The organism is Plantactinospora sp. KLBMP9567, assembly GCF_033446045.1.
Classification (GTDB): domain Bacteria; phylum Actinomycetota; class Actinomycetes; order Mycobacteriales; family Micromonosporaceae; genus Plantactinospora.
This window is the reverse complement of sequence record NZ_JAWQRR010000041.1, coordinates 1-55838: the sequence shown is the minus strand read 5'-3', so window position 1 is coordinate 55838 and position 55838 is coordinate 1. Positions and strand designations below refer to the sequence as shown.

General features: G+C 71.8%; 55 protein-coding genes (1 of these 55 running past the window's edge). 20 read left to right on the top strand and 35 right to left on the bottom strand.

The window, feature by feature from the left end; translation table 11 throughout:
• On the top strand, positions 1–327 hold the 3' portion of the coding sequence (locus tag R6Y94_RS30550; RefSeq protein WP_318399317.1) for a TIGR03089 family protein. The gene continues 456 nt to the left of window position 1, outside the view; 327 of the gene's 783 nt are visible here — the last part of the coding sequence; the start codon falls outside the window, past its left edge; its stop codon occupies positions 325–327.
• A gap of 16 nt (positions 328–343) precedes the next feature.
• On the opposite strand, the gene R6Y94_RS30545 is transcribed toward R6Y94_RS30550, so the two are convergent.
• The 3 genes from R6Y94_RS30545 to R6Y94_RS30535 all read right to left on the bottom strand — a co-directional run bounded on the left by R6Y94_RS30545 (position 344) and on the right by R6Y94_RS30535 (position 3389).
• A complete protein-coding gene (locus R6Y94_RS30545) occupies positions 344–1300 on the bottom strand; it encodes a nucleoside-diphosphate kinase (protein WP_318399316.1) in 957 nt (318 codons plus the stop codon).
• A gap of 6 nt (positions 1301–1306) precedes the next feature.
• On the bottom strand, positions 1307–1951 hold the full coding sequence (locus R6Y94_RS30540; protein ID WP_318399315.1) for a hypothetical protein: 645 nt from the start codon (positions 1949–1951) through the stop codon (positions 1307–1309).
• Positions 1952–2258: 307 nt separating this feature from the next.
• The gene (locus R6Y94_RS30535; protein ID WP_318399314.1) at positions 2259–3389 is read right to left on the bottom strand and encodes a pectate lyase; all 1131 of its coding nucleotides are present in this window, start codon (positions 3387–3389) and stop codon (positions 2259–2261) included.
• Positions 3390–3740: 351 nt separating this feature from the next.
• On the opposite strand from R6Y94_RS30535, the gene R6Y94_RS30530 reads away from it, so the two are divergent.
• Complete coding sequence (locus tag R6Y94_RS30530) at positions 3741–3986, top strand: DUF2630 family protein (protein ID WP_318399313.1); 246 nt, start codon at positions 3741–3743, stop codon at positions 3984–3986.
• A 4-nt stretch (positions 3987–3990) separates the two neighbouring features.
• Here the strand turns inward: R6Y94_RS30530 and R6Y94_RS30525 are convergent, their stop codons facing one another.
• The 3 genes from R6Y94_RS30525 to R6Y94_RS30515 all read right to left on the bottom strand — a co-directional run bounded on the left by R6Y94_RS30525 (position 3991) and on the right by R6Y94_RS30515 (position 6841).
• Positions 3991–4941, bottom strand: coding sequence for a serine protein kinase RIO (locus R6Y94_RS30525; RefSeq protein ID WP_318399312.1), 951 nt, complete (start codon positions 4939–4941; stop codon positions 3991–3993).
• Positions 4942–5246: 305 nt separating this feature from the next.
• Positions 5247–5891 carry an HAD family hydrolase gene (locus tag R6Y94_RS30520; RefSeq protein ID WP_318399311.1) on the bottom strand — a complete coding sequence of 215 codons (645 nt, stop codon included), beginning with the start codon at positions 5889–5891 and terminating at the stop codon, positions 5247–5249.
• 83 nt (positions 5892–5974) lie between these two features.
• Entirely contained in the window at positions 5975–6841 is an 867-nt protein-coding gene (locus R6Y94_RS30515) for a carbon-nitrogen hydrolase family protein (protein ID WP_318399310.1), read from the bottom strand.
• Positions 6842–6913: 72 nt separating this feature from the next.
• On the opposite strand from R6Y94_RS30515, the gene R6Y94_RS30510 reads away from it, so the two are divergent.
• From R6Y94_RS30510 to R6Y94_RS30490, 5 genes are all read left to right on the top strand, one after another.
• Positions 6914–7711, top strand: coding sequence for a thioesterase family protein (locus R6Y94_RS30510; protein ID WP_318399309.1), 798 nt, complete (start codon positions 6914–6916; stop codon positions 7709–7711).
• Positions 7712–7795: 84 nt separating this feature from the next.
• The gene (locus R6Y94_RS30505) at positions 7796–8374 is read left to right on the top strand and encodes a helix-turn-helix domain-containing protein (RefSeq protein ID WP_318399308.1); all 579 of its coding nucleotides are present in this window, start codon (positions 7796–7798) and stop codon (positions 8372–8374) included.
• A 120-nt stretch (positions 8375–8494) separates the two neighbouring features.
• On the top strand, positions 8495–9433 hold the full coding sequence (locus R6Y94_RS30500; protein ID WP_318399307.1) for a TIGR04222 domain-containing membrane protein: 939 nt from the start codon (positions 8495–8497) through the stop codon (positions 9431–9433).
• Positions 9421–10272, top strand: coding sequence for a DUF692 domain-containing protein (locus R6Y94_RS30495; RefSeq protein WP_412102922.1), 852 nt, complete (start codon positions 9421–9423; stop codon positions 10270–10272). The genes R6Y94_RS30500 and R6Y94_RS30495 overlap by 13 nt, the downstream gene beginning before the upstream one ends.
• Positions 10273–10322: 50 nt before the next feature.
• Positions 10323–10835: a hypothetical protein gene (locus R6Y94_RS30490; protein ID WP_318399305.1), complete on the top strand. Its 513-nt coding sequence runs from the start codon at positions 10323–10325 to the stop codon at positions 10833–10835.
• Between the two features lie 43 nt (positions 10836–10878).
• Here the strand turns inward: R6Y94_RS30490 and R6Y94_RS30485 are convergent, their stop codons facing one another.
• Positions 10879–12054 (bottom strand): transposase, encoded by a 1176-nt coding sequence (locus R6Y94_RS30485; protein ID WP_318399304.1) that lies wholly within the window; start codon positions 12052–12054, stop codon positions 10879–10881.
• Positions 12051–12302, bottom strand: a complete 252-nt coding sequence (locus R6Y94_RS30480; RefSeq protein ID WP_412102921.1) for a transposase — start codon at positions 12300–12302, stop codon at positions 12051–12053. Before R6Y94_RS30480 ends, R6Y94_RS30485 begins: the two co-directional genes overlap by 4 nt.
• 108 nt (positions 12303–12410) lie before the next feature.
• Here R6Y94_RS30480 and R6Y94_RS30475 point away from each other — a divergent pair, with 108 nt between their 5' ends.
• Both R6Y94_RS30475 and mug read left to right on the top strand, forming a co-directional pair.
• The gene (locus R6Y94_RS30475) at positions 12411–13172 is read left to right on the top strand and encodes an SDR family oxidoreductase (protein ID WP_318399302.1); all 762 of its coding nucleotides are present in this window, start codon (positions 12411–12413) and stop codon (positions 13170–13172) included.
• A gap of 155 nt (positions 13173–13327) precedes the next feature.
• Positions 13328–13960, top strand: coding sequence for a G/U mismatch-specific DNA glycosylase (mug, locus tag R6Y94_RS30470; protein ID WP_318399301.1), 633 nt, complete (start codon positions 13328–13330; stop codon positions 13958–13960).
• Here the strand turns inward: mug and R6Y94_RS30465 are convergent.
• From R6Y94_RS30465 to R6Y94_RS30450, 4 genes are all read right to left on the bottom strand, one after another.
• Positions 13926–15881, bottom strand: coding sequence for an ABC transporter ATP-binding protein (locus R6Y94_RS30465; RefSeq protein WP_318399300.1), 1956 nt, complete (start codon positions 15879–15881; stop codon positions 13926–13928). The genes mug and R6Y94_RS30465 overlap by 35 nt on opposite strands.
• Positions 15882–16011: 130 nt before the next feature.
• Positions 16012–16776: an enoyl-CoA hydratase/isomerase family protein gene (locus R6Y94_RS30460; protein ID WP_318399439.1), complete on the bottom strand. Its 765-nt coding sequence runs from the start codon at positions 16774–16776 to the stop codon at positions 16012–16014.
• Between the two features lie 46 nt (positions 16777–16822).
• Positions 16823–17050 carry a helix-turn-helix domain-containing protein gene (locus tag R6Y94_RS30455; protein WP_007462679.1) on the bottom strand — a complete coding sequence of 76 codons (228 nt, stop codon included), beginning with the start codon at positions 17048–17050 and terminating at the stop codon, positions 16823–16825.
• A gap of 549 nt (positions 17051–17599) precedes the next feature.
• On the bottom strand, positions 17600–19207 hold the full coding sequence (locus tag R6Y94_RS30450) for an ABC-F family ATP-binding cassette domain-containing protein (protein ID WP_318399299.1): 1608 nt from the start codon (positions 19205–19207) through the stop codon (positions 17600–17602).
• Positions 19208–19450: 243 nt separating this feature from the next.
• On the opposite strand from R6Y94_RS30450, the gene R6Y94_RS30445 reads away from it, so the two are divergent.
• Positions 19451–20362: a neutral zinc metallopeptidase gene (locus R6Y94_RS30445; protein WP_318399298.1), complete on the top strand. Its 912-nt coding sequence runs from the start codon at positions 19451–19453 to the stop codon at positions 20360–20362.
• A gap of 25 nt (positions 20363–20387) precedes the next feature.
• Here the strand turns inward: R6Y94_RS30445 and R6Y94_RS30440 are convergent, their stop codons facing one another.
• Positions 20388–21035, bottom strand: a complete 648-nt coding sequence (locus R6Y94_RS30440; RefSeq protein ID WP_318399297.1) for an acVLRF1 family peptidyl-tRNA hydrolase — start codon at positions 21033–21035, stop codon at positions 20388–20390.
• Between the two features lie 225 nt (positions 21036–21260).
• The gene (locus R6Y94_RS30435; RefSeq protein WP_318399296.1) at positions 21261–21887 is read right to left on the bottom strand and encodes a LysE family transporter; all 627 of its coding nucleotides are present in this window, start codon (positions 21885–21887) and stop codon (positions 21261–21263) included.
• Between the two features lie 260 nt (positions 21888–22147).
• Between R6Y94_RS30435 and R6Y94_RS30430 the strand changes: the two genes are divergently transcribed.
• Positions 22148–25396: a penicillin acylase family protein gene (locus tag R6Y94_RS30430; protein WP_318399295.1), complete on the top strand. Its 3249-nt coding sequence runs from the start codon at positions 22148–22150 to the stop codon at positions 25394–25396.
• 58 nt (positions 25397–25454) lie between these two features.
• On the opposite strand, the gene R6Y94_RS30425 is transcribed toward R6Y94_RS30430, so the two are convergent.
• The 9 genes from R6Y94_RS30425 to R6Y94_RS30385 all read right to left on the bottom strand — a co-directional run bounded on the left by R6Y94_RS30425 (position 25455) and on the right by R6Y94_RS30385 (position 33223).
• Complete coding sequence (locus R6Y94_RS30425; protein ID WP_318399294.1) at positions 25455–26339, bottom strand: endonuclease domain-containing protein; 885 nt, start codon at positions 26337–26339, stop codon at positions 25455–25457.
• Between the two features lie 147 nt (positions 26340–26486).
• The gene (locus tag R6Y94_RS30420) at positions 26487–26864 is read right to left on the bottom strand and encodes a metal-sulfur cluster assembly factor (RefSeq protein ID WP_318399293.1); all 378 of its coding nucleotides are present in this window, start codon (positions 26862–26864) and stop codon (positions 26487–26489) included.
• On the bottom strand, positions 26861–27349 hold the full coding sequence (gene sufU / locus R6Y94_RS30415; protein WP_318399292.1) for a Fe-S cluster assembly sulfur transfer protein SufU: 489 nt from the start codon (positions 27347–27349) through the stop codon (positions 26861–26863). The genes R6Y94_RS30420 and sufU overlap by 4 nt, the downstream gene beginning before the upstream one ends.
• Positions 27349–28656, bottom strand: a complete 1308-nt coding sequence (locus R6Y94_RS30410; protein ID WP_318399291.1) for a cysteine desulfurase — start codon at positions 28654–28656, stop codon at positions 27349–27351. The genes sufU and R6Y94_RS30410 overlap by 1 nt, the downstream gene beginning before the upstream one ends.
• Before the next feature lie 22 nt (positions 28657–28678).
• On the bottom strand, positions 28679–29452 hold the full coding sequence (sufC, locus tag R6Y94_RS30405) for a Fe-S cluster assembly ATPase SufC (RefSeq protein ID WP_318399290.1): 774 nt from the start codon (positions 29450–29452) through the stop codon (positions 28679–28681).
• Positions 29449–29778 (bottom strand): non-heme iron oxygenase ferredoxin subunit, encoded by a 330-nt coding sequence (locus tag R6Y94_RS30400; protein WP_318399289.1) that lies wholly within the window; start codon positions 29776–29778, stop codon positions 29449–29451. The genes sufC and R6Y94_RS30400 overlap by 4 nt, the downstream gene beginning before the upstream one ends.
• The gene (gene sufD, locus R6Y94_RS30395) at positions 29778–30989 is read right to left on the bottom strand and encodes a Fe-S cluster assembly protein SufD (protein WP_318399288.1); all 1212 of its coding nucleotides are present in this window, start codon (positions 30987–30989) and stop codon (positions 29778–29780) included. The genes R6Y94_RS30400 and sufD overlap by 1 nt, the downstream gene beginning before the upstream one ends.
• Before the next feature lie 54 nt (positions 30990–31043).
• Positions 31044–32474 carry a Fe-S cluster assembly protein SufB gene (gene sufB / locus R6Y94_RS30390; protein WP_318399287.1) on the bottom strand — a complete coding sequence of 477 codons (1431 nt, stop codon included), beginning with the start codon at positions 32472–32474 and terminating at the stop codon, positions 31044–31046.
• Complete coding sequence (locus R6Y94_RS30385) at positions 32471–33223, bottom strand: helix-turn-helix transcriptional regulator (RefSeq protein ID WP_412102920.1); 753 nt, start codon at positions 33221–33223, stop codon at positions 32471–32473. The genes sufB and R6Y94_RS30385 overlap by 4 nt, the downstream gene beginning before the upstream one ends.
• A gap of 107 nt (positions 33224–33330) precedes the next feature.
• Between R6Y94_RS30385 and R6Y94_RS30380 the strand changes: the two genes are divergently transcribed.
• The gene (locus R6Y94_RS30380) at positions 33331–34281 is read left to right on the top strand and encodes a COX15/CtaA family protein (protein WP_318399286.1); all 951 of its coding nucleotides are present in this window, start codon (positions 33331–33333) and stop codon (positions 34279–34281) included.
• 163 nt (positions 34282–34444) lie between these two features.
• Here R6Y94_RS30380 and R6Y94_RS30375 read toward each other — a convergent pair whose 3' ends face one another.
• From R6Y94_RS30375 to R6Y94_RS30365, 3 genes are all read right to left on the bottom strand, one after another.
• Positions 34445–35359, bottom strand: coding sequence for a hypothetical protein (locus R6Y94_RS30375; protein ID WP_318399437.1), 915 nt, complete (start codon positions 35357–35359; stop codon positions 34445–34447).
• Between the two features lie 2 nt (positions 35360–35361).
• Positions 35362–35697, bottom strand: a complete 336-nt coding sequence (locus tag R6Y94_RS30370; RefSeq protein ID WP_318399285.1) for a hypothetical protein — start codon at positions 35695–35697, stop codon at positions 35362–35364.
• A gap of 195 nt (positions 35698–35892) precedes the next feature.
• Positions 35893–36840 (bottom strand): heme o synthase, encoded by a 948-nt coding sequence (locus tag R6Y94_RS30365; RefSeq protein WP_318399284.1) that lies wholly within the window; start codon positions 36838–36840, stop codon positions 35893–35895.
• Between the two features lie 263 nt (positions 36841–37103).
• Here R6Y94_RS30365 and tkt point away from each other — a divergent pair, with 263 nt between their 5' ends.
• The 6 genes from tkt (at position 37104) to pgl (ending at position 45789) form a co-directional block, all read left to right on the top strand.
• Entirely contained in the window at positions 37104–39242 is a 2139-nt protein-coding gene (gene tkt / locus R6Y94_RS30360) for a transketolase (RefSeq protein WP_318399283.1), read from the top strand.
• Between the two features lie 15 nt (positions 39243–39257).
• The gene (tal, locus tag R6Y94_RS30355; RefSeq protein ID WP_318399282.1) at positions 39258–40448 is read left to right on the top strand and encodes a transaldolase; all 1191 of its coding nucleotides are present in this window, start codon (positions 39258–39260) and stop codon (positions 40446–40448) included.
• A gap of 316 nt (positions 40449–40764) precedes the next feature.
• The gene (locus R6Y94_RS30350; RefSeq protein WP_318399281.1) at positions 40765–42444 is read left to right on the top strand and encodes a glucose-6-phosphate isomerase; all 1680 of its coding nucleotides are present in this window, start codon (positions 40765–40767) and stop codon (positions 42442–42444) included.
• A 49-nt stretch (positions 42445–42493) separates the two neighbouring features.
• Entirely contained in the window at positions 42494–44008 is a 1515-nt protein-coding gene (gene zwf, locus R6Y94_RS30345; RefSeq protein WP_318399280.1) for a glucose-6-phosphate dehydrogenase, read from the top strand.
• Positions 44009–44044: 36 nt separating this feature from the next.
• Positions 44045–45028: a glucose-6-phosphate dehydrogenase assembly protein OpcA gene (locus tag R6Y94_RS30340; RefSeq protein WP_318399279.1), complete on the top strand. Its 984-nt coding sequence runs from the start codon at positions 44045–44047 to the stop codon at positions 45026–45028.
• The gene (gene pgl / locus R6Y94_RS30335) at positions 45025–45789 is read left to right on the top strand and encodes a 6-phosphogluconolactonase (protein WP_318399278.1); all 765 of its coding nucleotides are present in this window, start codon (positions 45025–45027) and stop codon (positions 45787–45789) included. Before R6Y94_RS30340 ends, pgl begins: the two co-directional genes overlap by 4 nt.
• Positions 45790–45846: 57 nt before the next feature.
• Here the strand turns inward: pgl and R6Y94_RS30330 are convergent, their stop codons facing one another.
• The 8 genes from R6Y94_RS30330 to rapZ form a co-directional block, all read right to left on the bottom strand.
• Positions 45847–46191 carry an RNA polymerase-binding protein RbpA gene (locus tag R6Y94_RS30330; RefSeq protein WP_318399277.1) on the bottom strand — a complete coding sequence of 115 codons (345 nt, stop codon included), beginning with the start codon at positions 46189–46191 and terminating at the stop codon, positions 45847–45849.
• Between the two features lie 99 nt (positions 46192–46290).
• Entirely contained in the window at positions 46291–46545 is a 255-nt protein-coding gene (gene secG / locus R6Y94_RS30325) for a preprotein translocase subunit SecG (protein ID WP_101367013.1), read from the bottom strand.
• 51 nt (positions 46546–46596) lie between these two features.
• Positions 46597–47361 carry a triose-phosphate isomerase gene (gene tpiA, locus R6Y94_RS30320; RefSeq protein ID WP_318399436.1) on the bottom strand — a complete coding sequence of 255 codons (765 nt, stop codon included), beginning with the start codon at positions 47359–47361 and terminating at the stop codon, positions 46597–46599.
• Positions 47362–47393: 32 nt separating this feature from the next.
• Positions 47394–48593: a phosphoglycerate kinase gene (locus R6Y94_RS30315; protein ID WP_318399276.1), complete on the bottom strand. Its 1200-nt coding sequence runs from the start codon at positions 48591–48593 to the stop codon at positions 47394–47396.
• Positions 48594–48680: 87 nt separating this feature from the next.
• Positions 48681–49685 (bottom strand): type I glyceraldehyde-3-phosphate dehydrogenase, encoded by a 1005-nt coding sequence (gap, locus tag R6Y94_RS30310; RefSeq protein ID WP_318399275.1) that lies wholly within the window; start codon positions 49683–49685, stop codon positions 48681–48683.
• 269 nt (positions 49686–49954) lie between these two features.
• Positions 49955–50935 carry a DNA-binding protein WhiA gene (gene whiA, locus R6Y94_RS30305; RefSeq protein ID WP_107263068.1) on the bottom strand — a complete coding sequence of 327 codons (981 nt, stop codon included), beginning with the start codon at positions 50933–50935 and terminating at the stop codon, positions 49955–49957.
• A 75-nt stretch (positions 50936–51010) separates the two neighbouring features.
• Positions 51011–51976, bottom strand: a complete 966-nt coding sequence (locus R6Y94_RS30300) for a uridine diphosphate-N-acetylglucosamine-binding protein YvcK (protein ID WP_318399274.1) — start codon at positions 51974–51976, stop codon at positions 51011–51013.
• Positions 51977–52065: 89 nt separating this feature from the next.
• A complete protein-coding gene (gene rapZ, locus R6Y94_RS30295) occupies positions 52066–52950 on the bottom strand; it encodes an RNase adapter RapZ (protein WP_318399435.1) in 885 nt (294 codons plus the stop codon).
• A gap of 307 nt (positions 52951–53257) precedes the next feature.
• Between rapZ and R6Y94_RS30290 the strand changes: the two genes are divergently transcribed.
• Positions 53258–53929 carry a winged helix-turn-helix domain-containing protein gene (locus tag R6Y94_RS30290; protein ID WP_318399273.1) on the top strand — a complete coding sequence of 224 codons (672 nt, stop codon included), beginning with the start codon at positions 53258–53260 and terminating at the stop codon, positions 53927–53929.
• A complete protein-coding gene (locus tag R6Y94_RS30285) occupies positions 53926–55224 on the top strand; it encodes an MFS transporter (RefSeq protein ID WP_318399272.1) in 1299 nt (432 codons plus the stop codon). Before R6Y94_RS30290 ends, R6Y94_RS30285 begins: the two co-directional genes overlap by 4 nt.
• An 84-nt stretch (positions 55225–55308) precedes the next feature.
• On the opposite strand, the gene R6Y94_RS30280 is transcribed toward R6Y94_RS30285, so the two are convergent.
• Positions 55309–55830, bottom strand: a complete 522-nt coding sequence (locus tag R6Y94_RS30280; RefSeq protein WP_318399434.1) for a hypothetical protein — start codon at positions 55828–55830, stop codon at positions 55309–55311.
• Positions 55831–55838: the final 8 nt, after the last annotated feature.

Genomic DNA, 55838 nt, shown 5'->3' with positions numbered 1-55838 from the left:
CCGGCCGGCTACCGGGACTATCTCACCGAGGTACGCCGGCACGACCCCAACCTGCGGCCGTACGTGCCGCTGCACCCGGGCGACCCGGCCAGTGTGGACGGCACAAGCTACGCCGACTGGGGCCGGCTGGCCCGGGGAATGGCGGACGAGGTCTTCGGGCTGCACCCCGGTGACCGGGTACTGGTCGACGCGGCCGCGCACGAGCACCCGGTGAAGTGGCTGCTGGCACCGCTGGCCGCCGGCGCCACGGTGGTGCTCTGCGCCAACCTCGACCCCACGATGGTGCAGCGGCGCAGCCGGGCCGAGCGGGTGACCCGGGTGCTCTGACCGTCCCGCCTCGGGTTCAGCCGGTGGTGGAGGTGTCCGGCAGCAGGCTGGTCGCACCGGGCACGTGCGGGTCGAGCAGGTGGGTGGCGAGCACGATCCGCTGCCACCTGCTGACCGGTACCCCGCTCGACTCGGCCAGCCGCACGACCGTACGCCAGTCCCGGGAGCAGCGGGCCCGGATCCGGCCGATCAGCGACACCAGTTCCCCGGCCGCCGTGTCCGCGCCGTCCCGCCGGCGTGCCTCGGCCACGTCGGCCAGCTCGCCGAGGGTCCGGTCCAGTTGGAGATCCACCTCCGGAGTGGCCGCCTCCAGCCGGTCGGCCAGGGCGAACGCCTCCGACCGGCCGTCCGGGGACGGACCCGCCGCCCCGCCGAGCGTGCGCCGGTAGAGACCGGCCCGGGTCTCGTGGTTGCAGAGCACGGCCAGCTCCCGGAGCAGGTCGGCCGGCTCGTCGGCGGCGTGCACCAGGTTGAGCTGGTAGTTGAAGCTGCCGACGTCGTAGCGGAGCTGCCCGGGCCGGCAGCGCACCGGATCGGCCGGCCCCTTGGCGGTGCTGAGCACCAACGAGGCCGGCTCGGGACGGCCGGGCAGGGCGAGCAGCAGGAGCAGGCACTCGCACGCCGTGACGTAGAGGTCGGCGGCGTCCCGCCGGTCCCGGCTGGCGGCGTTGAGGCCGTACTGCCACAGCGCCCGTACGCCGTGCCGGTCGATGGTCACCGTCGCCGCCCAGACGATGCTGAAGCCGTACGCCAGCACCCAGCGCAGCACCGGGCCGAGCCGGCGGCTGACCACGGCGTCCGGCTTCAGCAGGAGCAGGGCGTGGTCGTGACAGAACTCCTCGATCCGGCCACCACCGACGGCGAGCAGGTCTTCGAAGCTCTCGCGGAAGTACGTGTCGACCGCGTAGAGGGACCGCTTCCGGGGAAGCGTCGACAGGAAGGCGGGGATCTCCTCGGCGCCGGGGGTGGCCATCGCGGGTCACTCACGCAGTTCCGCGGCTCGCCGTCCGACCTCTCCGGGGCTGAGCAGCTCACCGTCGAGCACCACGCCGACGAAGCCGTCCAGCGGGATGTGCTCGAAGACCGGCGCGCCGAGGCGGGCGAAGACCGGCGCGGGGACCAGCTTCAGCGCGGTGGTGACGATCAGGGTGGGCAGCGTCTCCGCCAGTTCCCGGGTACCCCGGATGTTGAGCACGGTGTCGGGCCCGATCGCGTCGGCGCCGGCCAGCGCGACCGCCGGCTCACCGGTACGCAGCGACTCCGGCAACTGGGCCAGGATCTGCTTGACGATCGAGCTGCTCGGCGCGTAGGTGACCGGGACACCCTGCTCGCCGACCCAGGTGACCGCCGCCTTCACGGTGTTCTCCACCGCGTGGTCCAGCTCGGCCCGGATCCGGCGGAGCGCCTCGGCCGGCTCGGCGGAACGTACCGCGTTGGCGATGTGCCACATCGGTGCGTAGCCGGGCAGCCGGGCCGTCAGGAACTCGGTCGCGTCGGCCGCCGCGGCGGGATCGTCGATCAGGTCGAGCAGACCCTGGATCACCAGCCGGGCCACTCCGGTGGCCCCGGCCGTGGTGACCGTGACAGCCTCGCGAAGCGGTGTCGGCAACGTAGCTTGGTCCATGATGTTCGGGCTCTTTCCGTTCCGGGTCTGGTCCCCTGAGGACAGGACTACCTCCCGGCATCGAGAATGCCCGATCTACAGGCATCCCGGCACCGAGTTTGGTAGTTCATATCAAACGGACACCCCGGTTGGAGCTGAATGCCCAAATAGCAGCGCCGGTCACCGCCCGGCGACACGCAGTGCCCCCGCGCGGCCGGGGCGGCGCGGGGGCACTGGCGGACGGCCGGGACCCACCTCCCGACCGTCCGCCCCGGCCGGCCACGAACTGACCGGTCAGTCAAGAGACCGGGTCAGCGCGGGGATCGGGTCAGCCGGAGATCCTTCCGGTACCGGCACCGGCCCGGACCGAGGCCGGCACCCCGGCCGGCGCGTCGAGCTGGTACCCGTAGTACGTGCGCGGCTCGACCACCGAACCCGCGGTCTCCGGTACGCCGGAGTTCACGAAGATGTTGTTCCGCTGTACCGCCCGCCCCGGTCCACTGTCGGCATAGCCGCTGGCCGAGTAGAGCGGGTACGGCACGTTCTCGAAGTAGTTCCCCTCGACCAGCACGCCGGCGTTCTCGGTGGAGGCGACGGCGTACAGCTCGTTGCCGAGGAAGTAGTTGTTGTAGACGTGCACCGGCTCGCCGAACCGGACCCGGGGGTGCCGCTGCCGGCTGTTGTCGAAGAAGTTGTGGTGGATGCTGACCTTGAGGTGCCCGACGTCGGTCGAGGCGGCCCCGTCGGAGTGGCTGATCAGCATGCTCTTGTCGGCGTGGTCGAAGTGGTTCCAGGAGACCGTCACGTAGTCGGCGCCCCGGACGATGTCGACCGAGCCGTCCACCGCGCCGGTGAACCGGTTGTGGTCGATCCAGATGTGGTGTGATTCCTGCCCCACGTTGACCGCGTCGTCCTCGGCGTCGGTGAAGCTGAGGTTCTGGACGATCACGTTGTACGACCGGTAGAAGTCCAGCCCGCCGCCGTTGATCGTGGCGTTCGACCCGACGCCGATGATCGTCTTGTTCGGCCGTACGCCCTGCTTGCTGCTGATCTGGATGGTTCCCTGTACCCGGATCACCAGCGGCCCGACCGTGTCGATGTACTCCAGGAAGTCGGTCGAGTTGGTGGCGGTGACCACCGCTCCACCGGCACCGCCGGTGGTGCCGTCCCGGCCGAGCGCGTTCACGCTGGCGAAGCCGTCCGCCGGGCCCGCCGGCACCGGCACGATCGGTCCGGAGATGCTGGCCGTCGACGAGGTGGCGGACGATCCGGGCGGGGCGGCCTCGACCGTGACGTCGCCGGTGTCGGTGCCGAGGATGGCGGCCTGTGCGGTACCGGGGCCGTGGCCGAGGGCGGCGGTCAGCGCGACGGCGAGCCCGACGGCGGCGGGTCGCCGCCAGCGTTTGCCGGCTGGTCTGCCCGGGGCGGTGGTGCCGGTACTGCTGCTCGGTGAGGTCACGGGTCTTCTGCCTTTCCGGTGGTGGCGGGGATACGCGGCGGTGTGGCGGTGTGCACGGAGCAGGCTCGACCGGCGCGGTGGGGTGCGGTTGCCGCGGGCAGCGCCACCGGGGGCGGCCCGTGCGGGTACGCCGGCCGGACGGAAGTCTCCGCACTTCGCAGGCGGTGGAAAGACGTGGGGACGGTGCTTCGGACAGAGTCGGAAAGCGCTTTCCTATCGCCACGATAGAAACCGAAGAGAACTATGTCAATGAATGCGTCCCGGCCGGGCCTGGCCGCGCCGGACCGCGTGCCACCCATCACCCGCGCGGATGGTGGGCGGCACGTTCGACGCTGTGCCAGGATCTTGGGCATGGACGACAGGACGATTCTGAGCCGGATCTCCGACCTGGTCGACGAGGAACACCGGCTCCGCAACCACGCCCAGCAGGTCGAGAACTCGACCGACGACGACCGGACCCGGCTGCGGGAGCTGGAGGAGTCGCTCGACCAGTGCTGGGACCTGCTCCGGCGGCGCCGGGCCGCCCGCCAGGCCGGCACCGATCCGGACACCACCGGAGCCCGCAGCGTGAACGAGGTCGAGAAATACCTCCAGTGAACTTCTAGCGCAGCCCCGCCTCCCGGAGCAGCTGCTCGGTCAGCACGCCCGGGTCGACCAGCTCGCCGGGGAGCCCCCGCGCCGCGAACCAGGCGGCCACCACCCGTACGTCCCGGGCCAGGAACTCCCGCCCGCTCGGGTTGGCGACCACGTCCACCACCTGCGGCAGGTCGATCAGCACCAGCCGGTCGCCGTGCACCAGCAGGTTGTACGGCGACAGGTCGCCGTGCGCCAACCCGGCCCGGGCCAGTACGACCAGCGCGTCGACGAGCTGGTCCCAGAGCCGGCACAGCGGCACCGGGTCGGGCCGGAGCTGGGCCAGCCGGGGCGCCGCCTCCCCCTGCACCGGATCGCCGACGAACTCGAGCATCAGCTCCGTCCCGATGAGCTGCACCGGGTACGGCACCGCGATGCTGCCCAGCTCCAACCCCACCTGCCAGAGCCGGGTCAGCGCGGCGAACTCGGCGGCAGCCCACTGGCCGGCGATCATCTGCCGGCCGAACGCGGTACGCCCCTCCATCGCCCGGTTCTCCCGGGACCGACGCACCCGGCGCCCCTCCAGATAGCCGGCGTCCCGGTGGAAGAGGCGGTGCTCGGGGTCGCGGTAGCGCTTGGCGGCGAGCAGGCAGCTCCGGTCGCTGCCCGGTACGGCCCGGCGGACCAGGTGTACGTCCGCCTCCTTACCGGTCTTCAGCACACCCAGCTCGGTGTCGATGGCGGCCAGCTCGGTGACCAGCCAGTCGGGATGCGGCTCCGGCCCGTGCACAGCCTGGTCCCAGGTCGACCAGCGGTCACCGACGTCCGGTGTGTCGGTGTCGGTGTTGGTGTCGAACCCGGCCGTCGTGACGTGCCGGTTCCGTTTCAGGAAGCGCGGCTCGTCGTCGTCGAACCGGCGGGTGGTGCGGCCGCCACGGGAGCGGGGCGAACCGGAATAGTCGTCATAATCGCGTGGCACTGGAGGAATCCTCTGGTCGAGTCGGAAGAGAACAGGCGAGAGCGCAGCACAACGACAGCCACTGTCACCCCTCCTTCCACTCGGCCGGGCAGTGCCCGGAATGCGATACGACCCGGAGAGACCAGGCAGGGTCCTCCGACGCGCAATGTTCGCCGGTCCGGCGAACGGTGGTCAACCGATTTACCGCCGCGCGGCCGGGCTCGGCCCTCCTGGTGGCCGCCACGATCGCCGGCACGGTGTCGGAGTGTTCACCCAACGTCGACATCGGACGGCGGGCGGGGGCGGGCGGCGGGGGCGGATCGGAATCAGGCGGCGAGCACCGTGGCGACGGCGGCGATCAGCCCGTCCACGGTCTTGGTCGGTGCGTACCGGCGCTCCATCCAGCGGCGGCCCCGGTGCAGCCAGACGCTGGGCAGCCCGACCGCAGCGGCTCCGCCGATATCGGCCTCCGGGCTGTCCCCGACCATCCAGGCACCGCGCAGCCGCATCCGGACCCGTTCGGCGGCGAGCGCGAAGATCCTGGGATTCGGCTTGCTGACCCCGACCTCCTCGGAGATCACCCAGTCCGCCAGATAGCGGTCCAGGCCGGTACGCCTGATCTTCATCTCCTGGAGCCGCTCGGTGCCGTTGGTGACCGCCACCGGCACCCAGCCGGCAGCGTCGGCGATCCGCAGCGCGCAGGCGACCAACGGATCGAGCCGGGTGTATTCCACCACTCCCTCGTGCAGCGCCTCGACAAGGTCGATGGAGGGGATCCGGAGGCGGTACCTGTCGCGGATCGCGTCGGCCACGTCCCAGCGGTTGGTCAGGCCGTCGGCGTCCACCGAGAGCAGCCAGTCGATGTCGCTCTCGGGCGCTCCGATCTCGGCCAGGAAACTCTGCGCCCAGGTCTGGAACGGGCCCGCCCGGTCCAGCAGAGTGTTGTCCAGATCGAGGAGCAACAGCGGCACTTGCGCACAGTACGGGACGCACCCGGTCGGACAACAGTCCCAGCATGTAAACAACCCGGGTTGGCCAAGCTGACAACAGGCGGTCAACCGGTCAACAGGGTCCGTACCCCGCCCTGCCCGGGCAGCCGGTCGGCGAGCATCCGGTGCGCGTCGCGTACCCGGTGCAGTTCGGCCGGGTCGAACCGCGCCACGACGACGGCGGCACCGGAGTCCGCGGCCCGGCGCAGCACCCGGCCCTCGGGGTCGTAGACCGCCGCGCCGCCGTTGAACCGCCACGGCGCCGCGCCACCGACCGCGTTGGCGAAGACCACGTACATGGTGTTGTCCAGCGCGCGGGCCCGGTAGTAGAGGTCACGCCGGTGTTCGGAGCCGACCAGGTAACCGCTCGGGCAGAGATAGCCGTGCGCCCCGTCGGCCGCCGCCGCACGGCCGTGCTCGGGGAAACAGCCGTCGTAGCAGACCCCGAGACCGAGCCGCCAACCGTCGACCAGCAGGGTCGCACCGCACCGCCCGGGCGTGAAAAGCGCGTTCTCGTCCGGGCCCCAGAGGTGCTGCTTGGCGTATCCGGCGCTGACCCGGCCCGCGCCGTCCACCACCAGCGCCGAGCAGGTCCGCCGGCCGTCCGGGTGCCGGACCGCCGCGCCGACCACTACCACCACCCGGCGGTCCCGGGCGACCGCGCGCAGCGGATCGAGCCGGGAGTCCGCCACCTGCCCGTCGTGGTCGGCGGCCACGTCGGTACCGGCCGGATCGCCGGCCAGGGTCGGCGGGTGGTACGCCGGCAGGAACAGCTCCGGAAGTACGACGACCCGGGCGCCGTCGTCGGCGGCCCGCCCGACCAGCCGGGCGGCGGAGCCGGCGTTCCCGGCCACGTTCCCGGGTTCCGCCTCGGCCTGGACCGCGGCGACGGGCAGTGCTGCGGCCGGCGGTCCGGCGGTGGTCTGCGTCACGGCCGCGATGATAGCCGGGCGCGGATCCCGCGCCGATCTTGCGAAACTGCCGCCGGCGAGGAAAATCGGCCCGTGCCCGACGCCTTCTTCCTGCCCACCGACGACCCCGAGCGGTACGTCGCCACCCCGGCCTCCGAGGGGCCGTGGAGCAGCGGCCTGCAACACGGCGGACCGCCGTGTGCGCTGCTGACCCGTGCCGTGGAACGGGCACCCAGCTCGCTGGACGGGCCGGCCCAGGTCACCCGGCTGACGGTGGAGTTCCTCGGCGGCGTGCCGGTGGCCGAGGTCGCCGTCCGGGCCACCGTTGCCCGGCCCGGACGCTCGGTCGAACTGGTCGAGGCCGAACTGCACGCCGCCGGACGGGTGGTGCTGCGGGCCCGGGTGTGGCGGATCCGGCGCGCCCCGGTCGACCTACCCGCCGGGGTGGTCACCGCTCCGGTACCACCACCGCCCCGGCCGGTGGAGCCGTCCGAATTCACCGAGCCGCGCTGGCAGATCGGCTACCTGCGGGCGGTCGACTGGCGGTTCGTCGACGGTCACTTCGAGCATCCCGGCCCGGCCTCGGCCTGGGCCCGGCAACGGATCCCGCTGGTGGCAGGGGAAGAGCCGAGCCCGCTGCAACGGGTCACCCTGCTCGCCGACTCCGGCAACGGACTGAGCCGGCTGCTGGACATGGAGCAGTGGTGGTTCATCAACACCGAACTGACCGTGCACCTGCACCGGCAGCCGGTCGACGAGTGGGTGCACGTACGGGCCGGCACGACCCTGGACGGGCACGGGTCCGGGCTGGCCGAGACGGTGCTCTCCGACGCCAGGGGCCCGCTGGGTCGGGGTGCCCAGGCCCTGATGGTCGGACGCCGCACCGGCTGAGCCGGCGCTCGGGGGCGCCGGGTGCGACAACCCAAGACGTACGTACGGATTGCATACCGGCTCGCTGCCTGGCACGATCGGATGGTGCCCAGGGTAAGTCAGGACCAGCTCGACGCCCGCCGTCAGGAGATCCTCGGCGCGGCACGGGCCTGCTTCGCCCGGCACGGCTACGAGGGTGCCACCGTGCGCCGGCTCGAAGAGGCGACCGGGCTCTCCCGGGGAGCGATCTTCCACCACTTCCGGGACAAGGACTCACTCTTCCTCGCGGTCGCCGAGGACGACGCCGCCGCCATGGTCGCCACGGTGGCCCGCAACGGTCTGGTGCAGGTCATGCGCGACCTGCTCGCCGGTGCCACCTCGCCGGACACCACCGGCTGGCTGGGCAGCCAACTCGAGGTGTCCCGGCGACTGCGCACCGACCCGGAGTTCGCGAAGCGCTGGGCGGAACGCTCGGCGAGCCTCGCCGAGGCCACCCGGGAGCGGCTGGCCCGGCAACGGGACGCCGGGGTGCTGCGCGACGACGTACCGATCGAGACGCTGGCCCGGTTCCTGGAGCTGGCCTACGACGGCCTGGTCTTGCAACTGGCAATGGCCCGGCCGGCCGGCGACCTCGGCCCGGTGCTGGACCTGGTCGAGGAGGCGGTCCGCCGGCCGGGCGGCTGAACGCGGCCGTCCCGGACAGCGCGGTCGGCCGGTGGCAGGTTAGCCGAACCGCGACCGAGCCGGCTGGCGTACCTGATCCACAATGGTGGCAGTCCGACCCCCCGTACGCGGAGGCACCCCATGGACGCGCTGACGGTGCAGGCCGAGACCTGGGACGTTCCCGGGCCGGTCTTCCTGACCCTCTACCTCACGATCGCCGGACTGGTCCTGCTCGGCACCCTGCTGCACCGGCTGGTCGGGTTCGCCGGGCGCCGCCCGCCCGGGGCGGAGCGACTGCACCCCGTCCAGCTCGCCTGGTTGTCCGGCGGTGACCGGCTGGCCGTGCACGCCACGCTCGGCGGGCTGCGCGCCGCCGGGGCGGTCGGCACGACCCCGCAGCACCGGCTGACGCAGACCGGGCCGTTGCCGATCCGGGCCACGCTGCTCGACGCCGCCATCCATCGGGCGGCCGCGCAGGGCATACGCGGACGGGCGCTCGACAATGAGCCCCGGGTCCGCGCGGCGCTCGCCGACCTCCGGGCCGACCTGGCTCGGAGCGGCCTGGCGCTGTCCCCGTCGGCCCGCCCGGTCGCCCGGATCGGCCCGGTACTGCTACTCGGGCTGGTGGCGGTCGGCCTGGCCCGGCTGGTCGCCGGTCTGGCCGGCGGCCAGCCGGTCGGCTACCTCGGGCTGAGCCTGCTGGTGCTCGCGCCCACCAGCGTGGTGCTGCTCTGCGCGGTCCCCCGCCGGACCCGGGCGGCGAACGCGCTGCTGCGCGACCTGCGCGGGCAGCACCAGCATCTCGCGCCCCGGCACTCGCCCGCCTACGCCACCTACGGCGCGGCCGGTGCGGCGTTGGGGATCGCCCTGTTCGGCACGGCCGCGCTGGTCGAGTTCGACCCGGCGTTCGCGGTCGAGGCGGAGGTGCAGCGTGCGATGAGCGGCTCGGCGGCCGGCGGCAGCGGATGGACGGCCGGCAGCACCGGCGACGGCTCCGGCGGCGACAGCTCCGGCGGCGGCGGTTCGGGGGGCGGCGGATGCGGCGGCGGATGCGGCGGATGCGGCGGATGCGGCGGATGACGACCGGGAACGGTGTGTCGGCGCCGGAGGCCGGATACGGGGTAGGGATCGGCTGGCGGCCCGAGATCGCCGGCTTCGTCGCGGAGCTGCCCGGCCTGCGGTTCGTCGAGGTGATCGCCGAGTCGATCCCCGCCGCCGGGCCACCGCCGGGCCTCGTCGAGCTACGCGACCGCGGTGTGACGGTGGTACCGCACGGGGTGCGGCTCTCCCTCGGCGGTGCCGACCCGGTCGAGCCGGCCCGGGTACGCCAGTTCGCCCGGGCCGCCGAGCTGCTGGACGCGCCGCTGGCCAGCGAGCACATCGCCTTCGTCCGGGCCGGTGGGATCGAGGCGGGGCACCTGCTGCCGTTGCCGCGTACCCGGGAAGCCGTCGACGCGGTGGTCGGCAACGTCGCCCGGGTACGGGCCGAGCTCTCCGTCCCGCTGGCCCTGGAGCCGATCGCCGCCATCTTCGACTGGCCGGACGACGAGCTGGACGAGGCGGATTTCCTCACCGAGATCCTCGACCGGACCGGCGCGCTACTGCTGCTGGACATCGCCAACGTCTACGCCAACGCCCGCAACCGGGGCACCGACCCGGCCGACCTGCTCGACCGGCTGCCGCTGGACCGGGTCGGCTACGTACACGTCGCGGGCGGGGCGGCCAGCGACGGGATCTACCACGACACGCACACCGACCCGGTGCCGCAGGAGGTACTCGACCTGGTCGCCGAGCTCTGCGGTCGGCACCGGCCGCCGGCGCTGCTGCTGGAACGCGACGGGCACTATCCACCGGCTGCCGCGCTGCGCGCCGAACTCGACGCGATCGCCACCGCCTCCGGCTACCCGACGGTGACCTGAGATGGTCGACGCGATCGCCGCCGCCTCCGGCTACCCGACGGTGACCTGAGATGGTCGCCGATTCCCGCACCGGGCCGGCCGGGACGCTGGCCGACCGGCAGGCGGCGCTGGTGGCCGCGCTGGTGGCCGGGGCGCCGCTGCCACCCGGCTTCGACGCCCGGCTGGTCGGGGTGGCCCGGTCGGCGCTGCTGCACAAGCGTGCCGGCGAGGTAGCCCGGCACTGGCCGCTGCTCGCCGCCATGCACGGCCGGCGCTGGTCGGCCGTCTTCGCCGCCTGGGCGGCGGACCGCCCGACCTCGGGCTCCATCCGGGACGGCTGGGACCTGGCCCGGCACCTGGCCGCCGAGGGAGCGCTGCCAGGGCCCGCCGCCGAGGAACTCGCGGTCCGGGAGGCCGGCTGGCGGTACGACGGCCGCACGCCCGCACGCCGGCGCCGGCGCCCGGCGCTACGCCGGACCGGCAACGTGCTGGTGGTGCAGGTCGCCGGTCGGGTACGCGTCTGGACCGTCCCCCGCTCCCGCACCCCGAAGATCGACTCAACACCGCCGCCGCCGCGGTCATAGGATCCCTTCCGTGACTCCTCCGATGCCTGAAGGCGCCGGCTTCTCAGACCGCCGTGGTGGTCTGACGGGCAAGCCCTGCCCGCAGAGTGTTGCCGGCCGCGTCCACGTCAGCGTGCGTGGTGTGTCCGCAGCCAACGCACCGAAACACGGCCTGAGTGGCGCGGTTCTCCGCAACGCAGTGCCCGCAGGTCGGGCACAGGCGGGAGGTGTTGCGGGGGTCGACCTCGACGACGACACGTCCGGCGCTTTCAGCCTTGGCGTGCAGCACGTTGAGGAACACCCGCCAACCCGCATCGAGGATCGAACGGTTCAAGCCCGACTTGGCTGCCACGTTCCGGCCCGGCTGCTCGACGGTGCCCGCGGCCGACCGGGTCATGTTGCTGGTCCGCAGCCCTTCGTGGGCGATCAGGTCGTACTGGCCGACGAGCCAGCGGGCGGTCTTGTGGGCGTGGTCGAGTCGCTGCCGGCGGACTTTGCCGTGCAGGGCGGCGACCCGGGCACGGACCTTCCGGCAACGGTTCGAGCCGCGCCGACGCCGGGCCAGGGCGCGCTGCGCCTCGGCAAGCCGGTCGGCGCAGGCGGCCAGGTGGCGGGGGTTGTCGACCTGGACGCCGTCGGAGGTGGTGAGGAACGCGGCCACGCCCATGTCGATGCCGACTGGGCCGCCGGTGGGTGGCAACGGTTCGGCGGGTACGTCGTCGCAGGCGAGGATCAGGTACCAGCGGCGACCCTCACGCTTCACACTGATCGTCTTGATCCGTCCATCCACCTTGCGATGGGCGTGGACCCGCATGTGCCCGACGCCTTGCAGGTAGACGCGGGTCTGACCGGAGTCCGGGGTGGAGTCCCAGCGACAGCCGTCACCGTCTTTGGGCCACACCACTGTGTCGAACCAGCCGGCGCCTTTGAAGCGCGGATAGCCGGGCGTCTGGCCGGCTTTGATCCGGCGGAAAAAGGCGGCGAACGCCTTATCGAGCCGGCGCAGAGTGGCCTGCTGGGAGGAAAACGACCAGCGAGCGTGGTCGGGGTCGGCCCGGCGGATGTCCTTCAACTGGGCGGACTGGTCGCCGTCGCGAACCGTCACCCGCGCCCGCCGGTACGCCTCCCGACGCTCCTCAACAGCGGCGTTGTAGATGTGCCGATGGTCGGCCAGACATGCGGTGAGGGATGCCGCTTGTCGGGAGGTGGGGCGGAGCAGGAATGTGTACGCCCGGATCACGACGGTTGGCCCTTGCGCCACGGACGCTCGTACTGGGTGTCGATGTACCGGCGGACCGTGGCTGCGGATGCACCGTGGTCAGGCATGACTTCTAGGACGATGACCTGCCGGCCACGCTCATCGCACTTGGCGCGGATCAGTTCGTCGAAGCGGGTCGCGACCGGGCCGGTCAGCACGGGGCGGCGGTATTTCGGGCACCGCACGACGTGGTACCCGAGGTTGTGTACGCCTCCGGTTGATACCTGCACCTCACGAACCACAAGCCGGGTATGCCGGCATCACACAACTAACAGTGAAGGGAGGGAGCGCGGATTCCCCCGACGCCTAAAGACGCCGGTCCCCTCCGCGCAAATCTGATGGATCTCGGACTCGCGGACCGGGTGTACGTGCTGACCGGCGCCTCGAAGGGACTCGGCTTCGCCACCGCGCGGGCCCTGGTGGCCGACGGTGCCCGGGTGGTGATCTCGGCCCGGGACCCCGACCAGGTGGCCGCGGCGGCGGGACGGCTCGGCCCGGACGACCGGGTGCTGGGGCTCACCGCCGACCTGGCCACCCCGGACACCGCGACCCGGCTGGTCGACACCGCCCTGGAACGGTTCGGTCGGCTCGACGGCGGCCTCGTCTCGGTCGGCGGACCGCCGCCGGGCAGCGCCGCCCAGGCCACTGACGCGCAGTGGCGGGACTCCTTCGAGACCATCTTCCTCGGCACGGTCCGGGCCGCCCGGACGATCGCGGCGGTACTGCCCAGCGGCGGCGCGCTCGGCCTGGTGCTCTCCAACTCGGTGCGGGCACCGATTCCGGGACTCGGCATCTCGAACGGGCTGCGGCCGGGGCTGGCCGGGGTGGCCAAGGACATGGCCGACGAGTACGGTCCGCGCGGCGTACGCGTACTCAGCCTGCTCCCGGGCCGGATCCTCACCGACCGCAACCGGGAACTCTTCGCCGCCAGCGGGGACCCGGAACGGGCCCGGGCCGACGCGGAGGCGGCGATACCGCTGCGCCGGATCGGCGACCCGGACGAGTTCGGCCGGGTGGCGGCGTTCGTGCTCTCCCCCGCCGCCAGCTATCTGACCGGGGTCACCATCCCGGTCGACGGCGGCGCGCTGCGCAGCCTCTGAGCTGGTCTCCGCCCGCCGACCCCGTTGCGGGCCGGGATAGTGTTGCCACCCGTCTGGGAGGTGAGCGTGGTTTCGAGCGTCGGCATAATCGTGGCCGCCGTCGTCGGGGGGCTCTGCTGTCTGATGGTGGTGACCGCTGTGGTGCTGGTGGTGGTATGGGCGGCCCGGAAGAACCAACGGCCTTGACGGCGGCCCGGCCGTCCCGGCCCCGACCGACCCCGGCCGAGGTGGCGGCGGCGGCCGATCGGCTGCTCCCCGACCTGATCGCCCCGGACCTGGACGTGCTCTTCTGCGGCATCAACCCGGGGCTCTACTCGGCCGCGACCGGCTGGCACTTCGCCCGGCCCGGCAACCGGTTCTGGCCGGCCCTGCACCGGGGCGGGTTCACTCCGCACCTGGTGGACCCGGCCGACCAGGCCGAACTGCTCGGCTACGGGCTGGGCATCACGAATCTGGCGGCCCGGGCCAGCGCGCGGGCCGACGAACTGACCCGGGAGGAACTCGTCGAGGGAGGGCGGCTGCTGGTCCGCAAGCTCCGGCGGTACCGGCCGCGCTGGGTGGCGGTACTCGGGGTCACGGCGTACCGGACGGCGTTCGAGCGGCGTACCGCGAGGATCGGCCGGCAACCGGAGACGCTCGGCGGGTCCCGGCTGTGGGTGCTGCCGAACCCGAGCGGGCTGAACGCGCACTACACCGGGCCGGGATTGGCCGCCGAGTTCGCGGCGCTGCGGGCGGCGACCCTGGCGGAGGCGGTCAGACCGGGTCGTAGTCGGGGCGCGGCATCGTGATCACCGGCTCCGGGCCGACCGCGTCGGCGTACGGGGTCAGGGAGTCGGCGACGGCGAACTGCGTCCGGTACAGCTCGGCGTAGAGCCCGCCGACGGCGACCAGCTCCTCGTGCCGGCCCCGTTCGACGATCCGACCGCCGTCCAGCACCAGGATCTGGTCGGCCTCCCGTACGGTCGAGAGCCGGTGCGCGATGACCAGCGCGGTACGCCCGCTCAGCGCCACCGACAGCGCCCGTTGCACCGCCGCCTCCGACTCGGAGTCGAGGTGTGCGGTCGCCTCGTCGAGGATCACGATCGACGGGGCCTTGAGCAGCAGCCGGGCGATGGCGATGCGCTGCTTCTCGCCGCCGGAGAACCGGTAGCCGCGCTCCCCGACCATGGTGTCGAGCCCGTCCGGCAGCGAGCGGACCAGCTCTTCCACCTGGGCCCCGCGCAGCGCCGCCCAGAGTTCGTCGTCGGTCGCGTCGGGCTTGGCGTAGCGCAGGTTCTCGGCGATCGTCTCGTGGAACAGGTGCGAGTCCTGGGTCACGACTCCGATGGTGTCGCGCAGCGAGTCGAGGGTGGCGTCCCGGACGTCCACGCCGCCGACCCGGACCGCGCCGTCGGTCACGTCGTAGATCCGGGAGACCAGCATCGAGGTGGTGGACTTACCGGCACCGGAGGGCCCGACCAGGGCCACCAGCTGGCCCGGCTCGACGGTGAACGAGACGCCGCGCAGCACCGGCTCGTTGACCGTACGGTCAAGTGTGGCGACCTCCTCCAGCGAGGCGAGCGACACCTCGGCGGCGGTGGGATAGCGGAACCGTACGTCGGAGAACTCCAGCCGCCGGGCGCCGCGCGGGATCTCGACCGCACCCGGCTTCTCGGCGATGGACGGGGTCAGGTCGAGCACCTCGAAGACCCGGTCGAAGGAGACCAGCGCGCTCATCACGTCCACCCGGACGTTCGACAGCGCGGTCAGCGGGCCGTAGAGGCGGGTGAGCAGCAGGGCGAGCGTCACCACCGTGCCGGCGCTGACGTTGCCCTGGACGGCGAGCCAGCCGCCGAGGCCATAGGTCAGGGCCTGGGCCAGCGAGGCCACCAGCAGCATGGCCACGAAGAAGGTGCGGGAGTACATCGCGGACTGGATGCCGATGTCGCGGACCCGCTCGGCCCGGTCGCCGAACCGCCGCGCCTCGACGTCGGGCCGGGCGAAGAGCTTGACCAGCAGTGCCCCGGCCACCCCGAACCGCTCGGTCATGGTGGCGTTCATCTTGGCGTCGAGGTCGTACGACTCCCGGGTGATCTCCGCCAGCCGGCGGCCGACCCGGCGGGCCGGGATGATGAAGATCGGCAGTAGCACCAGGGAGAGTGCGGTGATCTGCCAGGAGAGCGTGAACATCACGGCGGCGGTGAGCACGAGCTGGATGATGTTGCTGACCACCCCGGAGAGGGTGCTGGTGAAGGCCCGCTGCGCGCCGGTCACGTCGTTGTTGATCCGGCTGACCAGCGCCCCGGTCTGGGTGCGGGTGAAGAACTGCAGCGGCATCCGCTGGACGTGGTCGTAGACCCGGGTACGCAGGTTGAGGATGATCCCCTCGCCGATCCGCGCCGAATACCAGCGCTGGGCCAGTGAGAGCAGCGCGTCGACCACCGCGAGGCCGGCGATCACCAGGGCCAGCCGGACGACCAGGTCACCCGCGTCGGAGCCACCCCGCGAGATCGCGTTGATCACGTCACCGGCCAGCACCGGGGTCGCCACCCCGATGACCGCGGCGAACACCACCGTGACCAGGAACACCACGATGTCCCGCCGGTACGGACGGGCGAACTCGACAACCCGCCGTACGCTGCGCCGGCTCACCCGGTGTGCGGTCACCTCGTCGCGGTTGCGCAACGAGCGCAGCATGTTCCAACCGCCCATGCTGGCACCAGCACCCATCGGGTTCACCACGCGCGACCTCCCAGTCGTCCTCGACGACTACGACAACCGGAGTGGCGGCCCGATTCTTCCCGAATGGTCCCTTGATCACACACCCCGTCGGCTGATCATGCAGCCGTCGGGCTCCAGCCTATTCGCCGGCTCCGACAAGATCGCGCATACGCCGGGCCTGCGCCTCGCGCTCGGCCCGCTGCTGCTCCGCCGGAGAGCGCCCGGAGGCGCCGGCGAGCAGCGCCTTGATCTCCACCACCGCGTCCCGGTTGCCGCTCAGGACCGCCGCCGTCAGGTCCTGGACCGCCGCGTCGAGGTCGTCCGGCGGCACGACCACGGTGGCCAGGCCGAGCCGCTCCGCCTCGGCCGCGTCGATCCGCCGGCCGGTCACGCAGATCTCCAGGGCCCGGGCGTAGCCGACCAGATCCACCAGCCGCTTGGTGCCGGCGAGATCGGGCACCAGGCCGAGGGTGACCTCGGCCATCGCGAACGTGGCGTCGGAGGCCAGCACCCGCAGGTCGCAGGCGAGCGCGAGCTGGAAGCCGGCCCCGATGGCGTGCCCCTGCACCGCCGCGATCGAGATCAGGTCAGGCCGGTGCAGCCAGGTGAACCCCGCCTGGAAGCCGGCGATCCGCTCGGCACACTCCTCCGGCGGCAACGCGGCCATCTCGGCCAGCGAGTTCTCCGCCCCGGACCGGCCGGTCGCCACCGAGAGGTCGAGCCCGGCGGAGAAGGCCCGACCCTCGCCCCGTACCACCACGACGCGTACGTCGCCCGGGAGGTCCCGGGAGAAGTCGCGCATCGCCCGCCACATCTGTGGGGTCTGTGCGTTGAGTACGTCGGGCCGGCACAACGTCAGTGTCGCGACCGGCCCGTCGCAGTTGAGTCGTACGCCGACGGTCACGAAGACGTCCGTCGGCGTACGGGTCCGGACCCGGCTGCTGAGCGGGTCACGCCTTCTTCCGACGACGCGCGCCGCCACGCTGACGAAGCTGTACACCAGACTCGGTGAGCACCCGGTGGATGAACCCGTAGGAACGGCCGGTCGAGGCCGCCAGGGCGCGGATGCTTTCGCCGGAGGTATACCGCTTGACCAGGTCCTTGGCGAGCGTCTGGCGCTCGGCTCCGACGATCCGGCGACCCTTCTCAGTGCTGGTGGCTGTGCCAGTGGCTGCCATGTTGATTCCTCACGTCCCAGACTGTGCGGTTCGATACGGTCCCACCTATTAGACCGCCTCGAACGATCATGCGCTAGATATCAACTCTTCGCCAACCGACACGCACAGCAGTGTCAGTTTCCCGATTGAGTGATTGCGCCACCGACGCCGTCCACACCCACCATCCGAGCTTCCACCGCACGTCAGCAGGGATTTCGAGCCGCGGGCGTCCGGTCGCGACCCGGGTCGCCGCGGTTTTCCCGGCCCCCGGTCGAGTTTCCTTCCACCCAACGGGAGTTTCGCCTCATCATCCGGCGAGTTTCGTTCTTCCGCCGTCAAGTTTCGGCTTCCGTCGCGGAGAGTTTCGTTCCCGGCTCGGATTCCGTAGGGGCGGATTCCGCAGAATGGTGTTCCGGTCCGCGCAGTGTCGTCTGTGGCTCGCCGCCGGCAAACCCCGAGACATTGTCGTACTGACCGTCCTCTTCGTCACGTCGTCACCTGCGCCGATCGCGGCAGATCGTCGTCGGTCAGTACCCGGAATCCCGCCGCCGGCCGGCGGCGGGACCGCCGCTAGGCCAGCTCGACCAACTCGAGCAGGTCGTCGCTCCAGGCGTCCTCGTCGCCGTCGGGCAGCAGGATCGCCCGGTCGGGCTTGAGCGCCAGCACCGCGCCCGGGTCGTGGGTGACCAGTACGATCGCCCCCGGATAGCGGGCGATCGCGTCGAGCACCTGCTCCCGGCTCACCGGGTCGAGGTTGTTGGTCGGCTCGTCCAGCAGCAGCACGTTCGCGCCCGAGCAGACCAGGGTGGCCAGCGCCAGCCGGGTCTTCTCGCCGCCGGAGAGCACCCCGGCGGGCTTGTCCACGTCGTCGCCGGAGAAGAGGAACGCGCCGAGGATCTTGCGCAGGTCGGTGTCGGACTGCTCGTTGGCGGCGCTGCGCATGTGGTCCAGCACGCTGCGGTCCACGTCGAGGGTCTCGTGCTCCTGCGCGTAGTAGCCCAGCCGCAGCCCGTGGCCCGGCCGGACCTCGCCGGTGTCCGGCTGCAGCAACCCGCCGAGGATCCGCAGCAGGGTGGTCTTGCCTGCGCCGTTGAGCCCGAGGATCGCGACCCGGGAGCCCCGGTCGACGGCGACGTTGACGTCGGTGAAGATCTCCAACGAGCCGTACGACTTGGAGAGCCCGGTGGCGGTCAGCGGCGTCTTGCCGCACGACGCCGGGCTGGGGAACCGGACCTTGGCCACCCTGTCGGCGACCCGGGCCTCTTCCAGCCCGGAGAGCAGCTTCTCGGCCCGGCGGGCCATGTTCTGCGCGGCCACCGTCTTGGTCGCCTTGGCCCGCATCTTGTCGGCCTGGGCCATCAGCGCGCCGGCCTTCTTCTCGGCGTTGGCCCGCTCCCGGCGGCGGCGACGCTCGTCGGTCTCCCGCTGCTCCAGGTATTTCTGCCAGCCGACGTTGTAGACGTCCACCACCGAGCGGGTGGCGTCCAGGAACCAGACCTTGTTGACCACGGCCTCCAGCAGCGAGGCGTCGTGGCTGATCACGATCAGCCCGCCCTTGTGCGCGGCGAGGAAGCCGCGCAGCCAGGTGATCGAGTCGGCGTCCAGGTGGTTTGTCGGCTCGTCGAGCAGCAGGATCCCGCCGCCGTTCTCGGCCGCGTCCCGGAACAGGATCCGGGCCAACTCGACCCGGCGGCGCTGGCCGCCGGAGAGGGTACCGATGGTCTGCGCGAGGATCCGATCGGGCAGGCCGAGGTTGGCGCAGATCCGCGCCGCCTCCGCCTCGGCGGCGTACCCGCCGAGGGAGGCGAACTGGTCCTCCAGCGCGCCGTACCGGCGGACCAGCCGGTCGTCACCGCTGCCGTCGGCCAACTGCTCCTCGATCTCCTTCATCCGGGCCATCAGCACGTCCAGCCCCCGGGCGGAGAGCACCCGGTCCCGCGCGGTGACCCCCAGGTCGCCGGTACGCGGGTCCTGCGGCAGGTAGCCGACCTGGCTGCGCCGGTCGACCTGCCCGGAGTAGGGCTGACCTTCGCCGGCCAGCACCTTCAGGGTGGTGGTCTTGCCGGCGCCGTTTCGGCCGACCAGGCCGATCCGGTCGCCGGGCTGGACCCGCAGCGTGGTGTCGGACAGCAGGATCCGGGCGCCGGCACGGAGTTCCAGGCCGCTCGCAGTGATCATGTCGGAGGACTCGCTCTCGGGGTCGAAGGCTGACTCAGGGCACACGAACGAGCCGGCGGACCACGGATCCGGCGGCTCGGGGCGTTCAGCCTTCGCAGAGCAGCACGCTCCGATTGTACCGGGCGGCCGGCGGGAGCCGGGCCCGGATTACCGATCAAGATCACCGGGTATCGACAAACCGCCACATCGGGCAGGAGCAGACATCGGGCGAGGCATCGGCGATCAGGGCGATCGGGGTACGGGATGGAACTCAACAAGGACGCGCAGATCGATACCAGTCAGGTGGAGGACCGGCGCGGGTCCGGCGGCGGGCCGGCCGGGATCCCCATCCCGATCGGCGGTGGCCGGGGCGGCGTGGTCGGCCTGATCATCGCCGTCCTGGTCACCCTGGTCGGTGGCGGCTTCGGGGTCAGCCAGCTCACCGGCGCCGGCGGGGAGGAGCAGGGCGACAACACCGCGCTGGAACAGCGGTGCCAGGCCGAGGACGCGCTGGGCCAGCTCGACTGCCGCAACACCCTCTACGTCAACTCCATCCAGGCGTACTGGCAGCGGGCGATGCCGCAGCACTTCGACCGGCCGTACCAGGAATCCGACACGGTCTTCTTCGCACAGGCGGTGAGCACCGGCTGCGGCCAGGCCGACTCCGGGGTCGGGCCGTTCTACTGCCCGCTCGACGACCAGGTCTACATCGACCTGAGCTTCTACCGGGTACTCGCCGAGCAGCTCGGCGCCCCGGGCGAGTTCGCCCAGCCGTACGTGCTGGCGCACGAGTACGGCCACCACGTGCAGGACCTGCTCGGCACCGAGCAACGGGTACGCGACCAGCGGCAGGCCAGCCCCGACGAGGCCAACCGGCTCTCGGTGCTGCTGGAACTCCAGGCGGACTGCTACGCCGGCGCGTGGGCCCGCAACGCCACCGGCACCGCCGACGACCGGGGCGTGAAGATCTTCACCAGCCTCACCGAGCGGGACATCCAGGAGGGGCTGGACACGGCGGCGGCGATCGGCGACGACGCGATCCAGCGGAGGTCCGGCGGCCGGATCGACGAGTCGCAGTTCACCCACGGCAGCTCGGCCGACCGGCAGAAGTGGCTCGGCACCGGCTACTCCAGCGGCGACCCGACCACCTGCGACACCTTCGGCACCGCCCGCTGACCACTGCACCGCGGGGTATCGCCGGCTACGGATCGCGGACCAGCACGCGTACCGCCCGGGCGGCGGAGATCGCGTCGACCAGTACGGTGTGCCGGGGTTCGGGTACGTCGAGCAGCCGCTCGGCCCGCAGCGCCGCCACCGGGGCCAGCCGCCGGTCGGCCAGGATGGTCTCCACCGCCCGCCGGTCGCCACCGGCCACCACGGCGGCGAGTCGGCCGGCCTCGGGCAGCAGCAGCCGGACGGCCAGTTCCGCCCCGTCGGCTGCGGCGGCCTTGGCCTGGTTGTCCCGGCGCCGGGCGAACCGCTGCTGTGACCAGCCACCGGCCGCCGTGCGGCCCTGCACGTAGCGGCTGTCCACCTTGGAGACGACGAGGCGGTCGCCCTCGGCGACGCCGACCGCCACCGCACCCTTGCGGGCCAGCAACAGGCCCAGCCGCCGAGGTACGGCGACCTGCGCCGCGAAGGCGGGCAGATCGTCCGGGGCGGGCACGCCCGGCGGCGGATGCAGCACCGCGAGCGTGCCGTCCGGGGCGGTCAGCCGCAACCCGTCCGGCCCGGCGTCGACCTCCGGCGGCCCGCCGTGCCGCTCGGCGAAGCCGTCGAGCCAGCGGGCGAGCCGGGCCGGGGGCACGTCCACCCACCGGCCGCCGCCGGCAGCGGGTCGGCTGTTCATCCCCGAACGGTACGACGTCCACCGCCGGCACCCGGCCGCCGGGTCCGGCCCGTCGATGAGCTTCGGGCAGCAGGTCGCACCCGGCCGCCGGGCCGTACCCGGCCCGCACCGCCGGTTCGTCGTCGGCCCGGCGGTCGAGTTGCTGGAACAGGTGTGCGGGGGGCCACTTCACCGGCTGGGGCGCGCCCCGTCCGGAGAACTTCGGCGACCGGCCGCAGGTCCCGGTCAGCGCAGCAGCAGGTGGACGGCGAGTGCGGCGATCAGCGCGCTGGAGACGAGGGCGGTGCCCAGCCTCCCCCGGGGTCCGGAGAGCACCCGGCCGATCAGCGAACCGCCGGAGGCGACCAGTAGCTGCCAGCTCGCCGAGGCGACGAACGCCGCGAGCGCGAATACCGCCTCCGCACCGCCCGACCATTCGGTGCCGGCCCGCCGGCCGAGCACCAGGGCGGCGAAGTAGAGGATCGTCATCGGGTTCAGCAGGGTCAGTGCCAGCAGCCCGCCGTACGCCCGCGGCGGCGTGCCCAGGCTCCGGTCGGTCCTGGCCGCCCGGCCCGGGTCGGTCCGGTGCCGGACGGCGCCCCAGGCACCCGTACCGGCCAGCAGCAGCAGTACCCCGACCGCGACCCAGCGCAGCGGCTCGGCGATCGGCTCGATCAGGCCGGCCAGCGCGGCGCCGCCGAGCACGGCGACGGCCGCGTACAGCCCGTCGGCGGTGGCGACCCCGAGCGCGGCGGCGGCGCCGACCCGGATCGAGGTACGCGCGGTCAGTCCGATCACGAGGATGGCGATGGCGCCGACCGGGATGGCGACGCCGTATCCGGCGAGCAAACCGGCGACGAGCGCGTCGGTCATGACGGTGCCGGGGTGATCGACGCCGACCGGGTGCGCTTCCGCTGTCGCCGGGCGGCCCGGTCGGGCACGGCGGCGGGAGCGGAGGTCCACGAGGCAGGCGTGATCACGGGACGATTCTGGCCGGTCGTGCGCCCGCCCGCGACGGATTATCCGCCAGCGCTGCCGAGCCGATCCAGGACTATCTATCGGACCGGCGAACTCGTTACCATCCGGTAGCTGAATGTTGCTCACATTCACTCGTACCGTCGGAAGGATTCCCGATGGCTCACCGTCCCCGCCGCCGTGCCGCCGCCGGGATCGCGGTGCTCAGCGCGGCCGTGCTCGCGTTCACCGCCGCCCCGGCACCGGCCGCCCCGCCGTCCGGCCCGGTCGCCGCGCCGCCCGCCGCTCCCGCCGACGCGCCGGCCAGCACCGCCTTCGCGGCCGGCGACTACTGCCTGGGCGAGTGCGCCGACATCCTGCCGCCGGGCCAGAACGGCAACGCCACCCTGGTCGAGGTACTGGCCAACCAGGCGCTCGGGGTGCTGCCCCGGCACGCCGGCGACCAGCTCGACCGGTACGCCAGCCTGGTCTACGGGTACGCCGGGCTGCGTGAGGAGCAGCTCGGGTCGTTCTTCAACGACGCCTCCTTCGGGGTGCCGCCCGGCCAGGTCGAACGCAGCTACTCGCCACGGGCCGACGTCACCGTGCTGCGGGACCGGGCGACCGGCGTCCCGCACGTCACCGGTACCACCCGGGGCGGCACGATGTTCGGCGCCGGCTACGTCGGCGCGGAGGACCGGCTCTTCACCATGGACCTGCTCCGGCACGTCGGCCGGGGCACCCTCACCCCGTTCGCCGGCGGGGCACCGGGCAACCGGGCACTCGAACAGAGCGTCTGGCGGAACTCGCCGTACACCGAGGCGGACCTCGCGGCCCAGGTCGCCGCGCTGCGCCAGCGGGGTCCCCGGGGCGAGCAGCTCTACGCCGACGTCCAGGAGTACATCGCCGGGATCAACGCCTACATCCGGCACTGCATGGCCAACCGCAACTGCCCCGGCGAGTACGTGCTGACCGGGCACCTGGACGCGATCACCAACGCGGGTGGGCCGGAGCCGTTCCAGCTGACCGACCTGATCGCGATCTCCGGCGTGGTCGGCGGGCTGTTCGGCGGCGGTGGCGGGCACGAGATGCAGTCGGCGCTGGTCCGGATCGCCGCCCGGGCGAAGTACGGCCCGGTCGAGGGCGACCGGGTGTGGACCGCGTTCCGGATGCAGAACAACCCGGAGACGGTGCTGACCCTGCACGACGGGCAGAGCTTCCCGTACGGCGCCGCCGACCCGGACGCGCCCAGCGTGGTACTGCCGGACCCCGGCTCGGCCCGACCGGAGGCGGTCACCGCCAACCCCAGCGGGTCGGCCCGGCAGGCCACCGGCGGACCGTCCGAGCTGGCCGCCGCGCTGTCGGGGCTGACCATCACACCACGGGGGATGTCGAACGCCGCCGTGATCTCCGGCGCACACTCGGCCACCGGCCACCCGGTCGCGGTCTTCGGCCCGCAGACCGGCTACTTCGCGCCGCAACTACTGATGATGCAGGAGTTGCAGGGGCCGGGGATCAGCGCCCGGGGGGCGGCGTTCGCCGGGGTCAACCTCTACGTACTGCTCGGCCGGGGCCAGGACTACGCCTGGAGCGCCACCTCGGCCACCCAGGACATCACCGACACCTACGCGGTGCCGCTCTGCACCACCGACGGCAGCGCACCGACGCTGGCCAGCAACTTCTACCGCCATCGCGGGCAGTGCCTGGCGATGGAGGAACTCTCGCACGTCAACTCCTGGCGGCCGACCGTCGCGGACGGCACGGCGGCCGGCTCGTACACGATGATCGCCCGGCGGACCAGGCTGGGGCTGGTGGCCTGGCGGGGCACGGTCGGCGGGGTGCCGCACGCGTTCACCCAGCTCCGGTCGACGTACCGGCACGAGGCCGACTCGGCGATCGGGTTCCAGATGTTCAACGACCCCGCCGCGATGGGCTCCGCCGCCCAGTTCACCGCCGCGGCCTCCGAGATCGGGTACGCCTTCAACTGGTTCTACGTCAACTCGCGCCAGGCGGCGTACGCCAACTCCGGGCTGAACCCGGTGCGGGCCGCCGGATCGAACCCGAACCTGCCGATCCGGGCCGAGCCGGCGTACGAATGGCAGGGCTTCGACCCGGCCGGCAACACCGCGAGCTACCACCCGGCGTCGGCGCACCCGAACTCGGTCGACCAGGACTACTACGTGAGCTGGAACAACAAGCAGGCCGCGGACTACGGCGCCTCGGACGGCAACTTCAGCTTCGGTCCGGTGCACCGGGGCGACCTGCTGGACAAGCCGATCCGGGCGGCGATCGACGCCGGGCAGAAGTTCGACCGCGCCTCGCTGACCGCGCTGGTGCAGCGGGCCGGCCTGACCGACCTGCGCGGGATCGAGGTGCTCGACGAGCTGGTCCGGGTGCTGGAGAGCCAACCGGTCGGCGACGCCGGCCTGGCCGGGGTGATCGGCCGGCTGAAGGCGTGGCGGCAGGCCGGGGCGTTGCGGGTGGAGACCTCGGCCGGCTCGAAGTCGTACCAGCACGCCGAGGCGATCCGGGTCTTCGACGCCTGGTGGCCGCTGCTGGTCCGGGGCCAGTTCGCCGGGCCGCTCGGCGGTGACCTCTATCAGGCGCTGGTCAACGCGATGCAGATCAACGAGTCCCCCTCCGGGCACCAGCAGGGTGACACCCCGGAGCTGCCCGGTTCGGCCGCCGACGCCCAGACGCACAAGGGCTCGTCCTACCAGTACGGCTGGTGGGGTTATGTCGACGCCGACCTGCGGGCGGTGCTCGGCGAGCCGGTCGCGGGCGGGCTCGGCCGGACGTACTGCGGCGACGGGAGCCTGGCCGCCTGCCGGCAGATCCTGCTGGAGACCCTGCGTACCGCCGCTGCCCAGCCGGCAGCCGAGGTCTATCCCGGCGACGAGCACTGCGCCGCCGGGGACCAGTGGTGCGCCGACGCCATCGTGCAGTCCCCGCTGGGCGGGATCCGGCACGCCACCATCGCCTGGCAGAACCGGCCGACCTACCAGCAGGTGGTCTCGTTCCCGGCCGGGCGCGGCGACGAGCTGACCAATCTCGCCGCCGGGCGGCCGGTGAGCGCGTCGAGCAGCCAGCTCGGCAACGGCGCCGCCCGGGCGGTGGACGGCGATCCGGGTACCCGCTGGGCCAGCTCCTGGGCGGACAACCAGTCGATCACCGTCGACCTCGGGTCGACCCGGCCGGTGGGTCGGGTGGTGCTGCACTGGGAGGCGGCGTACGCGCGGTCGTACCGGATCGAGGTCTCCACCGACGGCACGAGCTGGCGCCCGGTCTGGTCGACCACGGCCGGTGACGGCGGCACCGACAACGTCGACTTCCCGGCCACCCCGGCCCGCCACCTCCGCCTGCACGCCCTCACCCGAGCCACCGGCTACGGCTTCTCCCTCTGGGAACTCCAGGCGTACGCACACTGAGCGGGCCAGTAGATCTTGACGAATTGTCGCTGCGGGAACGACAACAAGTCGTCAAGATCTACGGCTCGTCGGGCGCCCAGCCGGCGGTGGTGAGGGCGCGGTGGAGTTGGTCCGCCACTTCGGCGGGGTGGTGGCGGATCTGGTGGGCGGAGAAACGGAGCAGGCGGTCGCCGTCGAGCCACACCTCGTTCTGCCGGCGCATGTCCGCCTCCCAGTGCCGTACCTGCATGTGGTGTGCACCGTCGACCTCGACGTGCAGCCGCCAGCGCCGCCAGTACGCGTCCAGGTAGCGTGCCCGGCCACTGGCATCACGGCGCCGTTCCTGAAGGTCAGGCCGGGGAAGGCCGTACCGCCGGCAGAGCCGGACGAAGTCGATCTCGGAGAGCGCCTCCGCGCCACCTTCGGCATCCCGAGCGGTTTCCAGCACCAGCGCCCGGCGACGGGCTCGGGGCAACTCCTCGACCACCTTGATGATCTCCCCTGGCAGCACCAGGCGCTGCTGGCACCCGGCCGCGATGACCGACCGTGCCTCGTCGTCGGTACGCGCCCAGCCGGCCGCGTCCACCAGTGATCGGGCCGTGCTGGTCCGCGTCGGTCGTGCCGCCTGCACCTGATCGGGCGGCAGTGACCTGGTCCGGTGCACCCGCACCCCGGGCATCCCGGGTGCGAGCCGACGACGTGCGGTCGAGGTGCTGTGCCCCTGTGGCACGAGTACGTCGATCGGCTCCGGACGAAAGCCCCGCAGTCCCGCCTCGGCGGCGGCGCCGAGGCCGGCCAGTACGGCGTCCGTTCCGACCGAGAGCACCGCCACCCAGAGTTGCTGAGCCCGGGTCAACTCACCCGGATGTGCCACCAGCACACCGCGACACCACCGCCGCCAGCGCCCGGTGGCGAGCAGGTGCCGGACCCTCCCCGGCGACAGCGCCGCGACAGCCTGCCCCAACTCACCACCTGCGACTGCTCGAACAGCAGCCACTCCCACCCGCTGCCCTCGTCCCCCGGCATCCGCACCGGGGAAGTCCACCGGAGATGTCGACGACTTGTTGTCGTTCCCGCGACGACAAGTCGTCAAGATCTGCGACAGTACCGCTCAGACGTTGAAGCCGAGGGCGCGGAGTTGGTCGCGGCCCTCGTCGGTGATCTTGTCGGGGCCCCACGGGGGGAGCCAGACCCAGTTGATCCGGATGTCGTTGACGAGGCCGCCGCCGGGTCCGGTGGTCAGCGCCTGCCGGGCCTGGTCCTCGATCACGTCGGTCAGCGGGCAGGCCGCCGAGGTGAGCGTCATGTCCAGGGTCGCGACGTTCTCGTCGTCGACGTGCACCCCGTAGACCAGACCGAGGTCGACCACGTTGATGCCCAGCTCGGGGTCGACGACGTCCTTCATCGCCTCTTCGATGTCGGCGACCGCTGCCCTGCCGGTCGACCCCGTCGACTCGGCCGACGCGGTCGTCGTGTCCTGATCAGTCATGCCGTCTTCACCTCGCTCCGCTCGTTACTGTCCTCGCCTGCGGCCTCGACGTCCACTCCGGCCCTGGCCGCGGCATCCTTGAACGCCATCCAGGGCAGCAGCGCGCACTTCACCCGCGCCGGATAGCGGGCCACCCCGGCGAACGCCACCGCATCGCCGAGCAGTTCCTCGTCCGGGGTGACCTGCCCACGCCCGGACATCAGCTCGACGAACGCGGCGTGCACCGCGAACGCGTCCCCGGTATGTCTGCCGGTGAGCAGCTCGTGCAGCACGCTCGCCGACGCCTGGCTGATCGAGCAGCCCAGACCGTCGTACGACACGTCACTGAGCGTGTCGTCGTCCAGCGCGACCCGGACAGTCACCTCGTCCCCGCAGGTGGGGTTGACGTGGTGCGCCTCGGCGGCGTACGGCTCGCGCAGCCCGCGCCCGTGCGGATGCTTGTAGTGATCCAGGATGATCTCCTGGTAGAGCTGGTCGACCTGCATTACCCGAACACCTTCCGTACCTGTTCCAGCCCGCGCACCAGGGCGTCGACCTCGCTGGTCGTGGTGTACAGGTAGAACGAGGCGCGGGTCGTCGCCGGTACGCCGAACCGGACGCAGACCGGTCGCGCACAGTGATGACCGACCCGCACCTCGATGCCCTCGGCGTCCAGCACCTGTCCCACGTCGTGCGGGTGGATACCGTCCAGCGCGAACGAGATCGTCCCGCCCCGGCCCACCGGCACCGACGGACCGAAGATCCGCAGCCCGGGCACGGTCTCCAGGGCGTCCAGCGCGTACGCGGTCAGTTCCCTCTCGTGCCACTGGATCGCCTTCATGCCGATCCCGGTCAGGTAGTCCACCGCCGCGCCCAGCGCCACCGCCTCGGCGATCGGCGGGGTACCGGCCTCGAACCGGGCCGGCGGCGGCGCGTACGTCGAGCCGGTCATCGCGACCGTCTCGATCATCGATCCGCCGCCGAAGACCGGAGGCATCGCGGCCAGCAGCTCGCCCCGGCCCCAGAGCACCCCGATCCCGCTCGGCCCGCACATCTTGTGGCCGGTGAACGCGATGAAGTCGGCGTCCAGGTCGACCACGTCGACCGGCAGGTGCGGCACCGACTGCGAGCAGTCGAGCAGCAGCAGCGCGCCGACCTGCCGGACCCGCTCGGTGATCCGGGCGGTGGCGTTGATCGTGCCGAGGATGTTGGACATGTGCACGATCGAGACCAGTTTGGTCCGCTCGTTGACCAGGTCCTCCAGCCCGGACTCGTCGAGCCGGCCGCCGTCGGTGACCGGGAACCAGCGCAGCGTGGCGCCGGTCCGCTCGCAGAGCAACTGCCACGGCACGATGTTCGAGTGGTGCTCCATCTCGGAGATCACGATCTCGTCGCCGGGGCCGAGCCGGAACCTCGGGTCACCGGCCGGGCCGCCGAGCGAGGCGTTGGAGAAGGCGTACGCGACCAGGTTGATCGCCTCGGTGGAGTTCTTGGTGAACACCACCTCGTCGGCGCTCGGCGCGTTGACGAACGCCGCCACCTTCGCCCGGGCCCCCTCGTACGCCTCGGTCGCCTCCGTGCCGACGGTGTGCACCGAGCGGGAGACGTTGCCGTTGTGCCGCTCGTAGTGCCCGCGCAGCGCGTCCAGCACCTGGCGGGGCTTCTGCGAGGTGTTCGCACTGTCGAGGTAGACCATCGGGTGGCCGTTGACCTCGCGCCCGAGGATCGGGAAGTCGGCGCGTACCGCCTCGACGTCGTAGCGCGGCACGTCGTCGTACTGTGGCATCCCCGGCGGGATCGCGATGCTGGTCATCTCGACGGTGCCCTTCCGGTTCTCAGGCCCGGGCCGTGCCGGCGCCGGCGACGTACCGCTCGTAGCCCTCGGCCTCGAGCTTCTCGGCCAGCTCCGGGCCGCCCTGCTCGACGATCCGGCCGGCCACGAAGACGTGCACGAAGTCCGGCGTGATGTAGCGGAGGATCCGGGTGTAGTGGGTGATCAGCAGCAGCCCGGTCTCGCCGGTCTCGCGGACCCGGTTGACGCCCTCGCTGACCACCCGCAGGGCGTCGATGTCCAGCCCGGAGTCGGTCTCGTCGAGGATCGCCACCTTCGGCTTGAGCAGCTCGAGCTGGACGATCTCGTGCCGCTTCTTCTCACCGCCGGAGAAGCCCTCGTTGACGTTGCGCTGGGCCATCGCCGGGTCCATCTGGAGCCGCTCCATCGCGCCGCGCAGCTCGCCGGCCCAGGTACGCAGCTTCGGCGCCTCGCCGTCCACCGCGGTCTTCGCGGTGCGCAGGAAGTTCGCCACCGAGACACCGGGCACCTCGACCGGGTACTGCATGGCGAGGAAGAGGCCGGCCCGGGCCCGCTCGTCCACGGCCATCGAGAGCACGTCCTGACCGTCCAGCAGCACCTCGCCGCCGGTGATCTCGTACTTCGGGTGCCCGGCGATCGAGTACGCCAGGGTCGACTTGCCGGACCCGTTGGGGCCCATGATCGCGTGGGTCTCCCCCGCCCGCACGGTGAGGTCGACCCCGGCCAGGATCGGCTTCAGCTCGCCCTCGGGCAGCCGGACCGACACCTGCAGGTCACGGATCTCCAGAACGCTCATGGTGCGGTAACTCCATTGCTCGGTGTGAGACTCAGGTAGATGTCGCCGTCGCGGATCTCGACGGGGTAGACGGGTACGGGTTCGGTCGCGGGCAGCCCGGTCGGCTCGCCGGTACGCAGGTCGAAGCGGGAGCCGTGCAGCCAGCACTCCAGGGTGCAGCCGTCGACCTCGCCCTCGGATAGCGCCACGGCGGCGTGCGAGCACTCGTCGCGTACGGCGTAGAAGTTGCCGTCCTCGGCGTGCACGACGGCGATCTCGGTCCCGTCCACGTCGGCGGAGATGACGCTGCCCTTCGGCACGTCCTCGGTCGAACAGATCCGGATCATCAGACCGCCGCCTTGGCTGCGACGTCTTCGTCGGCCGCTGCGGGGCTCGCAAGCTCACTCACCGACTTGGCGAGTCGCGTCTCGATCTGCCCGCCGAGGCGGTCGCGCAGCTCCTCGGCCGGGATCTTGTTCAGCAGTTCGGCGAAGAAGCCCCGGACCACCAGCTTGCGCGCCTCGTCCTCGGGGATGCCCCGGGCCATCAGGTAGAAGAGCTGCTCGTCGTCGAAGCGCCCGGTCGCGCTGGCGTGCCCGGCGCCGGCCACCTCGCCGGTCTCGATCTCCAGGTTGGGCACCGAGTCGGCCCGGGCGCCGTCGGTCAGCACCAGGTTCCGGTTGATCTCGTACGTGTCGGTGCCGGTCGCGGTGGCCCGGATCAGCACGTCCCCGACCCAGACGGTGTGCGCGCTGGCGCCCTGCAACGCGCCCCGGTAGCCGACGTAGCTGCGGCAGTCCGGCACGCTGTGGTCGACCATCTGCCGGTGCTCCAGGTGCTGCCCGGCGTCGGCGAAGTAGAGGCCGTACAGCTCGGCCTCGCCGCCCCGGCCGGTGTACTCCACGCTGGTGTACTGCCGGACCAGCTCGCCGCCCAGGCTCACCTGGACGTGCGTCACCTTGGCGTCCCGGCCGAGCCGGACCTTGAGGTGCTGGGCCTGCACCGCGTCCGGCGCCCAGTCGGCGACGGTGACCAGGGTCAGCTTCGCGCCCTCGTCGACCGCGACCTCGACGTTGTCGGCCAGGGTCACCGAACCGGTCTGCTCCAGCACCAGCGTCACCTCGGCGAACCGGCCGACGTCGACGAAGGTGTGCCCGAAGGAGGCGCCGTCGGCGCCCTGCCCGACCAGCCGGACGGTGACCGGCTGGGCCGGCCGGGTCTCCGGGGCCACCGCCACGACCACCGCCTCGCCGGCCCGGCCGTGCGCCAGCGCGCTGACCCGGTCGAACGGGGTCAGCACGCTGCCGATCCGGGCGTCACCCTCGTGCACGCCGCCGAAGGTCACCCCGTCCGGCAGCGCGGCGACCTCGTAGCGCAGCTTGCCGTCGACCGGGGTGAACGTGTCGTCGGCCAAGCCGCGCAGCCGCTTCAGCGGGGTGAACCGCCACTCCTCCTCCAGGCCGGTCAGGGCCGGGAAGTCGCGGACGTCGTACGAGCGGAGCGTCTGCGCCTTGGTCTGCGCGACCGGCGCGGCGGGCGCGAATGCTTCGGTAGTCATCTCTTCCTTGGTCATGTCTGCGAGGTCCGAGGCGGGATGCGGGGTGGGGCGGCGTCAGCCGACCGCGCCCTCCATCTGCAGCTCGATCAGCCGGTTGAGCTCCAGCGCGTACTCCATCGGGAGTTCCTTGGCGATCGGCTCGATGAAGCCGCGCACGATCATCGCCATCGCCTCGTCCTCGGTCAGGCCCCGGCTCATCAGGTAGAAGAGCTGGTCCTCGCTGACCTTGGAGACGGTCGCCTCGTGCCCCATCGCCACGTCGTCCTCGCGGATGTCGACGTACGGGTAGGTGTCCGACCGGGAGATGGCGTCGACCAGCAGGGCGTCGCACTTGACGGTGCTCCTGCTGTGGTGTGAGCCCTCCAGCACCTGCACCAGACCCCGGTAGGAGGTCCGCCCACCCGCCCGGGCGATCGACTTGGAGACGATCGTGCTGGAGGTGTGCGGCGCGGCGTGCACCATCTTGGCGCCGGCGTCCTGGTGCTGGCCCTCGCCGGCCATCGCCACCGAGAGCACCTCGCCCTTGGCGTGCTCGCCGGTCATCCAGACCGCCGGGTATTTCATCGTCACCTTGGAGCCGATGTTGCCGTCGATCCACTCCATGGTCGCGCCCTCGTGGCAGACCGCCCGCTTGGTGACCAGGTTGTAGACGTTGTTCGACCAGTTCTGGATGGTCGTGTAGCGGCAGCGGGCGTTCTTCTTGACGACGATCTCCACGACCGCGCTGTGCAGCGAGTCCGAGGAGTAGATCGGCGCGGTGCAGCCCTCGACGTAGTGCACGTACGCGCCCTCGTCGACGATGATCAGGGTCCGCTCGAACTGGCCCATGTTCTCGGTGTTGATCCGGAAGTACGCCTGGAGCGGGATCTCCACCTGCACGCCCTTCGGCACGTAGATGAAGGAGCCGCCGGACCAGACCGAGGTGTTCAGCGCGGCGAACTTGTTGTCGCCGACCGGGATCACCGTGCCGAAGTACTCCTTGAAGATGTCCTCGTGCTCCTTGAGCGCGGTGTCGGTGTCCAGGAAGAGGACGCCCTGCTCCTCAAGATCCTCACGGATCTTGTGGTAGACCACCTCGGACTCGTACTGGGCGGCGACACCGGCGACCAGCCGCTGCTTCTCGGCCTCCGGGATGCCCAGCTTGTCGTAGGTGTTCTTGATGTCCTCGGGCAGGTCCTCCCAGCTCGCGGCCTGCTTCTCGGTGGACCGGACGAAGTATTTGATGTTGTCGAAGTCGATCCCGCCGAGGTCGGCACCCCAGTTCGGCATCGGCTTGCGGCCGAACAGCCGCAGCCCCTTCAGCCGCAGGTCGAGCATCCAGGCGGGCTCGTTCTTCTTGGCGGAGATGTCCCGCACCACCGCCTCGTTGAGGCCACGCTGGGCGGCGGCACCGGCAACGTCGGAGTCGGCCCAGCCGTACTCGTAGCGACCCAGGGCGGCGAGCTGCTCCTCCTGCGTCATGGGCTGGACGATCTGCTCGGTCATCTGTCTGTCCTCACACTGCTGACGGAAGGTTTGGGCTGGGTCGGGATGTGCGTGGTGCACACCCCGTCGCCGTGGGCGATGGTGGCGAGCCGCTGCACGTGGGTGCCGACCAGGCGGGAGATGACCGCCGTCTCGGCCTCGCACAGCTGGGGAAACTCTGCGGCCACGTGGGCCACCGGGCAGTGGTGCTGGCACAGCTGCCCGCCGGAGGCGATCGTGGACGCGTTGGCAGCGTATCCCTCGGCGGTCAGCGCCCCGGCGAGTGCCTCGGCCCTGGCCAGCGGGTCGTCCCCGGCGCCCTCCATGGCGGCCCGGCAGCGGGCCTCCAGCGCCGCGACCTGCTCGGCGGCGAAGGCGTCGACCGCGTCCGGCCCGCCGTGCCGGGAGATCCAGCGCAGCGCGGCGGTGGCCATCCCGTCGTAGGTGTGGGTGCCGCAGCGGCGCCGGCCGGAGTCGGTGAGCCGGAAGATCCTGGCCGGCCGGCCGCGACCGCGCTGACCCCGGACGACCTGGTCACGGGCGATCACGTCGCCGTCGGCGAGCATCGCGTCCAGGTGCCGGCGGATCGCCGCCGGGCTGAGCCCCAGCTCCACGCCGAGCTGCGCGGCGGTGGCCGCACCGTGCTCCAGCAGCAACTGGGTCACCCGGTCGCGGGTGGGACGGCCCTCCGGACCGGCGGCGACCACGGCGGAACCGGCGACCGGATCGGTCACCTGCTCCTGCTCCGAGCACGCCGCCAGGTTTTTCACTACGCCAACGTTACGTATTTCGTCCGTGGTCCGCAAACCCGGGGTCCGGTGATCCAGACCACCGGACGGCGGGCGCGCCGTCCAGCATGATCACATTTGCACGTACCATGGCCCGCGTGAGCCGATTCGGCGAATTTTCTGGCAAACCCACCCTATCGCGACTGGCCCTCGCCTCCGTGGTGGGTAACGTGCTGATCGTCGGTACCGGCGGCGCGGTCCGGCTGACCAAGTCCGGGCTCGGCTGCCCCACCTGGCCCCGCTGCACCGACGAGTCGTACGTGGCGACCGCCGAGATGGGCGTGCATGGGGTGATCGAGTTCGGCAACCGGCTGCTCACCTTCGCGCTCGCCGCCGTGGTGATCGCCGCGGTGATCGCCGCCTGGCGGCAACGCCCGGCCCGCCGAGGGCTCCGGTGGCTCAGCGTCGGTGCCGCGTTCGGCATCCCGGCACAGGCGGTGATCGGCGGGATCACCGTGCTCACCGACCTGAACCCGTGGGTGGTGGGACTGCACTTCCTCGCCTCGATGGCGGTGATCGCGGCCGCGTACGCGTTCTGGCGCCGGACCCTCGAACCGGACGGACCGGCCCGGCCGACCGTACCGGCACCGCTGCGTACCCTCGGCTGGCTCACCGCCGGGGTGGCCGCCGCCGTACTGGTGGTCGGCACCTGGGTGACCGGCAGCGGCCCGCACTCCGGCGACTCCGGGGCGGCCCGCAACGGCCTGGACCCGGAAACCATCTCCCAGGTGCACGCCGACACCGTCTTCCTGCTGGTGGGCCTCTCCGTCGCGATCTGGTTCGCGTTCCGGGCGGTCGGCGCGCCGGCCCGCGCGGTCCGGGCGGCCGGCCTGCTGGTGCTCGCCGAACTCGGCCAGGGCCTGATCGGCTTCGTGCAGTACTTCACCGGTCTGCCGGTGGCGCTGGTCGGCGCGCACATGCTCGGCTCCTGCCTGGTCTGGCTCGCCGCCCTCGCGGTGCTCTGGTCGACCCGGGAACGCAGCGCCCCCGCCACCCCGCCGAGCCAGGCCCGGCCCGAATTCGCCGGCGCGGCGCACTGAACGGCACCGGTCCGACGCACCACACGACAACAACCGGGCAACTACACGACAACCGGTCCTGCGGCCGCACCCGACGTCGGGACCGGGCGACGCACCCGACGTCGGGACCCGGGGGACGCACCGGGCGGCAGGCCGGTCCGGGGCGCGGCCTGCGGCGGAACGCTCAGCCCAGCCTGGCCGCGATGGCGTCGGCCAGCCGGCCGGCCGCGCCCGGGTCGTGGGCCAGGAAGAGCGACGGCTCGGTGAGTTCCACCTCGACCAGCACTGGCGCGCCGTCCGGGCCCGGAATCAGATCCACCCGCGCGTAGAGCGCCCGGCCCGGCCCGTCAGGCAGCGCCGCGAGTACCCGCTCGGCGACCGCGAGTTCCGGCTCCGCCGGGGTACGCGGGGTGATCTGCTCCGGCCGGAACAGCCCCTCGACGCCGTAGTCCGGGCCGACCAGCATCGGCCCCTTGCGGACCGCGTGGCTGAACCGGAGCCCCCCGGGGCCGGCGACGAAGAGCAGCGCGGTCTCCCCGGCGGTGTCCACGGCGGTCAGGTACGGCTGCACCATCACCCACCGGCCCGCCGCCTGTAGCCGCTTGGCGTGTGTGGCGGCGAGCTGCCGGTGCTCCGCGTCGGCCAGGTCGTACCGGCCGGTGTCCAGGCTTCCGGCCCCGACGACGGGCTTGACGACGTACTCGCCGGGTTCCGGCGGGAGCGCCCAGTCGGCGGCGGGGTCGAGCCAGGTCGTCGGCACGGTCGGCAGCCCGGCCTCGGCGAGTTCCCGCAGGTAGCGCTTGTCGGTGTTCCAGCGCACCAGGTCGGCCGGGTTGGCCAACCGGGGCACGGTCTCGGTCCAGGCGACGAACTCGGCGCGGCGGGTCGGATAGTCCCAGGGCGAGCGGAGCACCGCCAGCGCGTAGCCGGCCCAGTCCACGTCCGGGTCGTCCCAGACCGCCGCCTCGACCCGGATGCCGCGTTCGGCGAGCGGGTCGAGCAACAGCCGGTCGTCGGGGTCGAGTCCGGGAAGTTCGCTACAGGTAATGAGTGCGACCCGGGGCTCGCCCCGGGTCGCACGACTGTTATCGGACAAAATTATCAACGAGCCATGGTACGCCGAGCCATCGACCGCCAAAGATCGTTACTCGGACGCATCTGGTCCATCAGTTCCCGCTCCCATTCGTTCTCCACGGCTACCCCCGCCTTGGCGCAGGCCAGTCGCGCGACGTCGGTGCTCTCCGCGAACTGGTCAGCCCACACGCCGTCCTCCCCCACCAGGACAATGCGTGCGCCCCGCTTGCCGACGTACTCGATGACCGCCTTCGCGCCGCCGTGGCCGGCGGCAAACGACTGGATGCCAGCGACCAGACCATTGGGGGTCTGACCCGCGACGGTCTGCTCGGCCGTCGGCGTCGTATCGGAACCATCTGCCATAACGCGAAGCCTAAGCAGACTTCGACCGGCACGAGGGGCAGCTACCGATAATTTGTGATGCCGATTACGGTGACGTTTACCGGAACTACTCACCAGCTTTGGGCGATTTTTCGGTGTATACGCGATTAATTTAAAGCCATCATTCACGTTCAAGGCCGGCAAACAGGACGAACGGGCACGAAAGACCTGAAACCCTCAGAGCAGCGCGTCGACCGCGACCGCGGCGAAGACGATCGTCAGGTACGTGATCGACCAGTGGAACAGCCGCATCGGCTTGACCGGCCCGCCCCGGGCGGCCCGCTGGCTCAACCGGTGTGCCTCGACGACGAACATCCCGCCCGCCGCCAGCACGGTGAGCCCGTAGACCGGGCCCATGCCCAGCGGCCAGACCAGCACCGACGCCGCCACGGTCAACCAGGTGTAGAGCACGATCTCCGTCGTGACCCGGCGGATCGAGGCCACCACCGGCAGCATCGGAATGCCGGCCCGGGCGTAGTCGTCCTTGAACTTGATGGCCAGGGCGTAGAAGTGCGGTAGCTGCCAGAAGAACACCACCGCGAACAGCCCCCAGGCCCGCGGCGCCAGCGAGCCGGTCACCGCCGCCCAGCCGATCAGCACCGGGGCCGAGCCGCAGATCCCGCCCCAGAAGGTGTTCTGCCAGGTCGTCCGCTTCAACCACAGCGTGTAGACGAGGTCGTAGTAGGCGATGGCGCCCAGGGTCAGCGCGGTGGCCAGCCAGTTGGTGAAGACCGCCATCAGGGTCACCGAGACCACCGCCAGCACCAGACCGAAGACCAGCGCGTTGCGGGGCGCCACGGTGTGCGTCGGCAGCGGCCGCCGCTTGGTCCGCTTCATCACCTGGTCGATGTCGCGGTCGATGTAGCAGTTCAGCGCGTTGGCCGCGCCCGCCGCCAGCGATCCGCCGACCAGTACGACGCCGACCAGCCAGAGCGACGGGATCCCGTCGGCGGCCAGCATCATCGTCGGCACCGTGGAGATCAGCAGCAGCTCGACGATCCGTGGCTTGGTCAGCGCGACGTACGCCCGGATCAGGGCGGCGACGTCGCGGCGCCGGGTCACCTCGCCCGGGGTCCCCGCAGCCGGGGCACCGCCGGTCACGGGGCGCTCGGTGATCATGCTCACGGATTGCCACCTTCCGGCGTCGGGCACACGGGTGAGTCGGCTGCGGAGGCAGCGCGGGTGGCGGGCGGCCGGGGGCCAGCACGCCGACCGACAGCCTACGCGTCGTCGTTTTCGCTGCCCGGGCGACCCTTCTTCGGTGCGAACGATCACACTTCCGGCGAACCGCATCGCCGGTGGACGAGATCCGGGGGTTGGCGCGCGGAAGCGGTCGCTAGGGTCATGAGGGAGGGTTCCGCCCATCACGCCGAGGAGCACACACGATCGTGGCTGACAATCGACCCGAGCAAACCTCGCTGAGCTGGTCCGATCTCGACCAGCGTGCCGTCGACACCGTCCGCGTGCTGGCCATGGACGCCGTGGAGAAGTCCGGCAACGGCCATCCGGGTACGGCGATGAGCCTGGCGCCGGCCGCATACCTGCTGTTCAACCGGGTCATGCGGCACGACCCGACGCACCCCGACTGGACCGGGCGGGACCGGTTCGTACTGTCGGCGGGCCACAGCAGTCTCACCCTCTACATCCAGCTCTACCTCAGCGGATACGGCCTCGGCCTGACCGACCTCAAGGCGCTGCGGCAGTGGGGTTCGCTCACCCCCGGCCACCCCGAGCACGGGCACACCCGGGGCGTCGAGACCACCACCGGCCCGCTCGGCCAGGGGCTCGGCAACGCGGTCGGGATGGCGATGGCCGCCCGCCGCGAGCGTGGCCTGCTCGACCCGGACGCCTCGGCCGGCACCTCCCCGTTCGACCACCACATCTGGTGCATCGCCTCGGACGGCGACATCGAGGAGGGGATCAGCCACGAGGCCAGCGCGCTCGCCGGGCACCAGCAGCTCGGCAACCTGATCCTGATCTACGACGACAACGAGATCTCGATCGAGGACGACACCAGGATCGCCAAGAGCGAGGACGTGGCCGCCCGCTACGAGGCGTACGGCTGGCACGTGCAGACGGTGGACTGGCGCAGCGGTGACGCGGACCAGGGTCACTACCACGAGGACGTCGAGGCGCTGCACGCCGCGCTGCTCGCCGCCAGGGCCGAGACCGGCCGGCCGTCGTTCATCGCGCTGCGCACCATCATCGGCTGGCCGGCGCCGACCAAGCAGAACACCGGCAAGATCCACGGCTCGGCACTCGGCGCCGACGAGGTGGCCGAGACCAAGAAGCTGCTCGGCTTCGACCCGGCCCAGCACTTCGAGGTCGACGAGGAGGTGCTGGCGCACGCCCGCCAGGTGCTGGAGCGGGGCCGGGCGGCGCACGCCGAGTGGGACACCGCGTACCAGGCGTGGGCCGACGCCAACCCGGAGGGCAAGGCGCTGCACGACCGGCTGGCCACCCGTACGCTGCCGGCCGGCTGGACCGACGCGCTGCCGGAGTTTCCGGCAGACGCCAAGGGGATCGCCACCCGGGCCGCCTCCGGCAAGGTGCTCCAGGCCCTGGCCCCGGTGCTGCCGGAGCTGTGGGGCGGCTCGGCCGACCTGGCCGAGAGCAACAACACCAGCATGGAGGGCGAGCCGTCCTTCATCCCCAGCGAGTACGCCACCAAGGCGTTCCCGGGCAACGAGTACGGCCGCACCCTGCACTTCGGCATCCGCGAACACGCGATGGGTGCGATCCTGAACGGCATCGCGCTGCACGGCGGCACCCGCCCGTACGGCGGCACCTTCCTGGTGTTCAGCGACTACATGCGCCCGGCGGTCCGGCTCGCCGCGCTGATGAAGCTGCCGGTGGTCTACGTCTGGACGCACGACTCGATCGGTCTCGGCGAGGACGGCCCCACCCACCAGCCGGTCGAGCACCTGACCGCGCTGCGCGCCATCCCCGGCCTGGACGTGATCCGGCCGGCCGACGCCAACGAGACCGCCTGGGCCTGGCGGCGGGCGCTGGAGCACACCGACCGGCCGTCCGCGCTGGCGCTGAGCCGGCAGCCGCTGCCGACCTTCGACCGCACCGAGCTGGCCGGCGCCGACCAGACCGCCAAGGGCGGCTACGTGCTGGCCGAGGCGTCGAACGCGCAGCCGCAGGTGATCCTGATCGGCACCGGCTCCGAGGTGCAGCTCTGCCTGACCGCCGGGGAGCGGCTGGAGGCCGAGGGCACCCCGACCCGGGTGGTCTCGATGCCGTGCCAGGAGTGGTTCCGGGAGCAGGACTCGGCCTACCAGGACGCGGTCCTGCCCCGCGACGTGCGGGCCCGGGTCAGCGTCGAGGCCGGCATCGCGATGTCCTGGCGGGACCTGATCGGCGACAGCGGCGAGGCGGTCAGCCTGGAGCACTACGGCGCGAGCGCACCGCACAGCGTGCTCTTCGAACAGTTCGGATTCACCCCCGACCGGATCGTCGCGGCCGCGCACGCGTCGCTGACCCGGGTGGGCCAGATCACCGGTGACACCACCGGCAACTGAGGGAGCGTTGCAGACATGACTGACCGGTTGGGTGAGCTCACCGCTGCGGGAGTGGCGGTCTGGCTCGACGATCTTTCGAGGGTGCGGCTGAGTTCCGGCGACCTGGACCAGCTACGCCGGGAGAAGCACCTGGTCGGGGTGACCACCAACCCGACCATTTTCGCCAAGGCGCTCAGCGACGCGGACGAGTACAACTGGCAGCTCCGGGACCTGGCGGTGCGCGGGGTCAGCGTCGAGGAGGCGGTCCGCGCGCTGACCACCTACGACGTGCGGTGGGCCTGCGACGTGATGCGCCCGGCGTACGACAGCAGTGCCGGGGTGGACGGTCGGGTCTCGATCGAGGTGGACCCGCGGCTGGCGTACCGGACCGAGCCGACCGTTGCCGAGGCGAAGGCCCTGTGGTGGCTGATCGACCGGCCGAACCTGTTCATCAAGATCCCGGCGACCGAGGCCGGGCTGCCGGCCATCACCGCCACCCTGGCCGCCGGGATCAGTGTGAACGTCACGCTGATCTTCGGGTTGGAGCGCTACTCGCAGGTGATGGAGGCGTTCCTGGCCGGCCTGGAGCAGGCATCGGCGAACGGGCACGACCTGAGCAGGATCGCCTCGGTGGCGTCCTTCTTCGTCTCCCGGGTCGACACCGAGGTGGACAAGCGGCTGGACAAGCTCGGCGGCGGTGCCGGACGGACGGATCTGGCCGCGCTGAAGGGCAAGGCGGCGGTCGCCAACGCGCAGCTCGCGTACGAGCGGTACGCCGAGGTCTTCTCCTCGGACCGCTGGCAGGCGCTGGCCGACGCCGGCGCCCACCCGCAGCGCCCGCTCTGGGCCTCCACCTCCACCAAGAACCCGGAGTACCGCGACGTGATCTACGTCGAGGAGCTGATCGCCCCCGGCACCGTCAACACCATGCCCGAGCCGGTGATCGACGCCTTCGCCGAGCACGGCGAGATCCGCCCGGACACCGTCACCGGCGCCTACGCGCAGGCCCGGGAGGTCTTCACCGGGCTGGCCGCGGCCGGCGTCGACTTCGACGACGTGATCGCCACCCTGGAACGGGAGGGCGTGCAGAAGTTCGAGGCGAGCTGGCTGGAGCTGCTGGACGGGGTCCGCAAGTCCCTGGAGGCCGCCGCGCAGGGCGCCGGCGAGCCGAACCAGGCCGCCGGGGAGAACGCCGATGCGGCCGTCCGGGCAGGAGGCAACGCGTGAGCGAACGTAGTGAGCGAACCAGCCAGCTCAGTGCCAAGGTGCCTCATGACGGCACGGAGCGAAGCGGAGTGCCGGCATGAGCGAACGTAGTGAGCGAACCAGCCAGCTCAGTGCCAAGGTGCCTCATGACGGCACGGAGCGAAGCGGAGTGCCGGCATGAGCGAACGTAGTGAGCGAACCAGCCAGCTCAGTGCCAAGGTGCCTCATGACGGCACGGAGCGAAGCGGAGTGCCGGCATGAGCGAACGTAGTGAGCGAACCAGCCAGCTCAGTGCCAAGGTGCCTCATGACGGCACGGAGCGAAGCGGAGTGCCGGCATGAGCGAGGGTCAGGACGTGCTGGACGGCGGCTGTGAGGGGGCGGCCGGACTCGCCGTCTACGGGGCGGAGGCGGTCGACTCCGCCGCCCCGGCCTCGGCCCGGGCCGCACTGCTCGCGGAGGACGTACCGGCGCGGCTGGTCGCCAAGGACCCGACGCTGTGGGGGCCGGACGCCCAGGCCGAGGCGGCGATCCGGCTCGGCTGGGTGGACACCTTCCGGCGCAGCCGGGAACTGCTCCCCCAACTCGCCGAGCTGAAGGCCGAACTGGCCGACCTCGACCACGTGGTACTCGCCGGGATGGGCGGCTCGTCGCTGGCCCCCGAGGTGATCACCCGTACCCTCGGCAGGTCGCTGACCGTGCTGGACACCACCGACCCCGGGCAGGTACGCGCGGCGATCGCCGACCGGCTGGACCGGACCGTCGTGGTGGTGGCCAGCAAGTCCGGCTCGACCGTGGAGACCGACAGCCACCGCCGGGCGTACTGGCAGGCGTTCCTGGTCGCCGGCATGACCGAGGCGGAGGCCGGCCGGCGCTTCGTGGTGGTCACCGACCCCGGCTCGCCGCTGGCCACAACCGCCGAGGAGATGGGCGCGTTCGTGGTACTCGCCGACCCGGACGTCGGAGGGCGCTACTCGGCGCTGACCGCGTTCGGGCTGGTCCCGTCGGCACTGGCCGGGGTCGAGGTGGCCGAGTTGCTGGACCAGGCCGAGGAGTTGGCCGGGGCGCTCGGCGGGCCGCAGGACAACCCGGGGCTGGCGCTCGGTGCCGCGCTCGGTGCCGCCGCCACGACCGGCCGGGACAAGGTCGCGCTGATCTCGGACGGCACCGGCATCGACGGCCTCGGCGACTGGGCCGAGCAGTTGATCGCCGAGTCGACCGGGAAGAACGGCGTCGGCATCCTGCCGGTGGTGGTCGAGGACCCGGGCAGCCCGGGTGCGGCCGGACCGGACGTGCTGACCGTCACCTACGGCGGCGGGCTCGCCGCCGGTGCGGTGCCGGGCGGCGGCATCCGGCCCGACCTGGCGGTGAACGGCCCGCTGGGCGCGCAGTTCCTGGCCTGGGAGTACGCATGCGCGGTCGCCGGGGTGGTGCTCGGGATCGACCCGTTCAACCAGCCGAACGTGACCGAGTCCAAGGAGAACACCAACCGGCTGCTCGGCACCGGGCTGCCGATCGAGACGCCGACCTTCGTCGACGGCGGGATCGAGGGGTACTGGTTCCCGGGCGAGCCGCAGCGGACCGACCCGCTCCCCGGTGACCTGGCCGGGGCGCTGCGGCTGCTACTGGACGGGCTCGGCGGGGAGGGCTACCTGGCCGTGATGGCCTACCTCGACCGGTTCGCCGACGCCAAGACCGCGCAGGTGCGCCCCGGGCTCGCCGCCGCCTCCGGGCGGCCGGTCACCTTCGGCTGGGGACCCCGGTTCCTGCACTCCACCGGGCAATACCACAAAGGCGGCCCGCAGCTCGGGTCGTACCTGCAGATCACCGGGGACGTGGCCGACGACCTGCCGGTGCCCGGTAAGCCGTACTCGTTCGGGCAGTTGCAGGCCGCGCAGGCCGCGGGTGACCGCGAAGCCCTCGCCCAGCGGGGCCGGCCGGTGCTCCGGCTGCACCTGACCGACCGGGGCGCCGGAATTCCGCACCTGCTCGATGCGGTACGGGGTCTGCGGAGTTGACGACAACCCGGCATGCTGACACTGACGGACTGACCGAGGAGGGGGAACCGTGAATCCGCTGCGCGACCCGCAGGACCGGCGGTTGCCGCGGATCCCGGAGCCGTGCGCACTGGTGATCTTCGGCGTCACCGGGGACCTGGCCCGCAAGAAGCTGCTGCCCGCGGTCTACGACCTGGCCAACCGGGGGCTGCTGCCGCCGAGCTTCGTGGTGCTCGGGTTCGCCCGGCGTGACTGGGGCGACGGCGACTTCGAGTCGATGGCCCGGGACGCGGCCCAGGCGCACGCCCGGACACCGTGGCGGGAGGAGGTCTGGGCCCGGCTGGCCGGAAACATCAAGTTCGTCGGCGGCGCGTTCGACGACGACGCCGCCTTCGACAAGCTGGCGACCTGCCTGGACGAGCTGCGGGACAGCCACGGCATCGGTGGCAACGCCGCCTTCTACTTCTCCATCCCGCCGGCGGCGTTCCCGACCGTGCTCAAGCAGCTCGCCCGGACCGGGATGGCCGACAACGACAAGTGCGGCGGCTGGCGGCGGGTGGTGGTGGAGAAGCCGTTCGGGCACGACCTGCCCTCGGCGAAGGCGCTCAACGACCTGGTCGACGACGTCTTCACCCGGGACGACGTGTTCCGGATCGACCATTACCTGGGCAAGGAGACCGTCCAGAACATCCTCGCGCTGCGGTTCGCCAACAATCTCTTCGAGCCGCTGTGGAACTCCAAGTACGTCGACTCGGTGCAGATCACCATGGCCGAGGACGTCGGGATCGGCACCCGGGCCGGCTTCTACGACGCCACCGGCACCGCCCGGGACGTGCTGCAGAACCACCTCCTGCAACTGCTCGCCCTGGTGGCGATGGAGGAGCCGACCAGCTTCGACGCCAGCGAGATCCGGGCCGAGAAGCTGAAGGTGCTGCGCGCGATCACCCTGCCGAAGGACGTGCACACCGGCACCGTGCGCGGGCAATACCTGCCCGGCTGGGTGGCCGGCAAGCGGGCGGTCGGCTATCTCGACGAGGAGGGCGTGCCGCCCGACTCGACCACCGAGACGTACGTGGCGGTCCGGCTCGGCATCCAGAACCGCCGCTGGGCCGAGGTGCCGTTCTACATCCGGGCCGGCAAGCGGCTGCCGCGCCGGGTGACCGAGGTCGCCATCATATTCAAGAAGGCGCCGCACCTGCCGTTCAACCCGGCCGACATGGAGATGCTCGGCAACAACCAGCTCGTGATCCGGGTCCAGCCGGACGAGGGTGTGGTGCTGAAGTTCGGCTCCAAGGTTCCCGGCACCACCATGGAGGTCCGGGACATCGCGATGGACTTCCAGTACGGCGAGGCGTTCACCGAGTCCAGCCCTGAGGCGTACGAGCGGCTGGTGCTGGACGTGCTGATCGGCGACCGGACCCTCTTCCCGGACGCCGCCGAGGTCGAGCAGAGCTGGCAGGTGATCGACCCGCTGGAGGAGGCCTGGGAGGGCGTCAAGCCGGAGCCGTACCGGGCCGGTGAGTGGGGTCCCCGGGCAGCGGACGAGTTGCTCGCCCGGGAGGGCCGTGCGTGGCGGCGGGCGTGACCTGCCGAGGATCGCGACAACAACCAGGAGGCATCGTTGATCGGCTTGTGGGACACCACCGGTAACGAGGTGGTGAAGGCCCTGGCCGCCGAGCGGCGCAGCGCGGGCGGAGTGGCCAGTGGCATGGCGCTGACCCTGATCGTCGTCGTCGACGAGCCGCGGGTCCGGGAGGCCGAGGCGGCGGTGACCATCGCCTCGGCCGCCCACCCGTGCCGGATGGTGGTGGTGGTCCGTTCCGACATCGAACGCGACCGCAACCGGCTCGACGCCGAGATCGTGGTCGGCGGCCGGCTCGGTCCCGGCGAGGCGGTGGTGACCCGGATGTACGGCCGGCTCGCCCTGCACGCCGAGTCGGTGGTGATGCCGCTGCTGGTGCCGGACGTGCCGGTGGTGACCTGGTGGCACGGCGAACCGCCGGCCGAGATCGCCAACGACTTCCTCGGGGTGGTGGCGGACCGCCGGATCACCGACTCGGCGCAGGCCGCCGATCCGGTGGAGACGCTGCGGCAGCGGGCCCGGGACTACGCGCCCGGCGACACCGACCTGGCGTGGACCCGGATCACCCCGTGGCGCACCCTGGTCGCCGGGGCGTTCGACACCACCGAGGGCAACCGGGTCACCTCGGCCACCGTGGTCGCACCGCACACCGACCCGACCGCGGCACTGATGATCGGCTGGTTGAAGTCCCGGCTGGGGCTGCACCCGCACTGGGAGCACACCAGCGAGTTCCCCCGGATGCGCTCGGTGGAGCTGCGCTGCGCCAACGGCGACGAGCTGGTGCTGACCCGGGACGACAACCAGGCGACGTTCCGGCGTACCGGCCAGGCCGACCGGCAACTGCCGCTGGTACGCCGCCCGCTCGGCGACGAACTCGCCGAGGAGCTGCGCCGGCTCGACCCGGACCAGATCTACGCCGAGGCGCTGGGCGCCGCCGCCGGGGTGGCCGGGCTGGACCGCCGGCCGGCCCAGCGGGTACACATCTGGAAGGACCCGTCGAAGCAGCCGCAGGGCGTGGCGTGACCGAAACCACGGTGGTGGTGCACGCCGACCCCGAGCTACTCGCGCAGGCAGTCGCGGCCCGGCTGCTGGTCAGGATCATCGACGCCCAGGCGGAACGGGGCGAGGCGAGCGTCGTGCTGACCGGCGGCCGGATCGCGGCGGCGGTGCACCGGGCGGTACGCGACCTGCCGGCCCGGGATGCGGTCGACTGGTCCCGGGTCGACGTCTGGTGGGGTGACGAACGGTTCCTGCCGGCCGGGCACCCGGAGCGGAACGAGACCCAGGCCCGGGAGGCGCTACTCGACGCGCTGCCGCAGGCCCGGGTGCACCCGATGCCCGCCTCGGACGGCCCGGACGGTGCCGACCCCGAGGCGGCGGCAGCCCGGTACGCGTCCGAACTCGCCGCGTCCGCCGGCCCGGGTACGGCCACCCTGCCCTACTTCGACGTGCTGATGCTCGGGGTGGGCGAGGACGGCCACGTCGCCTCGCTCTTCCCCGAGCATCCCGTCGCCTACGAGAACCGGCCGGTGAGCGCGGTGCGGGGCAGCCCCAAGCCGCCACCGATACGCATCACCCTGAGCCGGGGCGCCATCAACACCGCCGAGGACGTCTGGCTGATCGCCAGCGGCAGCGGCAAGGCCCGGGCGGTCGGCATGGCGCTGAGCGGTGCCGGGCCGGTGCAGGTGCCGGCGGCCGGAGTCGCCGGGGTGCAGCGGACCCGGTGGCTGCTGGACCGGGCCGCGGCAGCCGAGGTGAAGCCGGCGTTCCGCAGTCTCCGCTGAATCGGGCGGGGTCGCCGCCCAGCTAAGCTCGCCCGGTGTCACCGGCCCGGGGCTCGGTCAGGCCTCACCTCGGCGGGCCCGCAGTGCGGCCAGCGCCTCGGCGAGGATCGCCTCGGCGTCCGCCTCGCTGCGCCGCTCCTTCACGTACGCCAGGTGCGACTTGTACGGCTCCGTCCGCGGCCGCCCGGGCGGATTGTGCACGTCCTGCCCGGCCGGCTGCCCGCAGTGCGGGCAGTCCCAGGTCTCCGGGATCTCGGCCTCGGCCGCCAGCAGGATCTCCAGCATGTGCCCGCTGCCGCACCAGTAGGTGACCGGACGGCGGGGGGCCGGTTCGCATCGCTCGGTCGGCCTGGCTGGGCCGGCACCGATTCGGCTGCCACGGATGGCACTGCCACTGGGCACGACTGCTCGCTCCGTTCGTCAGAGGGGGCCCCTGGGGGGTATGACAAACTGCGCGCGGCCCACGTTAGCGGACCGCGCGCAGTTTGTACGCCCTGGTTGTCAGGTCGTCTCGGCGAGACGCAGCCAGAGACCCAGCCCGACGATGCAGGCGAACCAGACAAGACCCACCAGAACGGTGTATCGGTCGAGGTTCTTCTCGGCCACCGAGGAGCCGGCCAGGCTGGAGCTGACCCCTCCGCCGAACATGCTCGACATCCCGCCGCCCTTGCCCCGGTGCAGCAGGATCAGCAAGGTGAGCAGCACGCTCGTGATCACCAGCAACACGATCAACGTGTATGCGAACCAGATCGGCATGGTAGGGGTCAGTCCTCTCAGCTACGCGGGGCTCGTCAAGGATAGCGACCGTCAGCGGGCGATGTGCTCCGGGAACCGGCAGATCTGCGCGAACTCCTCGGCGTCCAGGCTCGCCCCGCCGACCAGTGCGCCGTCCACGTCGGGCTGCGCCATGATCGCGGCGATGTTGGCGGCCTTTACCGACCCGCCGTAGAGCACCCGGACCTGGTCGGCGGTCTCCGGACCGTGCACCTCGGCGATCCGCTGCCGGATCGCGCCGCAGACCTCCTGGGCGTTCTCCGGAGTCGCGGTCTTGCCGGTGCCGATCGCCCAGACCGGCTCGTACGCGACGACCAGCTTGGCCACCTGCTCGGCGGTCAGCCCGGCCAGCGACCCGTCGAGCTGATCGCGCACGTACGCCACCTGCCCGTCCTGCTCGCGGATGTCCAGGCCCTCGCCGACGCAGACGATCGGGGTCAACTCGTTGGCCAGCGCCGCCTTCACCTTGGCGTTGACCAGCGCGTCGTCCTCGTGGTGGTACGTCCGCCGCTCCGAGTGCCCGACGACCACGTAGGTGCAGCCCAGCGCGGTCAGCAGCGCACCCGAGATCTCCCCGGTGTACGCCCCGCCCTTGTGCGGCGAGAGGTCCTGCGCGCCGTACCCGATCAGCAGCTTGTCGCCGTCGACCAGGGTCTGCACCGTCCGCAGGTCGGTGTACGGCGGCAGCACCACCGTCTCCACGTCGGTCAACTGCTTCTCGTTGAGGCTCGCGGCGAGCTTCTGGATCAGCAGGTTGGCTTCCCGGTGGTTGAGGTTCATCTTCCAGTTGCCGGCCATCAGGGGCCGGCGGGCGGGCGCAGGGGTGGCCACTACTGCTCCAGAGCGACGATGCCGGGGAGAGCCTTGCCCTCCAGGTATTCCAGCGAGGCTCCCCCGCCGGTCGAGATGTGCCCGAACGACGACTCGTCCAGACCGAGCGCACGGACGGCCGCGGCGGAGTCACCGCCACCGACCACGGTGAAGCCCTTCACGGAGATGATCGCCTCGGCCACCCCCCGGGTACCGGCGGCGAACGGGGCCAGCTCGAAAACGCCCATCGGGCCGTTCCAGAACACCATCCGGGCCGTACCGGCCATGTCGGCGAACTCGGCGACCGTGCGGGGGCCGATGTCCAGGCCGAGCCGGTCGGCCGGGATCGCGTTCACCGGCACGGTGTCGTACGCGGCGTCGGCGCTGAACTCGGTCGCCGCCACCACGTCGACCGGCAGCACGATCCGGTCGGCGCCCCGCTCCAGCAGGTCCCGGCAGGTGTCGAGCATCTCCTCCTCGAGCAGCGACTTGCCCACCTCGTGCCCCTGGGCACGCAGGAAGGTGAAGCACATGCCGCCGCCGATCAGCAGCCGGTCGACGGTCGGCAGCAGCGCCTCGATCACGGCGAGCTTGTCGGAGACCTTGGAGCCGCCGAGCACCACCACATAGGGCCGGTCCGGCTCGTGCCGCAGCCGGGCCAGCACCGCGACCTCGCGGAGCACGAGCTGGCCGGCGAAGTGCGGCAGCCGGGCCGGCACGTCGTAGACGCTGGCGTGCTTGCGGTGCACGGCGCCGAACGCGTCGTCGACGTACGCCGAGGCGAACGCGGCGAGCTGGTCGGCGAAGGCACCCCGTTCGGCCTCGTCCTTGCTGGTCTCGCCCGGGTTGAATCGCAGGTTCTCCAGCAGCGCCACCTGGCCGGTGCCGAGTTCCTCGACCGCCTTGCGGGCCGACTCGCCCACCGTGTCGGTGGCGAACGCGACCTCGGTGCCGAGCAGCTCACCGAGCCGGGCCGCGACCGGGGCGAGGCTGTATTTCGGGTCGGGCGCGCCCTTGGGGCGGCCCAGGTGCGAACAGACGACCACGGCGGCCCCGGCGTCCCGCAACGCGGTCAGCGTCGGCAGCACGGCCCGGATCCGGCCGTCGTCACTGATGGCGCCGGTCTCCTTGTCGAGCGGGACATTCAAATCGGCACGCACCAGCACGCGCCGACCCGAGACCCCCTCGGCGAGCAGATCGTCGAGGTTGCGGATGCTCACAGAGCTTGCCCTCCGTTCACGACTGCGGGGCTCGCAAGCTCAGTCCTCGCGTTCACCGCGAGAGCCCCCCGTTCGTTCGTGCCGTGCTCACAGCCCGGCACCGACCAGCTTGACGAGGTCGACCAGGCGGTTCGAGTAGCCCCACTCGTTGTCGTACCAGCCGACGACCTTGACCTGGTTGCCGATCACCTTGGTCAGGCCGGAGTCGAAGATGCACGAGGCCGGGTCGGTGACGATGTCGGTAGAGACGATCTCGTCCTCGGTGTAGGTGAGGATGCCCTTCAGCGGACCCTCGGCGGCGGCCTTCATCGCGGCGTTGATCTCCTCGACCGAGGTGTCCCGGCCGGCGTCGATGGTCAGGTCGGTGGCCGAGCCGGTCGGGATCGGCACCCGCAGCGCGAAGCCGTCCAGCTTGCCCTTGAGGTCGGGCAGCACCAGGCCGATCGCCTTGGCGGCACCGGTCGAGGTCGGCACGATGTTCAGCGCGGCGGCCCGGGCCCGGCGGAGGTCCTTGTGCGGGCCGTCCTGGAGGTTCTGGTCCTGGGTGTACGCGTGGATGGTGGTCATCAGACCCTTCTCGATGCCCACCGTGTCCTGCAGCACCTTCGCCATCGGCGCCAGGCAGTTGGTGGTGCACGAGGCGTTGGAGATGATGTTGTGCTTCGCCGGGTCGTAGTTCTGGTGGTTGACCCCCATCACGACCGTGACGTCCTCGTTCTTGGCCGGCGCCGAGATGATGACCTTCTTGGCCCCACCGTCGATGTGCGCCTTGGCCTTGGTGGCGTCGGTGAAGAAGCCGGTCGACTCGATCACCACGTCGGCACCGAGGTCGCCCCAGGGCAGCTTGCTCGGGTCCTTCTCGGCGAAGACCTTCATAATGTGCCCGCCGACGCTGATCTCGTCGGCGCTCGCCTTGACCTCTTGCGGCAGCCGGCCGAGGATGCTGTCGTACTTGACCAGGTGCGCCAGCGTGGCGTTGTCGGTCAGGTCGTTGGCGCCGACCACCTCGACGTCGGCGCCCGACGCGAGCACCGCCCGGAAGAAGTTGCGGCCGATCCGGCCGAATCCGTTGATGCCAACCCGGATGGTCACTGGGTCCATCTCCTCGTGTTTCGGTTCGCCGCCCGGTGAAAGACGCGCGGCGGCGAAGGTGGGCGCGCCGACCGTTGGAGCCGGCCGCTGGATGTCACCCCGGCCGTCTCACCGCGACCTCTGGGCGGTCAGCACGGCGGAGAAGGCCGGTACCGGCCCCGTCGCCGTACGCTGCGACCTTATCCGAGCGGGCCGCTCCGCGTTGCGTCGGGGCACAATCCGGCCAATCGACTTCACCGGCGGCGCTCGGAGGGCCCCGTCGGCAAGCTTCAGACCGCCAGCATGTCCGGGGTGACCGCCGCCTCGGTGTCGGGGATGCCCAGGTCACGGGCCCGCTTGTCGGCCAGTGCCAGCAGCCGGCGGATCCGCCCGGCGATCGCGTCCTTGGTCAGCGGCGGGTCGGCCAGGGCACCCAGTTCCTCAAGGGACGCCTGCCGGTGCTCCAGCCGCAGCCGGCCGGCCGAGGTGAGGTGGTTCGGGGCGTCCTCGGCGAGGATCTCCAGGGCCCGGGTCACCCGGGCGGCGGCGGCCACGGCGGCCCGGGCCGAGCGGCGCAGGTTGGCGTCGTCGAAGTTGGCCAGCCGGTTGGCGGTGGCCCGCACCTCGCGGCGTACCCGGCGCTCCTCCCAGGAGAGCACGCTGGAGTGCGCGCCGATCCGGGTCAGCAGCGCGGCGATCGCGTCGCCGTCCTTGACCACCACCCGGTCCACCCCGCGCACCTCGCGGTATTTGGCGGTGATGCCGATCCGGCGGGCAGCGCCGACCAGGGCGAGCGCCGTCTCCGGGCCGGGGCAGGTGATCTCCAGCGCGCAGGAACGCCCCGGCTCGGTCAGCGAACCGTGTGCCATGAAGGCGCCCCGCCAGGCCGAGACCGCGCAGCAGACGTTCGCCGCGACCACGTGCGGGGGCAGCCCGCGTACCGGCCGGCCGCGTACGTCGAGCAGCCCGGTCTGCCGGGCCAGCGCCTCGCCGTCCTTGACCACCCGGACGATGTAGTGGCTGCCCTTGCGCAGCCCGCCGGAGGCGAGTACGTGGATCTCGCTCGGATATCCGTAGACCTCGGCGATCTCCCGGCGCAGCCGACGGGCCACCGCGCCGGTGTCGAGTTCCGCCTCGACCACCACCCGTCCGGAGACGATGTGCAGCCCGCCCGCGAAGCGCAGCAGGGCGGCCATCTCCGCCCGCCGACAGCAGGGCTTGGGCACGTCCACCCGGCTCAGCTCGTCCTTGACCGCAGCCGTCATCGCCATCTTGTCGTCACCTCGTGGGCCGGTCCCGGCGGGTGCCGGTGATTCGTAGGTGCTTGGTTGTTGATTCGTAGGTACTTAACGATCGGCGCCCAGGAGAGGCACCAGCGCGGCGCCCAGCGCTGCCGGATCGTGCTGGGGCCCGCCGTCCGGTACGGCCACCGGGGCGAGCACGAGCCGCGCACCCAGCGATTCTGCCGCACGGTGCACCGGTTCGGGGTCACCCACCGCCTTTCCGTCCGCCAGCACCACGTCGACCTTGAGCCCGGGCAGGTACCAGCCGAGCGCGGCCAGGTGGTCGGCGAGGGAGAGGCCGAGCGTCTCCGCCTCGTTGGCGAGGTTGAGCGTGACCAGCCGGCGGGCCGGGCTCGCCACCATCGCCGCGGCCAGCTCCGGCACCAGCAGGTGCGGGATGACGCTGGTGTACCAGCTTCCCGGGCCGAAGATCAGCCAGTCGGCCTCGCGGACCGCCGCCACCGCCTGCGGGCAGGCGCTCGGCCCCTCCGGGGTGAGCCGGACCGACTCGACCCGGCCGTCGGTGACCGCCACCGCGTGCTGTCCGCGTACCGTCTGCACGGCGCTGGGCCGGCGCGGGTCGGCGCCGCGCACCCGGGCCTCGATGCCGACCGGCTGGCAGGCCATCGGCAGCACCCGGCCGACCGCGCCGAGCATCGCGGCGGCGTGGTCGAGCGCGGCCACCGGGTCGCCGAGCAGCTCCATCAGCCCGCAGAGCACCAGGTTGCCGACCGCGTGCCCGGCCAGCGGGTCGGGACGCGGCCCGCCGCCGGCGAACCGGTGCTGGAACAGCGCGGCGCTGCGCCGGGTCCCGGGCTCGTCCGCGGCCAGCGCGGCGAGCGCCTGCCGCAGGTCGCCGGGGGGCAGCGCGCCGCGTTCGAGGCGCAACCGCCCGCTGGAGCCGCCGTCGTCGCCGACCGTCACCACGGCGGTGATGTCGAGGTCCAGCTCCGGCGCGCAGCGGCGCAGTGCCCGCAGCGACGCCGACAGGCCGTGTCCGCCACCGAACGCGACCACCCGCTGCTTCACCGAACCTTGCTCAACCTCCGCTCGCGGTCGGTCGTGACCGCGGGTGGAGGTCGGGGGGCGCACGCCGCGCGGTTCAGGTTGAGAGAGGTTCACTCGCGCCCCAGGTCACGATGGTGCGGCGTGGCCGAGAGCCGGGCCTGGCGCAGCCGGGCGGCGAGTTCCTCGGCGATCGCCACGCTGCGGTGCTTGCCGCCGGTGCAGCCGACCGCCACGGTCAGATAGCGCTTCCCCTCCCGCTCGAAGCCGGGTGCGGTCGCGTTGATCAACCGGGCGTACGTCTCGACGAAAGTCACCGCGCCATGCTGGCCGAGCACGTACCGGCTGACGTCCTCCTCCCGGCCGGTGTGCTCGCGCAGCTCCGGCACCCAGTACGGGTTGGGCAGGAAGCGGGCGTCCAGCACGAAGTCGGCGTCCGGCGGGAGGCCGTACTTGAAGCCGAAGGAGAGCACGGTCACCCGGAGCCGGCGGGCGTCCTCGCCGCCGAACAGCTCCTCGACCCGGCTGCGGAGCTGGTTCACGTTCAGGTGCGAGGTGTCGATGATCACGTCGGCCTGGTCGCGTGCCTCCTCCAGCAGGCCGCGCTCGACCGCGATGCCGTCGGCGAGCCGGCCGTCGCCCTGGAGCGGGTGCGAACGCCGGACGCTCTCGAAGCGCCGGATCAGCACCTCGTCGTCGGCGTCCACGAAGACCACCCGGGGCTGGAAGCCGCGTTCCTTGAGCGCCCGGATCGCCCCGGCCAGGTCGGTGGAGAACGCCCGGCTGCGCACGTCGAGCACCATCGCGGTCTTCCGGGCCGCCCCACCGGCCTGGAACGCCAGCTCGGCCATGTCGAGCATGAGCGCCTGCGGCAGGTTGTCCACCACGTAGAAGCCGACGTTCTCCAGGGCCCGGGCGACGGTGCTGCGGCCACCGCCGGAGACCCCGGTGACCACCACCAGGGTGGTGTCCGAGCGGGTCGGTTCCGCCGGTTCCACCTCGGATCGGGTCCGCGCCGGCTGTCCCTCGTCCGGTGCCTGTTCCGTCTCGTACTCCCTGCTCTGGTCTTCCGCGCCCGTCGGCGACTCGTCGGTCGCCAGCCGAGTCTCGCTCACGTTCCACCCCCAGCCGTACCCGCCTGCCGGATCGACGGTACGCCGCCCGGATGCGGGTTCGGCGAGGGTCGACCACCCGGCGAGGTTGGAGACGTAATCTACCCGGCCGTCGGAATCTCCCGGGCCGGCGGCCCAGCCGGATCACTGCCGGCAATTGCTAAAGGAATCTTTCTAGAGATATCTTTAGGGTATGTCGCCACCCAGGTCCGAGATCCGACTCACCGACCCCCGGGCTCTCCGGGGGTACGCGCACCCGCTCCGGATGGCCCTGGTCGGGCTGCTCCGCCGGGAGGGTCCGCTGACCGCGACCCAGGCCGCCGAGCGGCTCGACGAGAGCGTGCCGAGCTGCTCCTACCACCTGCGCCAGCTCGCCAAGTACGGCCTCGCCGAGCGGGTCGAGGGCAGCGACGCCCGGGAGCGGCCCTGGCGGGCCACCGCGCTCAACACCTCCTGGGACGACACCTCCGACGACCCGGCACTGCTGGCGGCGGTCAACGAGCTGCACTCGGTGATCCTGAACCACTACTTCGAACGGGCCCGGGCGCATCTGGCGCAGCGGGCGTCCGAGCCGGCGGACTGGCGGGCCGTGCTCGGCTTCGGTGACGCGCTGGTGCACGTCACCCAGGCCGAACTGGCCGAGCTGACCCGGCGGATCGAGGCCCTGTTCGCCGAGTACGACGAACGGCTCACCGACCCGTCCACCCGGCCCGAGGGGTCCCGGCCGGTCGGCATCATCCAACTGATGGTGCCCACCGAGCCGCCGGCCGATGCGACCGCGGCCGGTTCCACGACGGCGGACGCGGACTCGACGGCGAGGGCCGACCCGACGGACGCCGACTCGACGGCGGAGGCGGGGCGGTGACCGAGACGCTGACGACCCCGCCGGTGGTCGAGCGCCGCCGGCGCTGGCTGCCGGAGCTGCTCCGCCAGACGCAGTTCCGACGGTACTGGTCGGCCCAGACCGTGTCGCTCTTCGGCGACGAGATCTCCGTGCTCGCCCTGCCCCTGCTGGCGGTGCTCGGCACCGGCGCCGGCCCGGCCGAGATGGGCTACCTCACCGCTGCCGCGCTGATCCCGAATCTGCTCTTCTCGCTGCTCCTCGGCGCCTGGATCGACCGCTACCCACACAAGCGCCGGGTGATGGTCCTCGCCGACCTGGGCCGGGCGGTGCTGCTCGCCGCCGTGCCGGTGGCGTACCTGTTCGGGGTCCTCTCGCTCGACCAGCTCTACGTGGTGGCCTTCCTGACCGGCACCCTGGCCGTGCTCTTCGAGGTCGCGCACAGCACCCTCTTCGTCTCGCTGGTGCCCCGGAAGGACTACGTCGACGCGAACGCGCTGACCTACGGCAGCCGGGCGATGTCGTTCGTCGCCGGGCCGAGCGTGGGCGGCATCCTGGTACAGACCCTCACCGCACCGTTCGCGCTGCTCGCCGACGCGGTGTCGTACCTGGTCTCCGCGCTATTCCTGGCCCGGATCAGGCTGACCCGGCCGACGGAGCCTGCGCCGACCGACGGCGCAGGTCTCGGCATCGGCCAGGGGCTCCGGTTCGTGGTCCGTGCCCCGATCCTCCGCTCGCTGCTGCTCGGCACCACCACGCTGAACCTCTTCAACTACATGTTCACCGCGCTGTACGTGCTCTACGTCAGCACCGAACTGGGGCTCTCCCCCGGCCTGCTCGGGCTGGTCATCGGCGTAGGCTCGATCGGCGCGCTGCTCGGCGCGGCGGTCACCGGTCGGCTCGTCCGCCGGCTCGGCATCGGCCGGACCGTGGTCATCAGCTTCGTGCTCTTCCCTGCGCCGCTGGTGCTGGTGCCGCTGGCAGGCGGGTCGACCCCGGTGCTGCTCGGCGTGCTCTTCGCCTCGGAGTTCCTCTCCGGGCTCGGCCTGATGATGATGGACATCACCGTCGGCTCGCTACAGACTGCGGTCATCCCGGAGCACCTGCTAGCCCGGGTCGCGGGTGCGAAGCGGACCGTCAACTACGGCATCCGGCCGATCGGCGCCGTGCTGGGTGGCACACTGGGCGCGGCGATCGGGGTACGCCCGACGCTCTGGATCGCCACCGTAGGGGCGGTTGCCGGACTGTTCTGGGTACTGCCGACCGCGATCCCGAAACTGCGCGACCTGCCGGAGCCGGACCACGCCACCACCGGGTGATCCGTTCCGGATCCGGAGACGCCGCTGGCCGGGTCCCCGATGGTGGGGACCCGGCCAGCGGATGTGTTCATGCTTGTTCGTTCGTTAGCTGTTGTTCCAGGCGTTGGCGACCAGGTCAGCAGCCTGGTCCTCCCACTGCGCGTACGCGTCCGGGTACGCCGACACCTGCACCTTCTGCGCCGCCACCGTCAACGGCAGGTCATGCCAACCATCAACCTGACGCAGTCCCTTCAGGAACGCGATGGTCGAGTACTCCGGATCCGTGATCTGCTCCGGCGTTCCCCAACCCGACGACGGACGCTGCTGGAACAGCCCCTGCGAATCGTGGTCGTTACGGTCACCCAGATGACCCAGGTTCTCCAGCTTCGACTCCTGAAGGCTGGTACCGACCGCGATCACCGCGGCACGCTCGTCCAGACCAGCCTTCTTCGTCGCCTTCACAATCGCCTTCACATTCTCGGACTGCTCACCCGACAACGGAATCCGCGACTGCTCACCCCGGACACCATGCGGCACGAGCTTGTCCCGCGACGGCTTACCGCCCTTACGGTCCTTGTCGCTCTTGCTCTTGTCACTCTTATCCTTGTGGTCCTTGTCGGCCTGCATGACCGACT

What these genes read in the sequence shown, in the direction of transcription:
- R6Y94_RS30545 (WP_318399316.1), bottom strand. Translation starts at nt 1,300, where the DNA reads ATGGCCACCCCCGGCGCCGAGGAGATCCCCGCCTTCCTGTCGACGCTT.
- R6Y94_RS30540 (WP_318399315.1), bottom strand. Translation starts at nt 1,951, where the DNA reads ATGGACCAAGCTACGTTGCCGACACCGCTTCGCGAGGCTGTCACGGTC.
- R6Y94_RS30530 (WP_318399313.1), top strand. Translation starts at nt 3,741, where the DNA reads ATGGACGACAGGACGATTCTGAGCCGGATCTCCGACCTGGTCGACGAG.
- R6Y94_RS30500 (WP_318399307.1), top strand. Translation starts at nt 8,495, where the DNA reads ATGGACGCGCTGACGGTGCAGGCCGAGACCTGGGACGTTCCCGGGCCG.
- R6Y94_RS30495 (WP_412102922.1), top strand. Translation starts at nt 9,421, where the DNA reads ATGCGGCGGATGACGACCGGGAACGGTGTGTCGGCGCCGGAGGCCGGA.
- R6Y94_RS30490 (WP_318399305.1), top strand. Translation starts at nt 10,323, where the DNA reads ATGGTCGCCGATTCCCGCACCGGGCCGGCCGGGACGCTGGCCGACCGG.
- R6Y94_RS30475 (WP_318399302.1), top strand. Translation starts at nt 12,411, where the DNA reads ATGGATCTCGGACTCGCGGACCGGGTGTACGTGCTGACCGGCGCCTCG.
- mug (WP_318399301.1), top strand. Translation starts at nt 13,328, where the DNA reads ATGGGCGGCCCGGAAGAACCAACGGCCTTGACGGCGGCCCGGCCGTCC.
- R6Y94_RS30465 (WP_318399300.1), bottom strand. Translation starts at nt 15,881, where the DNA reads ATGGGTGCTGGTGCCAGCATGGGCGGTTGGAACATGCTGCGCTCGTTG.
- R6Y94_RS30455 (WP_007462679.1), bottom strand. Translation starts at nt 17,050, where the DNA reads ATGGCAGCCACTGGCACAGCCACCAGCACTGAGAAGGGTCGCCGGATC.
- R6Y94_RS30450 (WP_318399299.1), bottom strand. Translation starts at nt 19,207, where the DNA reads ATGATCACTGCGAGCGGCCTGGAACTCCGTGCCGGCGCCCGGATCCTG.
- R6Y94_RS30445 (WP_318399298.1), top strand. Translation starts at nt 19,451, where the DNA reads ATGGAACTCAACAAGGACGCGCAGATCGATACCAGTCAGGTGGAGGAC.
- R6Y94_RS30440 (WP_318399297.1), bottom strand. Translation starts at nt 21,035, where the DNA reads ATGAACAGCCGACCCGCTGCCGGCGGCGGCCGGTGGGTGGACGTGCCC.
- R6Y94_RS30435 (WP_318399296.1), bottom strand. Translation starts at nt 21,887, where the DNA reads ATGACCGACGCGCTCGTCGCCGGTTTGCTCGCCGGATACGGCGTCGCC.
- R6Y94_RS30430 (WP_318399295.1), top strand. Translation starts at nt 22,148, where the DNA reads ATGGCTCACCGTCCCCGCCGCCGTGCCGCCGCCGGGATCGCGGTGCTC.
- R6Y94_RS30420 (WP_318399293.1), bottom strand. Translation starts at nt 26,864, where the DNA reads ATGACTGATCAGGACACGACGACCGCGTCGGCCGAGTCGACGGGGTCG.
- sufU (WP_318399292.1), bottom strand. Translation starts at nt 27,349, where the DNA reads ATGCAGGTCGACCAGCTCTACCAGGAGATCATCCTGGATCACTACAAG.
- R6Y94_RS30410 (WP_318399291.1), bottom strand. Translation starts at nt 28,656, where the DNA reads ATGACCAGCATCGCGATCCCGCCGGGGATGCCACAGTACGACGACGTG.
- sufC (WP_318399290.1), bottom strand. Translation starts at nt 29,452, where the DNA reads ATGAGCGTTCTGGAGATCCGTGACCTGCAGGTGTCGGTCCGGCTGCCC.
- R6Y94_RS30400 (WP_318399289.1), bottom strand. Translation starts at nt 29,778, where the DNA reads ATGATCCGGATCTGTTCGACCGAGGACGTGCCGAAGGGCAGCGTCATC.
- sufD (WP_318399288.1), bottom strand. Translation starts at nt 30,989, where the DNA reads ATGACTACCGAAGCATTCGCGCCCGCCGCGCCGGTCGCGCAGACCAAG.
- sufB (WP_318399287.1), bottom strand. Translation starts at nt 32,474, where the DNA reads ATGACCGAGCAGATCGTCCAGCCCATGACGCAGGAGGAGCAGCTCGCC.
- R6Y94_RS30380 (WP_318399286.1), top strand. Translation starts at nt 33,331, where the DNA reads ATGGCCCGCGTGAGCCGATTCGGCGAATTTTCTGGCAAACCCACCCTA.
- R6Y94_RS30370 (WP_318399285.1), bottom strand. Translation starts at nt 35,697, where the DNA reads ATGGCAGATGGTTCCGATACGACGCCGACGGCCGAGCAGACCGTCGCG.
- tal (WP_318399282.1), top strand. Translation starts at nt 39,258, where the DNA reads ATGACTGACCGGTTGGGTGAGCTCACCGCTGCGGGAGTGGCGGTCTGG.
- R6Y94_RS30350 (WP_318399281.1), top strand. Translation starts at nt 40,765, where the DNA reads ATGAGCGAGGGTCAGGACGTGCTGGACGGCGGCTGTGAGGGGGCGGCC.
- secG (WP_101367013.1), bottom strand. Translation starts at nt 46,545, where the DNA reads ATGCCGATCTGGTTCGCATACACGTTGATCGTGTTGCTGGTGATCACG.
- tpiA (WP_318399436.1), bottom strand. Translation starts at nt 47,361, where the DNA reads ATGGCCGGCAACTGGAAGATGAACCTCAACCACCGGGAAGCCAACCTG.
- whiA (WP_107263068.1), bottom strand. Translation starts at nt 50,935, where the DNA reads ATGGCGATGACGGCTGCGGTCAAGGACGAGCTGAGCCGGGTGGACGTG.
- R6Y94_RS30290 (WP_318399273.1), top strand. Translation starts at nt 53,258, where the DNA reads ATGTCGCCACCCAGGTCCGAGATCCGACTCACCGACCCCCGGGCTCTC.
- R6Y94_RS30280 (WP_318399434.1), bottom strand. Translation starts at nt 55,830, where the DNA reads ATGCAGGCCGACAAGGACCACAAGGATAAGAGTGACAAGAGCAAGAGC.